We start from the raw sequence: 56,989 nt of genomic DNA, 5'->3' as shown, positions 1-56,989 counted from the left end.
CAGGTCACCCACCAGGCCCGCGGATGGTCGTCGGGCAGCGTGCGGTCCCGCCAGAACTCGTACAGCCCGGCCATGGCGAACACCGACCCGTCCGCCGGCAGGACGAAGTACGGCTGCTTGCGGGGCCGCTTCTTCCTCCCCTCGACCTCCAGATCGCGCTCCTGCCTGCCGGTGACCCACTCGTAGTAGCCGTCGGCGGGCAGGATGCAGCGGCGGGCGGCGAAGGCCCGGCGGAAGGCGGGCTTCTCGTGCACGGTCTCGGCACGCGCGTTGATCATCCGCGCGCCGCCCTCCGGGGACTTGGCCCAGGACGGCACGAGCCCCCACGTCAGCCGGCGCAGCTGCCGAACCGGACGCGGGTCCCCGGCGTCCTTCACCGGGCGGTCGAGAACCGCGTAGACCTCCTTGGTGGGCGCCACGTTGTAGTCCGGCGCCAGAGCCTCCTCGGGCTCCCACTTCTCGACCTCGAAGATCCCCGCGAGATCCTCGGGCCTGCGACTCGCTGCATACCGTCCGCACATACGTGCCACACTGCCAGGCCCACCCGTCACACGACCACCGCCCTCGGCGACGGTGCCACGCGCCGACCTCCGCCGAGACCACCCAGAGGCCACCCGAAAGCCACCCGAGAGCCAGCAAAGGGAGCAACGCCGAGAATGGACAGCAGCACCGCCGCCACCGCGCTGCCCGATCTCTGGGGCCGGCTCACCGGCATCCAGTCCGACCCCGACGCGTGGGTGGTGTACGCCACACTCGCCGCCGCGTTCGCGGTGGTCGCCCCGCCCGCCCTCTGGCGGCTGTCCCGCAACGCGATCACGATCGCCCACGAGGGCGGGCACGGCCTGGTCGCCCTGCTCACCGGCCGGCAGCTGACGGGCATACGACTGCACTCCGACACCAGCGGCCTCACCCTGAGCCGCGGCAAGCCGTACGGCCTCGGCATGATCCTCACCGCCGCGGCCGGCTACACCGCCCCGTCGCTGCTGGGCCTCGGCGGTGCGGCCCTCCTCGGCGCGGGCCGCATCACCGTCCTGCTCTGGGCGGCGACGGCACTCCTGCTCGCCATGCTGGTGATGATCCGCAACGCCTACGGCGCCATGACGCTGATCCTCACCGGCGGCACCTTCGTCCTGATCTCCTGGCTGACCGGCCCGCAGGTCCAGGCCGCGTTCGCCTACGCGGTCGTCTGGTTCCTCCTCCTGGGCGGGGTGCGCCCGCCCTTCGAACTCCAGGCGAAGCGGTCCCGGGGCGGCGCGGGGGACTCGGACGCGGACCAGTTGTCGAGGCTGACGAACGTCCCGGCGGCCCTGTGGCTGTTCCTCTTCCACGCGGTGTCGCTGTGCTCGCTGATCGGCGGGGGCCGCTGGCTGCTGGGGGTGTGAGCCTCCCCGAACGCACACCCGAAGCGCGCCCCGAGCGCGCCCCGAACACGCCCCGAACACGCCCCGAGTGCGTCCCGCGCATCCCCCGGACGGCGGGCGCACGAGGGGCGCGGTGACCGCGCGAGCGGCCACCACGGCGCCGCAGCGGACCACGACCCCTCCTTATAGAGTGGGCCCCATGGCCCGAACCCCCGCCGAGACCGCCCTCTGGCCGGCCCCCCACGCTCGCGGAGCCGTCGACGCGACGGTCCACGTGCCGGGGTCCAAGTCCGTCACCAACCGCGCGCTGGTGCTCGCCGCCCTGGCGAGCGAGCCCGGCTGGCTGCGCCGCCCCCTGCGCTCCCGCGACACCCTGCTGATGGCCGACGCCCTGCGCGCCATGGGCATCGAGATCGAGGAGGGCGTGGGCCCCGACGGCACCGGCGAGGCCTGGCGGGTGCTGCCGACCGTCCTGCGCGGCCCGGCCCGGATCGACGTCGGCAACGCCGGCACGGTGATGCGCTTCCTGCCGCCGGTGGCCACCCTCGCCGACGGCCCCGTCCAGTTCGACGGCGACCCGCGGTCGTACGAGCGTCCCCTGCACGGCGTGATCGACGCGCTGCGCGTCCTCGGCGCCCGCATCGACGACGACGGCCGGGGCGCGCTGCCCCTCACCGTGCACGGCGGGGGCGCGCTGGAGGGCGGCCCGGTGGAGATCGACGCCTCCTCGTCGTCGCAGTTCGTGAGCGCGCTGCTGCTGTCCGGCCCGCGCTTCAACCAGGGCGTGGAGGTCCGCCACACCGGCCCCACCCTGCCGTCGATGCCGCACATCCGGATGACCGTGGACATGCTGCGCGCGGTCGGCGCCCAGGTCGACACGCCCGAGTCCGGGGGCGAGCCGAACGTCTGGCGGGTCACGCCGGGCGCGCTGCTGGGCCGGGACCTGGTCGTCGAGCCGGACCTGTCGAACGCCCAGCCGTTCCTGGCGGCCGCGCTGGTGACCGGCGGCCGGGTGACGGTCCCGGACTGGCCGGCCCGTACCACCCAGCCGGGTGACCGGCTGCGGGAGATCTTCACCGAGATGGGCGGTTCCTGCGAACTGACGGAGTCGGGTCTGGAGTTCACCGGTTCGGGTGCGATCCACGGGATCGACGTGGACCTGGGCGACGTGGGTGAACTGACCCCCGGTGTCGCGGCGGTCGCCGCCCTGGCGGACTCCCCGTCGACGCTGCGCGGTGTCGCGCACCTGCGGCTGCACGAGACGGACCGCCTGGCCGCGCTCACCAAGGAGATCAACGAGCTGGGCGGCGACGTCACGGAGACGGCCGACGGCCTGCACATCCGCCCGCGGCCCCTGCACGGTGGAACCTTCCGCACCTACGACGACCACCGCATGGCCACGGCCGGCGCGGTGATCGGCCTCGCCGTCGAGGGCGTGGTGATCGAGAACGTGGCGACGACGGCGAAGACCCTGCCGGACTTCCCGGAGCTGTGGACCGGGATGCTCGGGGTCTAGGGGTCCGCCATGCGCCGCTACGGCAAGCACACCGACGAGGACGACATCCGCACCCGCCCCGGCCGCCGCAACACCCGGCCCCGGACGAACATCCGCCCCAAGCACGAGGACGCGGCCGAGGGCATGGTCCTCACCGTGGACCGGGGCCGGCTCACCTGCCTGGTCGAGGACCGCGCCATCATCGCCATGAAGGCCCGTGAACTGGGCCGCAAGGCGGCGGTGGTCGGCGACCGGGTGGCTCTGGTCGGCGATCTGTCGGGCAAGAAGGACACCCTGGCCCGCATCGTCCGCATCGAGGAGCGGTCCTCCGTGCTGCGCCGCACGGCGGACGACGACGACCCCTTCGAGCGGGTCGTGGTCGCCAACGCCGACCAGCTGGCCATCGTCACCGCCCTGGCCGACCCCGAGCCGCGCCCGCGGCTGATCGACCGCTGCCTGGTCGCGGCGTTCGACGGCGGCCTGGAGCCGCTGCTGGTGCTGACCAAGTCGGACCTGGCCCCGCCGGACAAGCTGCTGGAGCTCTACGGCGACCTGGACATCCCGTACGTCGTCACCAGCCGCGAGGAACTGGAGAACGGCGACGCGGCGGGCCGGGTGCGCGAGCACCTCGCCGACCGGGTGACGGCGTTCGTCGGCCACTCGGGCGTGGGCAAGACGACCCTGGTGAACGCGCTGGTGCCCGAGGAGCGCCGTCGGCTGACGGGCCACGTCAACGCGGTGACGGGGCGGGGCCGGCACACCACGACCTCCGCTCTGGCGCTGCCCCTGCTGGGCGCCGACGGGTGGGTGATCGACACACCGGGCGTGCGCTCGTTCGGCCTGGCCCATGTCGACCCCTCCCGGGTGATCCACGCCTTCCCCGACCTGGAGGCGGGCACGGAGGGCTGCCCGCGCGCGTGCAGTCACGACGAGCCGGACTGCGCCCTGGACGCGTGGGTGGCAGAGGGGCACGCGGATGCGGACCGGCTGTACTCGCTGCGCCGGCTGCTGGCGACGCGGGAGCCCACCGAGGGCGACTGACCTCAGCGTTGTTTGGGTGTACACGGGCCCGGTAAGTGCATAATCGCACCGAGCCTGACCAACGGGAGGGACAGCGCATGGCGTGGCTGCTGGTCGTCGTGGCCGGGTTGCTCGAAACAGGCTTCGCCGTCTGCCTGAAGCTCTCCCACGGGTTCACCCGCCTGTGGCCCACCATCGCCTTCGCCGCGTTCGCCCTGGGCAGCTTCGGCCTGCTCACGCTCTCGCTGCGCAAGCTCGACGTGGGGCCCGCGTACGCGGTGTGGACCGGCATCGGAGCGGCGGGTACGGCGATCTACGGGATGATCTTCCTCGGTGACCTGGTGTCCACCCTGAAGATCGTGTCCATCAGCCTGGTGATCGTGGGCGTGATCGGCCTGCAGTTGTCGGGCTCCACGCACTGAAGGGCGCCGCTACGCCTCCTTCGGCGCGGGCCGGGACAGGGCGCACCGCACCAGGTCGGCGACCTCGCCCTCGCCGGGCGGCGCGGCCACGCAGGACAGCGCGAGCCGGACCGCGACCTCGCAGGAGCGGGCCAGGTCGGGGGCGTCGTACGGGAGCGCACCGGGTGCGGTCAGCGTCATGACCGCGCGGTCGCGCACCAGGGTGACGAGGTCGCCGGGCGAGGGCAGTGCGCCGTCGGCCCGCCGTTGCGCCGGTACGGCGGAGGAGGACGGCACCGCCCGGAGTGTCGGCGCGGGCAGGCGTTCGCCCCAGCAGCCGGTGAGCAGAGCGCGGACCAGGACGTTGTCCCTGGCCGCGGAGGCGGTCCACTCGGCGGTGGCGGCGAGCCGCTCCCTGATGTCGCCGTGCCCGGCGAGGGCCCGGTCGACCCCGGCGAGGTAGCCGTCGGCCTCCCTCCGCACCAGCGCCCGGGCGAGGCCTTCCTTGCTGCCGAACTCGTTGTAGAGCGTCTGTCGGGACACCCCGGCCGCGGCGGCCACCTCGACCATCCGCACCGTGGCCCACGGCCGGTGCGCGAGCGCCGAGAAGGCGGCGTCCAGTAGTGACTCCCGGGCTGCAGGCATCATTGCCTCCCTGGGGCAGCGGCTGTGCCCAGATTTTGACGCGCCCCGTCGCCGTGTCAAGCCTTCCGGTCCCCGGTCCCCCGGCTTCCGGTCACCGGCGCGCCGTGGCCCCGTGTGGCCCCGTGTCCCCGTCGGCCGATACGGTTCCCCCATGCCGGACTACCTCGATGACCTGCGCCTCGCCCACGTCCTCGCGGACGCCGCCGACGCCACGACCATGGAACGCTTCAAGGCCCTCGACCTCAAGGTCGAGACCAAGCCGGACATGACCCCGGTGAGCGAGGCCGACAAGGCGGCGGAGGAGCTGGTCCGCGGCCATCTCCAGCGGGCCCGCCCCAGGGACGCGATCCTCGGCGAGGAGTACGGCGTCGAGGGCTCTGGGCCGCGCCGCTGGGTGATCGACCCGATCGACGGCACCAAGAACTACGTCCGGGGCGTCCCCGTCTGGGCCACTCTGATCGCCCTGATGGAGGCCGACGGCGGGGACACCACCCCCTCCGGCGGCCCTGAGAACGGGGAGGGCTACCAGCCCGTCGTCGGCGTGGTCTCCGCCCCGGCGCTCGGCCGCCGCTGGTGGGCGGCGAAGGGACACGGTGCCTTCTGCGGCCGCAACCTGACGTCGGCGAGCCGGCTGCGGGTGTCACAGGTCTCGCGGCTCGCGGACGCCTCGTTCGCCTACTCCTCCCTCTCCGGCTGGGAGGACCTGGGCCGGCTGGACGGCTTCCTGGACCTCGGCCGCGCGGTGTGGCGCACGCGCGCGTACGGCGACTTCTGGCCGTACATGATGGTCGCGGAAGGCGCGGTGGACCTGTGCGCCGAGCCGGAGCTGTCGCTGTGGGACATGGCGGCCACGGCCGTCATCGTCACCGAGGCCGGGGGCACGTTCACGGGGCTCGACGGGCGCCCGGGGCCGCACAGCGGCAACGCGGCCGCCTCCAACGGCCTGCTCCACGACGACCTGCTGGGCCACCTCGGCCCCCGGTGACCGCCGGCGGCCGAGAAGCGAGGGCGCGACAGATGAGCGCATGCGCCCTCGATTGCACACCCGCGCCCTCTTGTTGACCCCCGCTTTGCCTGCCACCCTGAGAGTCCCCCCACTTGTGAACTTGTGAAACGCCGAACAAACGGTGTGGGGGCACTCCAGGAGGTGGCTCCATCCATGCTCGTCCGTGACGCCATGACCACAGTCGTCCTCACCATCGGCCCCGACCACACGCTCCGCCAGGCCGCAACCCTGATGGCCGCCCGCGGAATCGGCGCGGCGGTGGTCCACGACCCCGACGCCGGCGGGATCGGCATCCTCACCGAGCGCGACGTCCTCAACTCCGTCGGCCGGGGCCAGGACCCGGACACGGAACGCGCCCACGCCCACACCACCACCGACGTCGTGTTCGCCGCACCGGCCTGGACGCTGGAGGAGGCGGCCCGCGCCATGACGCACGGCGGCTTCCGCCACCTCGTCGTCCTGGACCACGGCGAGATCACCGGCGTCGTCTCGGTCCGCGACATCATCCGCTGCTGGGCACCGGCCCGGCAGAGCGTGCCCGCCTGAGCAGCCGACCCCGAAATGGACGCTGTCTAAAACAGGCCCTGATCCAAAGTCACACCTATTCGTGACCTGGCCCGCGCTGCTGTTAGGCTGGTCGCATGAGTGACCTTCTGGAACGGCTGCGCGGACGCGGATGGCGGATGACCGCGCAGCGGCGTGTCGTGGCCGAGGTCCTTACCGGTGACCACGTCCATCTGACGGCCGACGAGGTGCACGCCAGGGCGGTCACCAAGCTGCCCGAGATCTCCCGCGCCACCGTGTACAACACGCTCGGCGAGCTGGTCTCCTTGGGCGAAGTCCTCGAGGTCACCACCGACAAGCGCGCCAAGCGGTACGACCCCAACGCCCACCGACCGCACCACCACCTGGTGTGCGCCCGATGCGGCGCGATCCGCGACGTCCATCCCACCGGCGACCCGCTCGCCGAACTGCCCGACTCCGAGCGCTTCGGCTTCACGGTGTCGGACGTGGAAGTGACGTACCGGGGCGTCTGCCCCGACTGCGCGACGGTCTGACGGGCGACAGCCTGACGCGCGCCGACCCGGCACCGCGGCGCCGAACCGATCGCCCCAGGAACGCACTGAGGGCCGGAACCCTCTCGGGTTCCGGCCCTCAGTCTTTTTCAGTAGCGGGGACAGGATTTGAACCTGCGACCTCTGGGTTATGAGCCCAGCGAGCTACCGAGCTGCTCCACCCCGCGTCGATGAATGGAACATTACGTCAAGGATGCAGAGGAAAGCAAATGCGTCTCCCGTGACGGGGGGGCACCCCCTGGGGAGTAATCACGCCGGCAGCTCCTCCCGCAGCGCGTCCCGCAGCCGGGCCGCCCGCTCCGCGACCTCCCCGGGGCCGAGGCTCACCGCACGGTCCGCCCAGTACTGCCCTTCGTCCAGCTCCCCGCGACGCGCGTAGACCAGGGCCAGCCGGAGAGCCGCCCGTCCATGACCGTCGTCGGCCGCCCGGGTCCACCACACGACCGCTTCGGGCTCACTGCCCTCCCTGGCCAGCAGCAGCCCCAGGTTGAACGCGCCGTTGCGCGAGCCGGCCTCGGCGGCTTCGCGGTACCAGCGCGCGGCCTCCACGACGTCGCCGCGGGCGGCCGCCAGCATTCCCACCCGGACCTGGGCGCGCCGGTGCCCCTGGGAGGCGGCCCTCTCGTACCACTCCTCGCACTCGGTCTTCTCGTGCACCGACTCCCCGAGCTCGTGCGCGGGCGCCGGGGGCCGCCGGGCGTCCAGCACCGCGGCCAGCCGGTAGGCGGCCTCCGTGCTGCCGCCCCCGGCCGCGCACCGCAGGTGCCGCTCGGCGTCCTGCTCGTCCCCGTCGCGCAGCCGGGCGATGCCGACCTGCAGCGCGGCCTCGGTGTGCCCGGCCGCCGCCGCCCGCTCGTACCAGCGCAGGGCGTCCGCGTCCTTGCCGCGCCCGGCGTAGAGGATGCCCAGGTTGAACGCGGCGTCGACGCTGCCGGCCTCCGCCGCCTTGGAGAACCACGGCTCGGCGCCGGTGGCGTCCCCGCCCCGCAGCAGCAGGATCGCCAGCGCGTTGGCCGCCTCGCGGTGGCCCGCGTAGGCGGCGTGGCGGTACCACTGCTCGGCCTGGGCGGTACGGCCCTGCTCGGCGCACAGCAGCCCGAGGTTGTAGGCGCCGTTGACGTCACCGGCGTCCATGGCCGCCCGGTACCAGCGCTCCGCGGTCTGGGTCTGGCCGCGCTCGGCGTGCAGCGCGCCCAGGGCGTTGGCCGCGTTGCCGTCGCCCTCCTGGGCGGCGCGCAGCCACCAGATGGCCGCGTTCTCGGTGTCACCGGCGTCCCGCAGCAGGAAGCCCAGCGCGCAGGCGGCCCGGGCCTCCCCGTCCTCGGCCGAGGTCAGGTACCAGCGCCCGGCCTCCTTCAGCTCGCCACGCTTCTCCAGGATCGCCCCGAGATACAGAGCCGCCCGGCGGTGGCCGCGCGCGGCGGCCTGCCGGTACCACTGCTCGGCCTCGGCGGCCGGGGAGACACCGTTGTCACCGCCGGTCTCCCCTGCTCCGGCACGTGCGCGCCGCCGAGCCACACCGTCCCGGGCCGCGGGCCGCCGGCCGGGGCGGTCGTTCCCGGCCCGCCCGGAGCCGGCCTCGGGTCCGGCCGGTTCACCGTGGGCGCGGCGGTCCAGGGCGCGGGCGAGCCGGTAGGCCGCCTCACGGTGGCCCCGCTCGGCGGCGATGCGCATCCACCGCTCGGCCCCGCTGTCCCCCCGGTGCTCCAGCAGGTCGGCGAGCGCGTAGGAGCCCAGCACATGACCCTGCTCGGCGGACTGCCGCAGCCAGTACTCGGCGGCCGGCTCGTCGCCGCGCTCGCGGTGGTGCCGGCCGAGCGCGTGCGCGGCCGCCGTGGAGCCGGCGACGGCGGCCACCCGCCACCATCCGGCCGCCTCATCGGCGTATCCGCGCTGGTGGAGGAGGACGCCCAGGTTGTTGGCGGCGGCCCGGTCACCGGCCGCGGTGGCGGCACGCAGCTGGGGCTCGGCCCCGTCGAGATCGCCCCGGCGCAGCAGCATCGCCCCGAGGACGCTGGCCGCCTCGGCGTCGCCGGCCGCGGCCGCGCACCTCAGGCGTACCTCCTCGGCGGCCTCCCCCGTCTCGTCCGTGGTCTCGTCCGTGGTCTCCTCCGGGGCCGCTTCCTCACCGGAAGCCTGCACAAATCGCCCTGTCTCGAACAGAGTTGCCTTGTCCCCCATAACGTCCATCGTCGCACCACCTGCAACCTGGGTACACCCGGTATACCGCAGCCCGTGAGGTCACTTCAGCGTTTTGTCGACATGCCCACAGAGAGACAAGTCAAACACAGATCCCCCAACTCCCCACGTCGGCGCGGCGATCGCCCCGTCTGTACATGCGTTCGCACACCACGAAGGCCCGGATCCCTGTAAGGATCCGGGCCTTCGTTTTCAGTAGCGGGGACAGGATTTGAACCTGCGACCTCTGGGTTATGAGCCCAGCGAGCTACCGAGCTGCTCCACCCCGCGTCGTGTCGCACAACCGTACCACGACGCGGAGCGGATCATGTCATCAGCCGCTTCCGCCGCTGCTGCTCGGCGCGGGACTCGGGCTCTTGCTCGGACTCGGGCCGGCGCTGCCGCCCGGCTTCGGACTCGGGCTCGCGCCCGACGCCGCGCCACCGGACGCGCTGTTGTTCCTCTCCGCCTCGGCCTGCGCGTCCTCGGCCCGCTTGAGCGCGGCCTCCAGGTCCTTCTGCGCCTTGCCGTACGCCTCCCAGTCGCCCTTCTTGAGGGCCTCCTGGCCGGCGGTGAACGCCTTCTGTGCGTCCTGCAGGGCCTGTTGGACCGTGGCGTCGCCCGTCGGCGGGGGTGTCGTGCCCCCGCCCTCGTCGCTCGGCGGCTTCTGGGGCGTGCCCTCGGTGCCGAAGACCTTGTTGAGCGCCTCCTCCAAGGTGTCCTCGAAGGCGGTGTTGCCTCCATAGGTGACCAACACCTTGCGCAGCAGCGGGTACTTCAGGCCGCCACCGCGGACGTAGACCGGTTCCACGTAGAGCAGTCCGCCTTCGAGCGGCACCGTCAGCAGGTTGCCGTACTCGACCTCGGAGTCACCGCCGCTGAGCAGCCGGATGGTCTCGGCGATGTCCTGTTCGGAGTTGAACTGGCTCTGTACCTGTTTCGGCCCGTTGACGGTGGTGCTCGTCGGCAGCTTCAGAATTCTGATCTTGCCGTAGCCGGAGGTGCCCGCCTCGGAGTCGACCGCCATGAACGCGCTCAGGTTGTCGCGCCCGTTGGGCGTGAACGTCGTCGTCAGCGAGAACGCCTGCGCCTGCTGGTCGGGCAGCTTCATGCTCAGGTAGTACGGCGGCACCGCGTCGCCCGACTTGTTGGTCGGGTCGTCCGGGACCTGCCACACCTCGCTGCCGCTGAGGAAGGTCGTGGCGTCCTTCACGTGGTACCGGGTGAGCAGTTCGCGCTGCACCTTGAACAGGTCCTGCGGGTAGCGCAGATGAGCCATCAGGGACGGCGAGATGTCGGCCCGCTCCTTCACCGTGTCGGGGAAGGCCTTCATCCACGTCTTCAGGACCGGGTCCTCGGTGTCCCACTGGTAGAGCACGACGTCGCCGGTGTACGCGTCGACGGTCGCCTTCACCGAGTTGCGGATGTAGTTGACCTGGTTCTGCTGGGCGACCACCGCGCGGCTGTCGTTGGTCGCGGTCAGCGAGTCGGCGGTCGTGTCACCGAGGGTGGTACGGGACGCGTACGGGTAGCCGTTGGTCGTGGTGTAGGCGTCGACGATCCACTGGATGCGGCCGTCCACGACTGCCGGGTAGGCGTCGCCGTCGATGGTCAGCCAGGGGGCGACCGCCTCGACGCGCTCCTTCGGCGTGCGGTTGTACAGGATCCGAGACCCCTCGCCGATGGCACCGGAGTACAGGATCTGCGGCTCGCCGAACGCCGCCGCGTACGCCGCCCGGTTCAGCGGGTTGGCGAGGCTGACGCCGCTGTCGCCGGTGTAGCTGAACGACTTCTCGCCGCTGTCGTCGGAGTAGTCGACCTCCTTCTGGGGGCCGCCGACGATCGAGTACGTGGTCGTCTTCTCGCCGTAGTAGACGCGCTGCTCGTACGTGCCGAGCTCGCCCTTGGACGGCAGGTCGGACTCGGTGAACACCGGGCGGCCGTCGGAGTCGGCGGCGGTTCCCTTGGCGGCGACCACGCCGTAGCCGTGCGTGTAGCGGAAGTGGTTGTTGATCCAGTTCTGCTTGTCGACGCCGGCCAGGTTCAGCTCGCGCAGACCGATGACCGTGTCCTGGTCGCTGCCGTTCTGGTTGTAGCGGTCCACGTCCAGGTTGGTCGGGAAGGCGTAGTACTTCCTGATCTGCTGGAGCTGCTGGAAGGTCGGCGAGACGATGTTCGGGTCGAGGATGCGGATGCTGGCCGTGTCGTTGACGTCGTCGCGCAGCCCGCTGATGTCCTCGCTGGTGTTGGTGCCCTTGTAGTCGGCGACCTGGGTGTCGTCGATGCCGTAGGCCTCACGCGTGGCCTTGAGGTTCTTCTGGACGTACGGCGCTTCCTTGGCCTGCTCGTTCGGCTGGACCTGGAACTTCTGCACGATCGCCGGGTACAGGCCGCCGATGAGGATCGCGGAGAGCACCATCAGGCCGAAGCCGATGACGGGCAGCTGCCAGGTGCGCCGCCACAGGGTGGCGAAGAACAGCAGGGCACAGATGACGGCGATGCAGAACAGGATCGTCTTGGCCGGCAGGTAGGCGTTGGCGTCGACGTACCGCAGGCCGGTCCAGTTGTCGGTGGCCTTGAAGTCACTGGACTTCACGGCCAGCCCGTACCGGTCGAGCCAGTAGGCGACGGCCTTCAGCGCGACGAAGACACCGAGCAGCACCGACAGGTGTCCGGTGGCCGCCGAGGTGGCACGGGCGCCGGGGCTGGTGATGCGCAGCCCCCCGTACAGGTAGTGGGTGAGCGCGGCGGCGATCAGGGAGAGGATCGTGGCCGCGAACCCGAAGCCGAGCAGGAAGCGGTACCAGGGCAGGTCGAAGGCGTAGAAGGAGACGTCCAGGTGGAACTGGGGGTCCTTCTTGTGGAAGGGCACGCCGTTGACCCACAGCAGCCAGGTGCGCCACTGGCCGGACGCCGAGGCGCCGGCGATCAGCCCCACCAGGGCCGTGATCGACAGCAACAGCCACTTCTTGTACGGGGCGACGGCCATCCGGTAGCGGTCGAGGCTCTGCTGCTCCATCGACATCGCGCTCAACGGAGGCCGCAGCCGGTGCGCCAGCCAGATGTTGAGGCCGACCGCGAGGGCCATGAGCAGGCCGAAGACGAAGAACAGCCCGATCTTGGTCCACAGGGTCGTGGTGAAGACGGACGAGTAGTGCACCGACCGGTACCACAGCCAGTCGGTCCAGAACCCGGCGAACATGGTGAACGCCATGCCGAGCACGGCCAGGACACCCAGTGTCAGCAGCAGGGTCCGGACGCGCCGGGACGGGCGGCCCACTCTGATCCGCGGCCCCGTAGGGCCTCCGCCGCGGTCCGGCATCTGGAAAGCCAAGGTGCGCACCTCGAAGTTCGTGGTCGATCCTCAGGCCCGCGTGTTCGCCGGCCCCTCGTGGCCCCCGTGATCGTGGGCCCACACCTATGCAACTTACTCAGTGTTTACTCAGTTCCCGATTCCGGGTGTGAACGAGGCAGGATTGTGACCATGTCCAAAACTCCCATGGCGGCGAGCCCGCTGACCCGGGCCGTACTCGAGATCGACGAGTACGCCTCCGGCCTCGGCTGGGACCAGCCCGCTCGCCTTTTCGCCCTCGTAGACACCGCACGGCTGCGGGCCGAGGAACCCTCGCTCGCCGCCCAGCTCGGCCTGGAGGACGAGTCCGAGACCACCGGTCTCACCCCGATCGAGCAGGAGGAGATCGCGGCCGACCGTCCGCTCGACGAGTTCCTGGCGACGATCGCCTGGCCGGACGCGGTGACCGGCTGCGCCCTGACCATCGAGCGGCTGATGCTCCCGCCCGCCGCCGAGGCCCAGGTGCCGACCGACCTCGACGAGGCCGCGCTGGCCCGGTGGGTGAGCTCCCACCCCGGGCGTCAGGAGGTCCGGATGACGGTGGCGGTCCTGCGTGACGGCTCCCGCGAGTCGGCGCTGCGGCTGCGCGAGAAGGACAGCCCGACGGAGGTGCTCACCGGCTCGGACCTGGTTCCGGGGCTGGCCGAGGCGCTGGCGGCGACGTTCGAGGACTGACGTCCACAGGAGCATCCGGGGCGGGGTCCCGCCCGGCGCCGGGCGCCCGGTTCCTCAGGGGACGGGGCGCCCCGGCCTTTTCCGGGGTGCGGCCGGCGGCGGCGCGGACGGGCGGCCTGGCAGGGCTGCGTGCCCGTTCAGCCCTTGGTGGTGCACTCGGGCAGGTCGGCGGTGTCGCCGCTGCGGATGTCCTCCAGGGCGCCGAGGGCGTCGTCGATGGTGCTCACCTTGACGAGCCGGAGTCCGTCCGGGGTGTCCTCGGCGGCGGCCGAGCAGTTCTCGGCGGGCGTGAGGAAGTACTGGGCGCCCTTGTTGCGCGCGCCCACCGTCTTCATCTCGATACCGCCGATGGGGCCGACCTTCCCGCTGTCGTCGATGGTGCCGGTGCCGGCGACGAACGTGCCGCCGGTGAGGCTGCCCGGGGTCAGCTTGTCGTAGATGCCGAGCGCGAACATCAGGCCGGCGCTGGGCCCGCCCACGTCGGCGAGCTTGATGTCGATGCTGAACGGGAAGGTGTGGTCCGTGCCGGCGGAGATGCCGACGATGGCCCGCTTCGCACCCCGGTCGTCGGAGGTGGCCGTGGTGATCGTGACGTCGCGCGTCCCGCTCGCCGCCCGGTTCTCCTTCTCGGCGGCCGCCTGCTCCTTGGCCGGCACGATGGTGAACACGACGTCCTGGCCGGGCTGGTGCTTGGTGACCAGTTCGGCGACGTCGGACGGCTCCTTGACCGCGGTGCCGTCGACCGCCTTGATGACGTCACCGGCGTGCAGCTTGCCCTCGGCGGGCGAGTTCTTCACGACCGTGGAGACGATCACCCAGGACTGCACGGGGATGTCCAGCGCCTCCAGCGCGGCGACCTTCGCGCTCTCCTGGGACTGGCTGAACTCCTCGGCGTTCTCCTGGGTGGACTCCTCCTCCGTCTGGCCGTTCGGGTACAGGGTGTCGTGCGGCACGACCTTGTTGTCGTGCGCCAGCCAGCCGTAGACCGCCTCGACGAGGTTCATCCGGTAGTCGGCGCTGGTGACCCGCACGGTCGTCATGTTCAGGTGGCCGTCGGTCGGGTACGTCCTGTGCCCGGAGATCTGCAGCACCGGCTCGCCGTCGTGCTCACCGAGGGTGTTGACCGTCGGCCCCGGCGACATCTCCGAGTACGGCACGGGGAGGAGCACCCCCGCGCACAGGAGCGCGATCAGCATCAGGGTGGAGGCGAGCATCGTCGCGGTGCGGCGTGGCATGCATCGACAGTACGGGACGGCTCTGTCAGCGCACTGTCAGGGCCGCCACCCAGGTCTCGTCCTCAGGCACCGGAGGGCGACTTCTCCCTCGGCTGGGGCCCGGCGGACTTCTCCATGGCGGCACGGAAGCGGGCGTACCCGTCGAGTTCGGGACCATCGCCGCGGATCTTGCGGGTGCGGTTGGCCCAGCTGCCCCAAAGACCGGCTGCCACCGCGGCCACGAGCGGAATCAGCAACCAGGCGAGCGCCGCCATGCCGACCTCCCAAGCCCCTCAGACCGACCCCAACTGACTGATCAGCAGATTAACCATCCGCACGGACAACGCTCACGCCGGGGGTGCGGTTACGCAACCGGAGGGGCCACCCGGCGGACGGCCGTCGGGCGGACAGCGGACGTCGGACGGCGGTACAGGCGCGACGGGCGGCGGTACAGGCGCGACGGGCGGCGGTACAGGCGCGACGGGCGGACAGCGAAGAGCGGAGAGCGGAGAGCGGCCTATCGGCGCAGGGGATGCGGCAGGGGCGGGGCGGGGGCAGAGCCGGGCGGCAGCTTGGGTCAGCAGGCGCCCACCCACTCCTCGGTGCCGTCGGAGAACGTCTGGTGCTTCCAGATGGGCACCTCGTGCTTGAGGTCGTCGATCAGCTTGCGGCAGGCCTCGAAGGCCTCCCCCCGGTGCGGGCAGGACACGGCGACGACGACGGCGAGGTCCCCGACCCGCAGATCACCCACCCGGTGCACGGCGGCCAGGGCACGCACGGGGTACTCGGCGACGACCTTGTCGGCGATGCGCCGCATCTCGGCCTCGGCGCTCGGATGGCACGAGTAGCCGAGCCGGTCGACGTCGGCGCCTCCGTCGTGGTTGCGCACGGTGCCCACGAAGAGTGCCGTGCCGCCGGCCGCGTCGTCCCCGACCGCCCGGAAGACCTCGTCGAGGGACAGGGCGGTCTCCCGGATCGCGATCAGCTTGACGGGGTCCTGCGCGCCCAGTTCACCGGGGTGGTCGTTGGTAGGTGCCATGCCCCCCATCGTGCCGTACGCCGCGGACCACGGGAAAGCACGGAATCACCGGCACGCGCGCGTACGCGTTGGAGCCTCCTACAGGCACGGACCTGGCCCCGGACGGACACCGAGACCGAGGGCCCCTGAGGCCTGTGGCTCCGCTGCAGGCGCTCGGCCACCGCCCGGCGCGGGTGGGGCGGCATGGACCGGCCAGCGCTGGCCGGGCGGTGGCGGGCCGGGCGGCGCTGGCCGGGCGGTGGCGGGCCGGGCGGGTCCGGTCCGCCTCCGGCACACCCGGCCGGTGCGTTCACACCCGGCGTCGCGCCTTGCGGGCCCGGCGCACCACGGCCGCCGCGCCCAGCAGGGCCACCGTCGCCCCCGCGGCACCCGCGGCGGTGGCGTCTTTGCGGCCCAGCCGGCGCCCGGCCACCGTGTGCCGCCCGGAGACCTCCTCCAGCAGCTCCGCCAGGACCTCCTCGTTGGTCCAGCGGGGCCGCCAGCCGGCCTCGTGCAGACGGCTGCCGCTCACCACCCACGGGTACATCGTGTACGCCAGGTCGCCCGCCGGGGACGGCGTCAGCCCGATGCGGTGCAGCCGGGCCGCGGCACCCAGGGCGACCGCCGACGGCAACTCCATGCGCCGGATCCCGGTGAGCTCCTCGACCTCCTCCTGCTCCAGCCAGCCGTCGCAGCCCACGGCCAGTTCCCCGTCCACCTTCTCCAGGACGGCGTACTCCAGGGCACTGCACAGGTCCTCGACGTGGCAGAACTGCCAGGCAGGCCGCGAACCGGCCACGACGAGCAGCCGCGGAGACTCGAAGTACCTGGTCAGGGCGGTGTCCGTACCGCCTACCAGGACCGCGGGGCGGACCACGGTGACATTGAGCCCGGGATGCGCCCGGGGCGCGCGCCTCGCCAGCCGTTCGATCTCCAGCAGGTCGCCCACTCCGGTCGCCTCGGCGGTGGCCCGCAGCTCGGCGTCCTCCGACAGCGGCAGCTCGTTCTCGGGCAGCGCGCCGTACACCATCGCCGAGGTGCACAGCACCGCGCGGCGCACGCCGGCCGCCGCCGCGGCGGTCAGCACGGTCTGCGTCCCGCGGACGTTGTACGCCGTCCGGGCGGCGGCGTCACTCCCCAGGTCGAGATCGAGCGCCAGATGAACGACGACGTCGACGCCGCGCAGCTTGTCCGCGATCGCCGGGTCGCGCACGTCCAGGATGTGCCACCGGGCCGCGTCGCACTCACCACGCCGCTCGTCGATGGCGACGACCTGCTTGATCTCGTCGGACGCGGCGAGCCGCTCGGTGAGCAGCTCGCCCACCCCGGTCGCGGCGCCGGTCACGGCGACGACGGGCCCGCGCCCGCCGCCCGGGGTTGAGCGGTTTCGCGCTGCGCGAACCTGCGGATCTGGGGAACTCACCAGGTGTCTCCAGCGGTTGTCTTCCATACGGGCGCGAGTGACGCGTACGTACCAGGTGGCATCCATCCTGCCGCAGGCCGCGAGTCGGCGGAGCACCGAGGCCCGATCGAGCCGGGGTGTCTACGCTGGGTGGTGTTGCAGGGCAGCCGTGCCGTCGGACGAGAACCGGCGGCCTCAACCAGCCGAGGAATCCCGTGAGTGACACCCCATTCGGATTCGGCCTTCCGCCGGAGGAGCCGGAAGACGGCGACGAGGGCAAGAAGAAGGACCCGCAGAGCGGTGGTGGTCAGGGCCCGGCCAACCCGTTCGGTTTCGGGCTGCCCGGAGCGGGCGGCCCCGGCGGCGACAATCCGTTCGCCGCGATGTTCGGTTCGCTGAACCCCACCGACCTGGGCGCCGCCTTCCAGCAGCTCGGCCAGATGCTCTCCTACGAGGGCGGCCCGGTGAACTGGGACATGGCCAAGCAGATCGCCCGCCAGACGGTCTCCCAGGGCACGCCGGACGGCGTGAAGGACGCGAGCGTCGGCCCGGCCGAGCGCAACGCCGTGCAGGAGGCCGTCCGCCTGGCCGAGCTGTGGCTCGACGACGTGACCTCCCTGCCGTCCGGGGCGGCCACCGCGGTGGCTTGGTCGCGCGCGGAGTGGGTCGAGGCGACGCTGCCGGCCTGGAAGGAGCTCGTCGACCCGGTCGCCGAGCGGGTCGGCACCGCGATGGGCGACGTGCTGCCCGAGGAGATGCAGGCCATGGCCGGCCCGCTGATCGGCGTGATGCGCTCGATGGGCGGCGCCATGTTCGGCTCGCAGATCGGGCAGGCCGTCGGCGTGCTCGCGGGCGAGGTCGTCGGCTCCACGGACATCGGCCTGCCCCTGGGCCCGGCCGGCCGTGCCGCGCTGCTGCCGCTGAACATCGACTCGTTCGGCCGGGACCTCGGCGTGGCCAAGGACGAGGTGCGGCTGTACCTGGCCCTGCGTGAGGCCGCCCACCAGCGGCTCTTCACGCACGTGCCGTGGCTGCGCTCGCACCTGTTCGGCGCGGTCGACGGCTATGCGCGCGGGATCAAGGTCGACACCGCCAAGCTGGAGGACGTCGTCGGCCAGTTCGACCCGCAGAACCCGGAGCAGCTGCAGGACGCCCTGCAGCAGGGCATGTTCCAGCCGGAGGACACCCCGGAGCAGAAGGCCGCCCTGGCCCGTCTGGAGACGGCGCTGGCACTCGTCGAGGGCTGGGTGGACGCGGTGGTGCACGCCGCCGCCAAGCCGCGCCTGACGTCGGCGGACGCGCTGCGCGAGACGCTGCGCCGCCGCCGCGCCTCCGGCGGCCCGGCGGAGCAGACGTTCGCCACCCTGATCGGGCTGGAGCTGCGCCCGCGCCGGCTGCGCGACGCCTCCCGGCTGTGGGCCTCGCTCACCGACGCCCGCGGGATCGACGGCCGTGACGCCCTGTGGGCCCATCCGGACATGCTGCCGACGGCCACCGACCTGGACGACCCGGACGGTTTCGTGCACCGGGAGCACCTGGACTTCTCCGAGCTGGACAAGATGCTCGGCGAGGCCGCCCAGAAGCCCGACCCGCGCAAGAAGGGCACCGCCGAGGACGAGAACGAGGGCGACGGCGCCGAGTGAGCCTGTACGACGACGCGGTCCTGGTACTGAAGGGCTACGAGGAGCAGGCCGAGCTGCGCCAGGTGTACCTGGAGCATCTGGAGACCCACCCGGACGGCATGTGGAAGGCCTGCCGGGACGGGCACGTCACCGCGAGCTCACTGGTGATCGACCCGGTCCGCGGACAGGTGCTGCTGACCCTGCACAAGAAGCTCCGGATGTGGCTGCAGACGGGCGGTCACTGCGAGCCCGCCGACGAGACTCTGGCCGCGGCCGCACTGCGCGAAGGGGCCGAGGAGTCCGGGGTCGCCGGGCTGACCCTGCTGCCCGGAGGCCCGGTGCGCCTCGACCGGCACCTCACCCCGTGCGCCTGGCACCTGGACGTGCAGTACGCCGCCGTGGCGCCACCCGGCTCCCTGGAGGTCATCAGCGACGAGTCGCTGGACCTGCGCTGGTTCGCCTATCACGAGGTGGCGGACGTGGCGGACGACTCGGTCGTACGACTGCTCGAAGCGACCCGCGCACGCCTTTGACGCGTAAGGGGTGACCGACAAGGCGGTCACCCCTTACATCGCGTCCTCGGGACGGGCACCCGCGGCCCACCCCCGGAAGGCCCGGGGGTGGCAACGGTTCCTGCGGGCGTCAGCTCCAGACGTTGCCCTGGTTCTGTCCGCGCGCCCCCTGCTGGCCCATGCCGAACTGCGCGGCGACACCCTGCCCGATCTGTGCGTTCTGCGGTGGCAGCAGCTCGCTGGGCTGGACGAGCGCGAAGCCGCTGCCCATGAAGCTGAGCTCCCAGCCCTCGCCGGTGTTGCCGCGGCGGCGCCACACGCCCGACGAATGGGTCTGCGCCTGCATCTGCACGCGCAGACCGGTCGACCAGGCGACGATGGCGTCCGCGTCGCAGTTGACGTACTTGTCGGGCGTGACCGGCATCAGCAGGGGCGCGCCGGACGTCATCAGGGCGACCCGGCCGCGGCCGGCGATGTTGAGCTGGTACTTCCCGGACCCGGAGATGCCGTAGAGGCTGTCGACGGCGATCACCTCGTGGTGCAGGGAGGAGTCCATGGCGAGCACGTAGCTGCTGTCGACGGTCAGCCCGTCCTGCTCCACCTCCATCACGTGGATGTGCTGGGCGAGGTTGGCGAAGTAGACCGTCCCCTGCCCGTGACAGCGCATCAGGTCCAGGCCCTCGCCGGTGTGGGCGCGCGAACGGCGCTGTCCGTGGGTCTGGTACTCGGCGTCGAACTCGACGAGACCCTGGTAGGCGACCATGGTGCCCTTGCGGGCCAGGACGTCCTCGTGGCCCTCCAGGACGACGCGCAGCATGTGCTTGTTCTGCAGGCTCCAGCGTTCCTGGGTCTGCTGGTCGTTGTAGGCGAAAAGCGGGCTCTGCATGATGGTTGTGGCTCCCCCTCAGCCCCGGAACCGGAGGCGGTCGGTGCTGTCCTCGCTGGGCTGGACGACGACGATGCCCTGACCGGAGAAGGCCATCTGGAAGGCCTCGCCGCTGCCGCGGCCGATCAGCGACTGCGCCTTGAAGCTGCGCTTGCCCTTCACCTTCAGGTTCGGGGACCAGGCGACCAGCGCGTCCGGGTCGACATAGGTCTCGTCCTCACCACCGCCGCAGTCGACGACGATGGGCTTGCCCCGGGAGGTCAGCGCGACCCAGCCCTGCCCGGAGATCTTGGTGTTCCACAGTCCCTGGCCCGCGAACTTGGCGAGCCCCTTGACCCGTTCCACACCCCAGGTGAGGTGGGCGTCGAAGGCGAGCAGGTTGGTCGCGTTGACCGAGATGCCGTCGCCGTTGAGATTGATCACGACGACGTCGGCGCCGTAGTCGGCGAGGTAGAGCAGGCCGTCGCCGGAGCACTTCATCAGGGGCGCGCCCTCGCCGGTCACCCAGTCACGGGCGATCTGCCGCACCGCCGCCGGGCTGGGCTCGTACTGGACGAAGCCCTCGTAGGCGACCATCGAGCCCACGCGCGCGAAGAGGTCGTTCCCGGTCTGCATGGCGACCTTCAGCATGTGGTTGCCGTGGTTCTCCATGCGGGCGGTGACGGGTGCGGGTGCGTAGCCCGCGAGCGGCTGGTTCATGACGGGCTCTCCCTCAGATCTCGTACGGCTGGACGACGACGAAGTTGCCGGGCGCGGCCCGGAACTGGAGGTTGACGCTCTCCCCGGTGGCGCCGGGGTAGGCGTTACGGCGCATCCGGACCTGGCTGGAGACGATCACCTGGGCGGCGGACGACCAGGCGACCACCGCGTTGGCGTCGGCGAAGGTGGTGGGCGTGACGGGCAGCACCACGGGCGTGCCGTGCGTCTTGACGACGATCGTGCCGGTGCCCTGGAACTGCATGGTGAACAGCGCCCCGCCGGGGATGCCGTGGCCCTCGATGCGGCGGACCTCGTGGTGGAGGCTCTCGTCGAACGCGAGGACGTTCTCCGCGGAGACGCAGATGCCGTCGCCCTGCAGCTCGATGGGGTGCAGCATGGTGGCGTTGTCGGCGAGGAACACCTGGCCCTGGCCGGTGCAGCGCATCAGCTGCATCTCCTGGCCGGTGGCGTTCCCGACGATCCGTCCGGCGAACCCGGCGCCCTTGTAGCTGAAGTCCACCTTGCCCTGATAGAGCACCATGCTGCCCTGCCGGGCCAGCACGGGCTGGCCGCCGATACCGAGGTCGACGCGGATCAGCTTCTTGTTCTGCTGCGTCCAGCGCTGCCCGGTCGGCGTCTCCTTGAACTGCTGCAGCGCGGCCGCCACACCGGCTCCGCCCTGGGGCGCGCCCTGCGGCACGCCGTACGCCTGCTGGCCCGGGACCTGGCCGTACGGGGGCTGCTGGCCGTAGCCGGGGGGCGACGGCTGCTGTCCGTAGCCGGGCGGGACGGGGGCCTGCGGGGCGTGGGGCTGGGCCGGGCCGGGCGGCATCGGGGCGGGGGGCTGCCCGTACGGGGCCTGGGCGCCGGCCTGGCCGTACGGCGGCTGCTGGCCGGGCCCGCCGTAGGGCGCCGGGGCAGGGGCGGGCGGCGGCACCTGGGTGCCGCCGGGCGGCGTCATGGGCGCGATGAGGGTGGGCTGGGCGTGCACCGAGGGCGCCGGGGCCGGAGGCGGGGTGGCACCTGGTGGTGCGAAGCCCTGCGACGCGGGTGGCTGAGCCGGGGCGGGCGCCGGAGCCGGGGCGGCGAAGGCGGGGGGCGCGGTGGTCTGCGCGGGCGGGGCGAAGCCGGGCGCGGAGCCGGACTGCGGCGGCTGCGGGGCGGCGGGCGTCTCCTCTTCCAGGACCTCGCCGCCGAAGTTCTTCAGCAGCGCCTCCAGGCCGCCGTCGAAGCCCTGGCCGACGGCGGCGAACCGCCAGACGTCCTTCAGGTAGAAGTCGCCCAGCATCACGGCCCGCTCGGTGGAGAACTCCGCGCCGCTGAAGGCGTACCGGGCCACCTCCTCGCCGCCCGCCACGATCCGGAGGTAACCCGGCTCGATCTGCGACATCTGCCCGGCGCCGTCGAGGGTCGCCGTGAACGACAGCTTCTGGATGTGCGGCGGGATCCGGTCGAGAGTGACCCGGAAGGATTCGGTGTCGCCCGCCTGCGACCCCAGAAGCTGGACGGCCTCCTCGGGTGACTTCGGCTGATTGAAGAAGACGAAGTACCGGTCGTCGGAGAGCCGCTCGTCGGCGTCGAGGCCGAAGCAGCTGATGTCGAAGGTCAGTCCGGGGGCGGAGATCTGCACGCCTACGTACAGATCCGTGCCCGCGGTCAGGTCACTGATCCTGGCCTTGTGGCCGCGTTGGAATTCCCTGGGCATGCGTAACGACCGTCCCCCATCCCGAGTGTGAGTGCGTCGCGCCAGGCTAACCGCAAACTCCGACATCGGACGCAGTCGGTACAGACCCGGTACACAACCCCTGCCGGACGGTTCCGGGAGATCACTGCCCGCGCGCGCGGGGCAGGTGCGGCAACCGGTCGGCGGCCACCACGCCCTCCAGGTAGCCGCGGGCCCGTTCCGTGCGCGGATAGGCCTCCAGCAGCCGCCAGAAGTCGGGCCCGTGCCCCGGCACCAGCAGGTGCGCCAGCTCGTGAAGAAGGACGTAGTCGATGACGTACTCGGGCATGCCCTTGAGGCGGTGCGACAGCCGGATGCTGCCCTCGGCCGGAGTGCAGGAACCCCAGCGGGTGTTTTGGTTGGTCACCCAGCGGACGGAGGAGGGCCGGGCCCGGCCCGCGAAGTACTGCTCGGACAGCCGCTCCGCGCGTTCGGCGAGCTCTGCGTCGCCGGGCACCCGCCGGCTCTCCTGGGCGGCCAGCTTGTCGAGCATGACGCTCACCCAGCGCTGCTCCTCCGCCTCGGACATCCGGGCGGGGATGAGCACGACGGTGCGATCGCCCTCGCGGTACGCGGAGACCGTCCGGCGGCGCCGGGCGCTCCTGCGCACCTCGATCGCGCTCGCCCTGGAACTGCTCGGCGGCTGGCTCGTCGTGCTGCGCTGTGGGGTCGCGGCGCGGTGCGGTGGGTCGGCGGGCACGCCCCGACGTTACCCGCTGTGCACGGGGTAAGTCCCGGCTCCGGAGCGGTTGTCCGCCGAACCCACACGTCCGCCGTTCCTCGTCCGACGGATTTGTACGACGAATCACGCTACCTGTGGACAACTCGCCGCAGCCATCGGCGAATGCGGGCATCCTGGCATTCGTCGGCGGAGCGAGGAGCCCCTCACGCCCCCGCTCCGCCGGTACCCGGACGTCTTCCGGTACGGGCACCGATCCACCACGGGCACCGATCCACCACGAGCACCGCGATCCACGGGGGAAACACATGCATGCGATGGTGAAGCCCGCGCTACGGCGCGGCTGGCGCGATCTCAACACCGTGCAGTTCGGTATGTCTCCGGCACACGCGCTGACGCTGGGCCCGATGGACACCGCGACCGGCCACTTCCTGGACCTGCTGGACGGCACCCGCGGCCCGGAACTCCTGCGCGAGGAAGGACGGCGCATGGATCTGCCGGACGGCCATGTGGACCTGCTGGTGCGGCGCCTGACCGCCGCGGGCCTGATCGAGGACGCCCGGGGCGGCGGCCCGGACGCCGACGCACTGCGCGCGAAGCCGGAGGTACTGGACCGGCTGCGGCCCGACCTCGCCGCGCTGTCCCTGGCCACCTCCGAGCCCGGCGACGCGATGCGGACACTGGCCGCCCGCCGTCGGCTGCGGGTGCAGGTGCGCGGGGCCGGCCGGGTGGGTGCGGTGCTGGCCTCACTGCTGTCGGGCGCCGGTGTCGGCGACGTCGACGTCCGCGACGGCGGCCGGGTCGCGCCGGGCGACGTCGCACCGGGTGGCCTGCCTGTCGAGGCGGTCGGCGAGCGTCGCGAGGACGCCGCCCGCCGCGCGGTGCGCCGGTGCGCGCCCGGCCGCCCGCCCCGCAGAACCACGGGCTCGGCCGACGAAGCGGGCACTCCGGGTCTCTCCTTGGTGGTCCTCGCCCCTCGCGACGACGTCTCGGTGCACTGCCCCGACCCGGCCCAGGCGGCTTCTCTGCTCGACTCGGGCACACCGCATCTCTACGCGGGCGTGGTGGAGGGCACCGGCGTCGTCGGTCCGTTCGTCCTGCCCGGCGAGACCGGCTGCGCCGGCTGTCTGGAGCAGGCCCGCGTCGACCGGGACCCTACCTGGCCGCGTCTCGTCGCCCAGTGGCGCTCCGGGCAGCGGCGGCCGGTCCGCGCCTGCGATCTCGCGCTGGCCACGACGGTCGCGGGCCTGGCCGCCGCCCACGCGCTGGCCTTCCTCGACGGCCGGCCCCCCTCCAGCGCGGGATTCCGCTGGGAGGTCTCCGCTCCCACTCTGCGGTGGCACGCCCGCCCGGTCCGCGCCCACCCGGCCTGCCCGTGCCGGGCGGCCGACCGGGAGGCAGAGTGGGGCAGGGAACGGCGCGAGAATCCAGAGAGCGGAAAACGTAAGGGAGAACACACCCCGAAGGACCGGGCGGCACACGAGACAATGGTTGAGGAACGGCAATCGACTGAGTTACGCCGTACGGCGCACGCGGCGCGGCTGGCTGGGACCTGGAGGGCGCATGTCTGATCTTCCCCGGAAGGCGGTCACCCGGACCGCCAAGCTCGCCGCGCTCCCGCTCGGCTTCGCGGGCCGGGCGACCTGGGGCCTGGGCAAGCGCATCGTCGGCGAGTCCGCGGAGATCGTCGGCCGCGAACTGCAGCAGCGCACCGCCGAGCAGCTGTTCAAGGTGCTCGGCGAGCTCAAGGGCGGCGCGATGAAGTTCGGGCAGGCGCTGTCCGTCTTCGAGTCCGCCCTGCCGGAAGAGGTCGCCGGCCCCTATCGGGCGGCCCTGACCAAGCTGCAGGACGCCGCCCCGCCGATGCCCACGCGTACGGTGCACGCGGTACTCGCCGGGCGGCTGGGCGAGGACTGGCCGGACCTGTTCGAGGAGTTCGAGGACAAGCCGGCCGCGGCCGCCTCCATCGGCCAGGTGCACCGAGCGGTCTGGCACGACGGCCGGGAGGTCGCGGTCAAGGTCCAGTACCCGGGCGCGGGCGACGCCCTGCTGTCCGACCTGAACCAGCTCAGCCGCTTCGCCCGCCTGCTGGGACCCCTGGTCCCCGGCATGGACGTCAAGCCGCTGATCAGCGAGTTGCGGGACCGGGTCGCCGAAGAACTGGACTACGGCCTGGAGGCCGCCGCGCAGCAGGCCCACGCGGAGGAGTTCGCCGACGACCCGGACGTGACCGTCCCGGCCGTGGTCCACCAGTGCGACCAGGTTCTGATCACCGAGTGGATGGACGGTGTCCCCCTGTCCGAGGTGATCGCGGAGGGCACGCAGGAGCAGCGGGACCGGGCCGGCCAGTTGTTGGCGCGCTTCCTCTTTTCCGGGCCGGCCCGCACCGGCCTGCTGCACGCCGACCCGCACCCGGGCAACTTCCGCCTGCTGCCCGGTGGCCCCGGGAAGGAGGACTGGCGGCTCGGTGTGCTGGACTTCGGCACGGTCGACCGGCTCCCGGGCGGGCTGCCCACCCCGATCGGCGAGTCCCTGCGCCTGACCCTCGGCGGCGACGCGAGCACTGTCTACGAGCTGCTGTGTGAGGAAGGCTTCGTGAAGGAGTCGATCGAGCTGGACCCGGATGCGGTCCTCGACTACCTCGTGCCGATCATCGAGCCGGCCCAGGTGGAGGAGTTCACGTTCACCCGATCCTGGATGCGCGGCCAGGCGGCCCGGATCGCCGATCCCCGCTCCCCCGCGTACCAGCTGGGCAAGCAGCTCAACCTGCCGCCGGCGTACCTGCTGATACACCGGGTGACTCTCAGCACCATCGGGGTGCTCTGCCAGCTCGGCGCGACGGTGCGTCTTCGCGAGGAACTGGAGGAGTGGCTGCCGGGCTTCGCCGAGGAACTGAATCGGCCGGACGAGGAGGCGGCCGCGGCGGAGGCATGAGCCCCCGGCCCGGGCGGCCCGGACGCGGCGTGGGGGCCGGCCCGTCGGACGGACCGGCCCCCACCGGAAGCGTTCTCCCTCCCAGTACGGGAGGGAGTTCAGATCACTGCATCACGGTCACTGCATCACGGCCATGGCGAGCGCCCGGCGGGCGCGCAGCGAGGCGCGCTCGGCCCGGCGCTGCATCCGGCGGGCGGCCGCCAGGCGCAGGGCCTGTCGGTCCCGCTCGGCCTCGTGCAGGCGCGTGTGCATATGCGCACGAGCCAGGGCTTCTGGGATGAGTTGCATCTCTCGGTTCCTGTTCTGGCGCGAGTCGATCGCGCCGGTCATGGTGACGAATTCGGTCGCGGAGCCTGCGGGCTCGCTGGTGGACGGCTTCATCGGGGCCTGCTTCTTGGGGTCGTGCGTGAGGGGGCGATCGATCGTTCCTGCGGTGTTCATGCTGTGACCGGGTTCTTGCGCGGGCGGCCACGCGGCCGCTTCCGGGCGACGACGACCCCCTGGACGAACAGCTCGCCACCCCAGACGCCCCAGGGCTCACGCCGCTCCTTGGCGCCGGCGAGGCAGGCCTCCATCAGCGGGCAGGTGCGGCAGAGGGACTTGGCGTACTCGACGTCCGCCGGGGACTCCGCGAAGAAGACCTCCGGGTCGTAGGAGCGGCAGGGGACGGGCACGCCGAGGTTCTCGATGGCGTCGTCGAGCGCGGTGAGCGCGGTGAGCGGGGTCAAGGTGGAGTCCTCCGTGAGGCCGGGCGGCGGGATCGTTTCAGAAGGCGGTACGGACGGGGCGTGCGCTTCGAGTTGCACGGTTCGTCTTCCTCGTCTGGTTGTTCGGCCCGGTTGGGCCGGGAGGCGGTTGGTACCGGGTTGTGCTCTTGCCCGAGGCCCCTTCGCTCCGTCATCCACGTTGGTGGACAAACAGAAGGGCCGCGGATCCCGGATGGGGTTCCGCGGCCCTGAAGGCGCCGACCTGATCAACGATCAGGCTGGATCACTCCAGGGTTCTGGCCCACGGAAGGCCCACATCAGGTGGTGGTGCGTCGTCTGCTTCCGGCTTCCGGCACCGGCCGCCGCAAAGGCATAGGCCTGGGCCTGTGCCTCTACCGCTTCCAGTGCCTTGGTCGGTCGCTCATCGCGCTCACGGACGGGAAGGCCCGCGGGAACGAGGGAGGCGGCGGACGCGGAACGGCCGACACGAATGCCGGACACACCGGTGCCCGGGTTGGAGGCGCCGAGCATGCACAGGGAGACGGTCGAGCAATCGGTCAGTTTGGCGGTGCTGGTGGAGCTGGTGTTGATGATGATCACTTCAATCGCCTCCTCTCAGCGTCTCGGGGGATCGGGGGTGAGCCCGGTCCGTCGGATATGCAAGTACAGCACGGAAGCAGGGCCTTCGAGAAGGCCGCTGTTCGCGTGCTTAAGAACCTATGGGGACTGCTGGGGCATGCGCAAACTATTTTTTCGACGAGTTCGCATCAGTCCCCCTCGGTCCCTCCCTCCACGTCCTGGCCTGCGCAGATGGCCAGCACGTCGGCTCCGTAGCGTTTGAGCTTGCGCATGCCGACCCCCGGGATGCGCGCGAGGTCGCCCGGCTCGTCCGGGACGCTCTCGGCGATCGCCATCAGGGTCTTCTCGGTGAAGACGCAGAAGGCGGGCTGACCGTTGCGCCGCGCCTGGACCTCCCGCCAGGCCAGCAGCCGCCCGAAGAGGCCCTCGTCCATGTCGGACGGGCAGTCCTCGCAGCGCAGCAGCTTCAGCTCGCCGCCGTCGGTGAGGGGCCGGCCGCAGACCCGGCAGCGGGCGGGGGTTCGTCGGGTGCGGCGCGGGGCAGCCGTACTGCCCGTCGACATGCCGGGCATGCCGCGTTCGACACCGGCGCCGGTGCCGTTGGCGCCGCGGCCCTGCGCTGCGCCGGAACCGGGGCGCAGGCCGTCCAGGAAGCGGCTGGGACGGCGGCTGGGACGGCCACCCGGCGAGCGGGACAGCGCCCATGAGACGTGCAGCCGCTCGCGAGCCCGGGTGACGCCCACGTAGAGCAGCCGGCGTTCCTCCTCGATCTGCTCGTCGGTTCTGGCGTAGGTGATCGGCATCATGCCTTCGGCGACACCGACCAGGAAGACGACGTCCCACTCCAGGCCCTTGGCCGAGTGCAGGGAGGCGAGGGTGACGCCCTGGACGGTCGGGGCGTGCTGGGCGTTGGCCCGCTCGTCGAGCTCGGTGACCAGGTCGGCGAGAGTGGCGCCGGGGCGGGCTGCGGCGAAGTCCTGGGCGAGGTTGACCAGGGCGGCGAGAGACTCCCAGCGCTCTCTGACCGCCCCGGAACCGGCCGGCGGCTGAGGGGTCCAGCCCTCGCCGGAGAGAACGGCACGCACTTGGGAGGCCAGATCGACGGCGTCGTCGAGTGCCGAGTCGTTGCCGCCGAAGCGGGCGGCGCCGCGCAGGGCGATGCTTGCCTTGCGGACCTCGGGCCGGTCGAAGAAGCGCTCGGCGCCGCGCAGCTGGTAGGGGATGCCGGCGTCGGCGAGAGCCTGCTCGTAGGTCTCGGACTGGGCGTTGGTGCGGAACAGGATCGCGATCTCGGCGGCCGGGACCCCGGCGCCGAGGAGTTCACGGATGCGGCGGGCCGCGCCCTCGGCCTCGGCGGGCTCGTCGGCGTACTCGGTGTAGCCGGGCTCGGGTCCGGCCGGGCGCTGGGAGACCAGTTCGAGCCGGTGGTCGGCGGCCCGTCCGCGGGCCTGGGCGAGCAGGCCGTTGGCGAGCTGGACGACCTGGGGGGTCGAGCGGTAGTCGCGGACCAGCTTGACGACGGTGGCGCCGGGATGGCGGGTGCGGAAGTCGAGGAGGTGGTCGGGGGTCGCGCCGGTGAAGGAGTAGATCGTCTGGCTGGCGTCGCCGACCACGCACAGGTTGTCGCGGTCGCCGAGCCACAGGTCCAGCAGGCGCTGCTGGAGGGGGCTGACGTCCTGGTACTCGTCGACCACGAAGTGCTGGTACTGGGCGCGGACCTGCTCGGCGATGTCCCGCCGGTCCTGGAGGACGGCGACGGTCAGCAGCAGCACGTCCTCGAAGTCGATGACCGAGCGGTCGCGCTTGAGGTCCTCGTAGGCCGTGTAGAGCTGGGCGATCTCGGCGGGGCCACGGGGCGCCTCACGACCGGCCTTGGCGGCGGCGAGCGGGTAATCGGCGGGAACGGTCTGCGTGACCTTGGACCACTCGATCTCGGCGGTGACGTCCCGCAGCTCACCGCGGTCCAGCCGGATGCGGCAGGCGGCGGCCGCGTCGGCGACGAGCTGCGCCTTCCGGTCGACGAGCCGGGGCAGCGAACCACCGATCGCTTTCGGCCAGAAGTACTGGAGCTGCCGCAGGGCCGCGGAGTGGAAGGTGCGGGCCTGGACACCCTGGGCGCCGAGCTGGCGCAGTCGGCCGCGCATCTCGCCGGCGGCGCGGTTGGTGAAGGTGACGGCGAGCACGCTGGAGGGCTGCAGGATGCCGGCGCGCACCCCGTAGGCGATGCGGTGGGTGATGGCCCGCGTCTTGCCGGTGCCGGCTCCGGCCAGCACGCACACCGGCCCGCGCAGCGCGGTGGCGACCTCGCGCTGCTCGGGGTCGAGCCCTTCGAGCACCGCGTCGGCCGAGTCCGGTACCTGCGGGAAGAGGGTGGAGTGCGTTGCTGGAGTCACACCGCCATGCTGCCAGGTCGCCGGAGGGGGACGAGCCGGTTGTCCACAGGCGGGGCCTCGCAGTCGTACTAATGCGGCAGGGGTCACGTCGGGCGGTGCGGCGGGGGTCATACGGGGCGCGGCGGTGGTGGGAGCGCACGGGGCGCGGCGGTGGGGAATGGTTGAGGGACGGTCGGTGTTCCTGCCCTCGACGGTCTTCCCCGAGCTGTTCCGAGGAGCGATAGCGACATGCAGGGCACTGTGACGATGTACAGCACCACCTGGTGCGGATACTGCCAGCGGCTGAAGAAGCAACTGGACCGCGAGGGCATCACGTACACCGAGATCAACATCGAGCAGGACCCTGAGTCGGCCGCGTTCGTCGAGAAGGCCAATGGCGGAAACCAGACGGTTCCCACCGTTCAGGTAATTCCCTCCGGTGGCACTGAGGTCGTAATGACGAACCCGAGCCTTGCCCAGGTGAAGCAGGCGCTCGGCGTCTGACCCTTGCGAGACGCAGCCCCCGACCGGCCCGATGCTGATCGGGGGCTTTGTGTGCCCTGGGAAGACCGCAGCGGCAGGACCAAGGCCCGCCCCGGCACCTACCGCTGTAGATGCGAGGCCGTCTCGTGAACGCGCCTTACAGGGCGCAGAGAGACTGAGCGCTCCACCTGGCGGCCGTCACCAACAGAACCTCTGAGCGCGCGGTGGCAAAACCGCAGGTTCAGAGCGCGAGCACAGGCCGAGTGGAGAAGTCCTCGCAAAGGTCCTCACCATCCGGGCCATACACGAACTCGACCATGGGTGGGTTTGCGACTGCCCTGTTTCGGATGAGGGCGAGGCCGTGCCGGCCGGGTCAGGGGCCGAGCTCCGCGATGATGGCGCCGCGCAGGAGGTGGCGGGAGCGTTCGAGGGTGAGGGTGCCGCTGAGCCAGCGTTTGCTGAGTCCTTCGACGAGGGCGGTGAGCCGGTGGGCGGCGTCGTCCGGTGAGATGTCGGGGGTGGCGCGGCCGGTCTGCTGGGCGCGGTGGATCAGGTCGCTGGTGTAGTCGTTCCAGCTGTCGGTGGTGGTGCGGAGCTGATCGCGCAGTTCGGGCTGGAAGACGGCGGTGGAGCGCAGTTCGCCCCAGGCGGTGCTGTTCTCGACGACGGCGGGGGTGTCCTGGAGTTCGAGGAGCAGCATCTCTTCCAGGTGGCCGCGGGGGTCGGTATCGGGGTCGCTGGTGGGCTGGGTGTAGTGCTCGGCTCGGGTGTTGATGAAGTCGAGTGTGCGGGCGAGGAGACCGGCCCGGTCGCGGAAGTGGTAGTAGATCAGCGAGGTCGACACGCCGGCCTCCTCGGCCAGCTCTTCGACTCGCAGGCCCCTGATGCCGCGCTGCGCGATGACACGGGCGGCGGCTTCCAGGATGGCGGTGCGGCGGGCGGACACGGTTCGGCTCCCTAGAAAGGTTCCAGGCGGTGACGGAGGCAATGCTACCGTCTCACCCTGACTGAAATTTCAGTCAGGAATTGTTCCGTCCGGGATGGGAGCCGTGCCATGAGGAGACCGAACCGCCGAAGCGTGCTGAGGGGCGGTGCGGCTGCTGCGCTGGCCGCCGCGGGGCTGACAGCCTGCGCCCAGGACCAGGAGAAGAAGTCGGGCCAGCCGTCGGCCGGGGCAGAGGAGAGCGCGGTGCCCGTTCGGAATCGGGCCGAGCTGTTCATGCCGGCGGAGACCCGCGAGCATGTCCGCACGTTCATGTCCTGGCCGCCGCTGGACTCGGTCTGGGAGGACATGGCCGACGACGTCCAGCGCGACATCGCGGGCATTGCCCGGGCGCTGGCCGAGTTCGAGCCTGTAGTCATGCTGGCTGCCCCGGAGGAAGTCAAGGCCGCCCGCCGGGCCTGCGGCTCCGGAGTCGAGGTGATCGCGGTACCCACCGACGACCTGTGGATGCGCGACAGCGGCCCGACCTTCGTCCAGGGCCCGAAAGGCCTCGAGGGCATCGACCTGCACTTCAACGGCTGGGGCGGCAAGCAGGAACACGAGCACGACGCGAAGGTCGCCCGCGCCGTCCTGGAGTACGCCGGCGTCCCCCGCGTCGACGCGCCGCTGGTGGGGGAGGGCGGCTCACTGGAAGTGGACGGCCACGGCACCCTCCTGGTCACCGAGAGCTCTTTGGCCAACCCCAACCGCAACCCCGACCTGAGCCGCGACGAGATCGAGAACTCCCTCAAGAACCTGGTCGGCGCCGACAAGGTGATCTGGTTCGAGGGCGTCAAGGGCCAGGACATCACCGACTACCACGTCGACTCGCTGGCCCGCTTCGCAGAGAACGGTGTCGTCCTGCTCAGCCGCGCCTGGGCCGGCGACGGACCCGACGTGTGGACCCGCGCCCACGACCAGGCACGCGGCGTCCTGGAGAGCACGACCGACGCCCGTGGAAGAAGGTTCGAGATCATCGACCTCCCCGAACCCGACCCTGCCCGGCTCGGCCGCCGCGGGGAGGACTTCCTCGGCTCCTACGCCAACTACTACATCGCCAACGACGCCGTCCTCATCCCCCGCTTCGGCGACCGCAAAGCCGACCAGCAGGCCGCCGCCGTCATCGGCGACCTCTGCCCCGATCGCGAGGTCGTTCAGCTGGAGATCCACGCCGTCGCCGAAGGCGGCGGGGGCATCCACTGCGCCACCCAACAGCAGCCCAAGGCCGCAGAGAGCAGCAGTTCTTGAGGTGTTGTGCGATTCCCGGCGAGGTTGAGGCAAGACCGCGGACCGCGGTGCTTGGTCGGCTACTGCCTCCTGGTGAGGCTGCCGGTGCCGGCTTCGGCGAGGATATCGAGCTTGACCGGGCGCCTCAGCTTGGCGCGGGTGCCCTCGATGTTCTTCGGCAGCAGTTCATGGTCGAGGGCTTCGCAGACGTCGCGGGCCCGGAGGGGACCAGTGGCCTCGTTGAGGACGGCGAGGATGCGGGGATAGTCCGGGTGCTCGGGCAGATGCGACGGAGCGGCCGGGAGTCGGTCGGCGAGAGCGGTGACGGTCTTCCGGGTGATCGCGAGGTGTTCGAGGTGGGTCTCTGCCTCCCGCAGTCGAGCCTGGAGTTCTTCGGTCTGGGTGCGGAGGTCGCCTGCCAGGGCCCGGGTGGCTTCCTCCTGGAGGCCGAGCGCGTCGAGGAGAGAGTCGACAGACCGTGCCGACGGCGCTGTTCCCGGACGGATCGACCCTGACGAACCCGTCACTGGCCCAGGTGAAGCAGAAGGTCGGCGTGTAGCCGGTCGGCGCGCGCACGACGAAGGGCGGCCCCCCATCCGGGAGGGCCGCCCTTCGTCGTGCGGTCAGATGACGCTGCGCGTCGGCAGCGGCTTGCCGTACCAGAGCTCGATCAGGCGGGCGGCGATGGAGATGCCGTACGGCGGCAGGACCTCGCCGGACTCGAAGGCCGCGCCGAGTTCGTCGCGGGAGAACCAGCGGGCCTCGTGGATCTCGTCGCCGTCGACGTCGATGTGCGTGGAGGTGGCGCGGGCCATGAAGCCCAGCATGAGGCTGGACGGGAACGGCCAGGGCTGGCTGGCGACGTACTCCACTTCGCCGACGGTCACGCCGGCCTCCTCGAAGACCTCCCGCCGCACGGCCTGCTCGATCGACTCGCCCGGCTCGACGAATCCGGCGAGCGTGGAGAAGCGGCCCTCGGGCCAGTGGACCTGGCGGCCGAGGAGGATGCGGTCGTCCTCGTCGGTGACCGCCATGATCACGGCGGGGTCGGTGCGGGGGTAGTGCTCGGCTCCGCAGGCGGGGCAGCGGCGGATGTGGCCGGCGGCGGCGATGACGGTGCGCTCGCCGCAGCGGGAGCAGAAGCGGTGGGTGCGCTGCCAGTTCTCCAGGCCCACGGCGTGCACCATGAGGCCCGCGTCGCGCGGTGACAGCAGCAGGCCGGCCTCGCGCAGGCCGGCGGGGCGTGCGGACTGGTCGATGCGGCCGGGCAGAGCGTCCTTCTGGAGCGCGAAGTAGGTGACGCCGTCGGCGTCGGTGCCGAGGAAGTAGCGGTGGGCCTCGGTGAGGGGGGCCTCGAAGGAGGGGGTCATGACGAGCTCGGTCCGGCCGTCGGGTGTCTCGTCTATGAGGACCTGACCGCCGGAGACCACGAAACAGCGCGTCGTGGGGTGGCTCCACGCCGCCGCGAGCCATGCCTCGTCGAGCCGGTGGTGCGCGGCCCGGTCGATGCCGCTCGGGGCGGTGAGCGAGATGGGTCGGTCGGCGTTCTGGTCGGTCCAGGTGGTCACGGGTGCTTCCAACTCCCCCGGTGGAACGGATGTGGCGTCGGGCGGTTCAGCGGGACGTACGGCAGGGGCGACCGGGTGCCGGGCGGTGTCCTGGTGCGGGGCGGTTCTTCCAGTGTGCCCCGCGGGGCGGCGCCAGGGACCGTGCGGTGGTGTCAGGGGGCATGGCGCCAGTTCTCGGCGAGATCGCCCCACAGGTGAGCGCTGGTCTCGGCGCCCTTGAGGAGCAGGTCCAGCTCGACCTTCTCGTTGGGGGCGTGCCAGCCGTCGGAGGGGACGGAGATGCCGAGGAAGAGCACGGGAGCGCCGAGGACCTCCTGGAGGTCGGCGGCCGGCCCGGAGCCCCCTTCGCGGGTGAAGCGGACGGGGCCCTCGAAGGCGCGGCCCATGGCCCGGACGACGGACTGGAGGGCGGGGTGGTCCAGCGGGGTCAGGCACGGGCGGGTGGCGGGGCTGAAGTCGATCTCGTGGCGGATCCCGGCGGGCAGCCGCTCGGCGGCCCAGGCGCGGACGGCCTTCTCGATGTGGTCGGGGTCCTGGCCTGCGACCAGCCGGAACGACAGCTTCACCATGGCCGAGGAGGGGATGATCGTCTTGCTGCCGGGGCCCTGGTATCCGCCGCCGATGCCGTTGACCTCGGCGGTGGGGCGGGCCCAGATGCGCTCAAGGGTGGTGTGTCCGGCCTCGCCGTGGGTGGCGCGCGACTTGGCGGTGCGCAGCCACTGTTCCTCGTCGAAGGGAAGCTCGGCGAAGAGTTCGCGTTCGCGGTCGGTGAGTTCGGCGATGCCGTCGTAGAAGCCGGGGATCGCCACGCGTGCGTGCTCGTCGTGCAGGGCGGCGACGAGCCGGGCGGCGGCGGTGGCCGGGTTGGGCACGGCGCCGCCGAAGGAGCCGGAGTGGATGTCCTGGTCCGGGCCGTACAGCCGGATCTCGCAGTCGGTGAGGCCGCGCATGCCGGTGCAGACGGTGGGGGTGTCCTCGGCCCACATGCCGGTGTCGGAGACGATCACCGCGTCGGCGGCGAGTCGGTCGGCGTGCTTCTCGACGAGGTCCCGGAAGTGGGGGGAGCTGGATTCCTCCTCGCCCTCGATCAGGAGCTTGAGGTTGACCGCGGGGGCGGTGCGACCGGTGGCGGCGAGGTGGGCGCGGACTCCGAGGGTGTGGAAGAAGACCTGGCCCTTGTCGTCGGCGGCCCCGCGCGCGTAGAGGCGGTTTCCGCGGACGACCGGGTCGAAGGGGTCGCTGTCCCAGCCGTCCTCGCGGGCGGCGGGCTGAACGTCGTGGTGGCCGTAGACGAGGACGGTGGGCGCCTCGGGGTCGCCGGAGGGCCACTCGGCGTAGACGGCGGGCGCTCCCTGGGTCGGCCAGACCTCCGCGACGGGGAAGCCGGTGTCCTTGAGCCGGGTGGCGAGCCATTCGGCGCTGCGCCGGACGTCGGGCGCGTGGTCGGGCTGTGCGGAGACCGACGGGATGCGCAGCCACTCGGCGAGGTCGTCGAGGAAGGCGGCGCGGTGCTGTTCGATGTACGCGCGGACGGCGCTGACGTCGCTGTCAACGGGATGGCTCATGGTCACGAGCCTATCGGCCCGCGCCGGCGTCCTCGGCGGGCGGATGAACGGGACCGCCTCGCGCGGAGCGCTCCTCGCGGGCGCGGACGACCGGCTCGTCGTGCGTCAACAGGCGCTCCAGAGCGGCTCGGTCCGGCAGGTCGGCCGGTCGTACGGCCTCTCCGGTGCGGACGTGGAGGAACGTCGCCGTGACCGATTCCACAGGGACGCCCTGCTGTTCGGCCCAGGCGAGCCGGTACAGGGCGAGCTGCAGCGGGTCGCCGCCGCGCCCCCGGCCGGTCTTCCAGTCGACGATCTCGTACGTCACCGTGTCGCCGTCGGTCTCCTGGTAGACGGCATCGATACGGCCCCGTACGACGTGCCCGGCGAGTGTGATCTGGAAGGGCGCCTCGACGCGGTACGGCGTGCGGCGGGCGTACTCGGTGCGTTCGAAGGCGTCCTTGAGGGCACGCAGGTCCCGCTCGTCGGCGATCTCGGCGTCGCGGCCGGGCAGATCGTCCGGCTCCAGGAGCGGAAGGGTCAATTCCGCGAACCGGGATTCCACCCAGGCGTGGAACCGGGTGCCTCGGCGCGCGGCCGGTTGCGGGGGGCGCGGCATGGGGCGCGCGAGGTCCCGCGCGAACCCGTCGGGGTCGTCGGCAAGCAGCATCACCTGGGAGGCGGTGAGCGTGGTCGGCAGGGGGACGTCCGTGACGGCCTGTCTGGCGCGCAGCAGTTCTCCGGCGAGCGCGTCGAGGTCGCGGTCCCAGGAGTCGACGGTACGGGCCTCCTCGGGTGTGAGGCCCCTCGACACCGGCGTGGTGCCCGGGGGCTCGGGGGCCGACGCCTGGTGGGGGACGGCGGGGCGGTTCCGCGCCCCGGAAGGCGTGGCCGGGAAGGGGGCGGTCGGTGGGAGGTCGCCGTCGTGGTGCGGGAGTGCGTCGTCGTGGAGTGCGTCGTCGTACGGGAGTGCGTCGTCGAAGGACTCCGGCTCCTCGTACGGCGGCTCCTCGTACGACGGCTCCTCGTACGGTGACGCGTCGTACGGCGGCTCCTCGTACGGGGGTTCGTCGTCCTCCGGCGGGGGTGGCCAGTCCGGGTCGTCGTAGGTGTCCGGCGGGGGCACCGCGGCCGGGTGGCCGACGTGGAGAGCCTCCTGAGCGCCGAGGGTGTCCAGGTGGGCGAGAACGGTCTCGGCCGCGGCCCGGCGGCGGGCCAGGGCGGCGGCGTCCAGGGGCAGCGGCCACACCTGGTCGGCGGCGGCCTGGTGGAGCGCCGGGTTCTCCTCACCCTCCTCGGGCGCGTCCGCCCAGACCTCGATCTCGCCGTACCCGGCCGCGCAGTGCTCGTACAGCGCCTGGAGGAACTCGGAGGGTCCGCGCGGCTTCTTCTGGCTGGGGCCCCACCAGTGGCCGGAGCCGAGGAGGAGCGAGCGGGGACGGGTGAAGGTGACGTAGCCCAGGCGGAGTTCCTCGGTGTGCTGGTGGTCCTTCATGGCCTCGTGGAAGGCCTTCATGCCCCGCGTGTCCCAGGAGGCGATGTCGGGGAGGGTGTCGGCGTCGCCGCGCAGTTCGTGCGGCAGCACCTTGGCCTGGGCGGTCCACTTCTCGCGGCCCCGCCCGCTGGGGAAGGCGTCGGTGACGAGGCCGGGGACGGCGACGACGTCCCACTCCAGTCCCTTGGACTTGTGCGCGGTGAGCACCTTGACGGTGTTCTCACCGCCGGGAAGGGCGTTGTCGAGACCCTTCTCGTACTGGGCGGACGTGCGCAGGAAGCCGAGGAAGGCGAGGAGGGTCGCCTGGCTCTCGTCGGCGGCGAACGAGGCGGCGATGTCGAGGAAGTTCGACAGGGTCTCTCGGCGGCGGGCGGCGAGGGCGTGCGGCGACGCCGAGAGTTCCACCTCCAGGCCGGTGACGGCGAGGACCCGGTGCAGGACGTCCATGAGGGGGTCGGACAGCGAGCGGCGGAGGTCGCGCAGCTCGGCCGCGAGGCGGGCGAACCGCACGCGCGCGTCGGGCGAGAAGGGCAGCCCGTCGTCGTGTCCTGCGTCGGCGTCGCCGTTGAAGGGTGTCTCCAGGAAGGTGTCGAGGGCGTCGGCGAGCGAGGTGACCTCGGCTGGGTCGGTTCCCGCGACGGCTTCGGCGAGCCTGCGGTCGGGGTCCTCGGTGTCGTCCCCGCGCGCGTGGGTGACGAGCTGCCGGGCGCGCCTCCCGAGGAGGGCGAGGTCGCGGGGGCCGATGCGCCAGCGGGGGCCGGTCAGCAGGCGGACGAGGGCGGCGTTGGCGCCGGGGTCCTGCAGCACCTCGCAGACGGCGACGAGGTCGGCCACCTCGGGCAGATGCAGCAGTCCGGACAGGCCGACGACCTCGACGGGCACGTCACGGGCGACCAGGGCGCCCTGGATCTCCGCGAAGTCGGTGGCGGTGCGGCAGAGGACGGCGATCTCACCGGGCGGAGTGCCGGTGGCGACCAGGTGGGCGACGGAGTCGGCGATCCAGTCGATCTCCTCGGCGTGGGTGCGCAGCAGGGCGCATCGGACGCTGCCGTCACGTTCGGCGCCGGCGGCGGGGCGCAGGGCCTCCACGCCCGCGTGCATGGCGCGCAGCGGTTCGGCGAGGCCGTTGGCGAGGTCGAGGAGGCGGCCTCCGCTGCGCCGGTTCTCGCTGAGCGCCTGGCGGGCGGCGGGACGGCCGTCGGTATGGGAGAAGTGCTCGGGGAAGTCGTCGAGGTTGGCGACGGAGGCGCCGCGCCAGCCGTAGATCGCCTGGCAGGGGTCGCCGACGGCGGTCACGGGGTGTCCGGTGCCGCCGCCGAAAAGGCCGGCGAGGAGGATGCGCTGGGCGACGGACGTGTCCTGGTACTCGTCCAGGAGGACCACGCGGAACTCGTCGCGCAGGACGCGGCCCACTTCCGGGATCCGCGCGAGTTCGGCGGACAGGGCGATCTGGTCGCCGAAGTCGAGCAGGTCCCGTTCCCGTTTGGCGGCGCGGTAGCGCAGGACCAGGTCGGCGAGTTCACGGCGGGCGGCGGCGGCCTCGGGCACTTTGCGCAGGTCGGCGTTGCTGAGCTTGGCGCCCTGGAGGGTGAGCAGCAGCTCGGCGTCGTACGCGCGCAGTTGTTCCGGCCGTACGAGGTGCTCGGCGAGGTCCGCGTCGAGGGCGAGGAGGTCGCTCACCAGGTCGGCGAAGGAGCGGGTGAGCGCGGGGTAGGGGCCGGAGGACTCGCGCAGCACGCGCGCGGCGAGCTGGTAGCGGGTGGCATCGGCGAGCAACCGGGAGGTGGGTTCCAGGCCGATGCGCAGCCCGTGGTCGGTGAGCAGCCGGCCGGCGAAGGCGTGATAGGTGGAGATCACCGGCTCGCCGGGCGGGTTGTCCGGGTCGATCACGTCGGGGTCGGTGACACCGGCCTTCACCAGGGCCTTGCGGACGCGCTCGGAGAGCTCTCCGGCGGCCTTGTTGGTGAAGGTCAGACCGAGGACCTGCTCGGGGGCGACCTGGCCGGTGCCCACCAGCCACACCACACGGGCGGCCATCACCGTCGTCTTGCCCGACCCGGCGCCGGCCACGATCACCTGCGGGGCGGGCGGCGCGGTGATGCAGGCCGTCTGCTCCGGGGTGAACGGGATGCCGAGGAGCTCCTTGAGCTGCTCGGGGTCGGTGATACGGGCGGGCATGTCGTCAGAGGCTAGCGGCGGGCACTGACAGCGGATGCCACATCGCCTTTCCGGTACGGAAGAAGCGCTGGTCACGGCGCATGGTGCGATATGTCACTGCCACCCACCTCGGCGTCGCCGACGCCCGGCGCGTCCGCCGTCGCCCAAGGAGTTGTTGTCCTGGCGGCGTCCGCCGTCACTCGACGACGGGTCCCCGAGGTGGGTCGTTACTCGGCGGGGCCCCCGGCGCGGTAGGTCGTCACTCGACGACGTGCCCCCGGCGGAGCGGGGTCGTCACTCGACGACGTGCCGGCCCTCCGGGCGGGCGCTGCAGGACGCCCGGAACGCGCAGTGGGTGCAGTGCTGGCCGGCCGTCGGGGTGAAGCGTTCGTCGAGCACCTTGCCGGCGGCGGTCGCGAGCAGGTCGCCGACCCACTCGCCCTCCGGCCCGTCGAGGGGCTCCTGCGCCTGCGCCTTGGGCAGCGCGTCGCCGCCGTCGCGCTTGGCGGCGCCCTGGCGCAGATGGACGAGTTCGGCGCCGCCCGGTTCGGGCCGCACACCGTCGAACGCGTCGTCGACGGCCCCCTCGCGGACGGCGAGCTGGTAGACGGCGAGCTGCGGGTGGCGGGCCACCTCGGCGGAGCTGGGAGCCTGCTTGCCGGTCTTGAAGTCGACGACGTAGGCGCGGCCCTCGCCGTCCGCCTCGACGCGGTCCATCTGGCCGCGGATGCGCACCGCGTAGTCGCCGGCGTCGAGGGTGACGTCGAAGTCGTGCTCACTGGTCACCGGGGTGCGTCCGGTGCGGTCCATGACGTGCCAGGTCAGGAAGCGCTCCAGCGCCACGCGCGCGTTGGTCTTCTCCTGCTCCGACTTCCAGGGCGCGTCGAAGGCGAGGGCGTTCCACACCGAGTCGAGGCGCTCCATGAGCACATCGAGGTCGGCCGGGGTGTGGCCGGAGGCCACCTCGTCGGCGAGGACGTGCACCACGTTGCCGAAGCCCTGGGCGGCCGTCGCGGGGGCGTCGGCCTTGACCTCGCGGCCGAGGAACCACTGCAGGGCGCAGGTGTTGGCCAGCTGGTCCAGGGCGCTGCCGGACAGGACGACGGGCTGGTCGCGGTCGCGGAGCGGAACCTTGCTCTCGGTCGGCTCCCACATGCCCCACCAGCGGTAGGGATGCGCGGACGGCACCAGGGGGCGGCCGTCCTCGTCGGTGAGCGCGGCCAGCCGGGCGAGACGGCGGGCGGCGGCCTCCCTGAGGGCCGCGGAGGCGCGCGGGTCGACGGTGGTGGCACGCAGCTCGGCGACGAGCGCGGCGACCGACAGGGGGCGGCGGGGACGGCCGGTGACGTCCTGGGGTTCGACGCCGAGTTCGGCGAGGAAGCGGGAGGGCTGGTCACCGTCGTCGGCGGGCGCCTTGACGGCGGTGACGACGAGCCGTTCACGCGCGCGCGTGGCGGCCACGTAGAACAGTCGGCGCTCCTCGGCCAGCAGGGCGCCCGGGGTGAGCGGCTCGGCGAGTCCGTCGCGGCCGATGCGGTCGGCCTCCAGCAGGGAGCCGCGGCGGCGCAGGTCGGGCCAGAGGCCCTCCTGGACGCCGACCACGACGACGAGCCGCCATTCCAGCCCCTTGGATCGGTGCGCCGTCATCAGCCGCACCGCGTCGGGGCGTGCCGCGCGCCGGGTGAGGGTGTCGGCGGCGATGTCCTCCGCCTCGACCTGCGCCAGGAAGTTCAGGGCGCCCAGGCCGCCGGTGCGCTCCTCGGCGCGCGCGGCGGTGGCGAACAGGGCGCAGACGGCGTCGAGGTCGCGGTCGGCGTTGCGGCCGGCCGCGCCGCCGCGCCGGGCGGCCCGCTCCAGCCGGGCCGGCCAGGGGGTGCCGTCCCAGAGGTCCCAGAGCGCCTCCTCCGCCGTGCCGCCGCCGGCGAGGCGCTCGCGGGCCGTGCGCAGCAGTGCGCCGAGGCGTTGCGCCCCGCGCGCGTACGCCGGGTCGTGGACGGCCAGGCGTTCCGGTTCGGCGAGGGCGCGCGCGAGCAGTTCGTCGGAGGGCGGGGGCAGTGGGTTGCCTCCGGCGCGCTCCTCCTCGCGCAGGGCCCGCCCGAGGCGGCGCAGGTCGGCGCTGTCCATGCCGGCCAGCGGCGAAGCGAGCAGGGTGAGGGCTGTTTCGGTGTCGAGCCAGCAGGCGCGCGTGCCGGTCGGCTCGCCCTGGTCGGTGTCACCCCGCTCGGTCCCGGCTGGGGCGGCCTGGTCGGCCCGGTCCTCGGCCCCCTCCGCGGCGAGCGGGGGAGCGGAGGCCGGAACGGCCTCGTCCGCGTCGTCCGTCGGGGGCACGGCCGAGCCGCTGTCCGTGGCTGCGGCGGCCTCCGCTGCCGGGGCCCCGGCGGCGTCGCCCGTCCGGTCCACGGCCGAGCCGGCGTCCGTCGCGGCGGCTTGCCCCGGGGGGGAAGCCCCCGGCGCGACTGCTTCCCCCGCCAGAGCCCCGGCCACGTCGCCCCCCGGTTCCACTGCGGGCCGGCCGGCATCGCCCGCCTGAGCGCCCGCAGCGCCGTCCTCCGCTGCCGGCCGAGCGCCCGCCGCGCCCGTCTCACCCGCTGGAGCCCCGCCCGCGCCACTGGTGCTCGCTCGAGCCTCGGACGTGTTCGCGTCGCCGCCCGTGTAGCCGCTTGGGATCCCGGGGGTACCGGCGTCGGTTGCCTCGGGTGCTTCGGTCGGCGCGGTCGCGGGCTCACCCGTGTGCGCGGGCCCGTCGTCCCGGCCCCGCGCCTCCGCCGCGGCAGTGGCCACCGCGCGCAGGGCCGTCAGCAGTGGCGCCACCGCCGGCTCGTGGCGCAGGGGCAGGTCGTCACCGTCGATGTCGAGGGGGACGCCGGCGGCCGTGAGAGCGCGGCGGACCGTCGGTATGGTGCGGGAGCCGGCGCGCACCAGGACGGCCATCTCACCCCAGGGGACGCCGTCCTCCAGGTGTGCCCGGCGCAGGATGTCGGCGACGTTGGCGAGCTCGGTGCCCGCCGTCGGGTAGGTGTACACCTCGACGCGTCCGCCGTCCTGAGCGGCGGCCAGGTCGCGGTGGGCGCGCACCTTCTCGGCGGGCAGCCGGGTCAGCGGCATGCGCTGGGTCAGCAGGCGGGTGGCGGCGAGCAGGGCGGCACCGGAGCGGCGGGAGGTCCGCAGTACCTCGACGGGGGCGGGCCGGCCGTCGGGGCGTGGGAAGGCGCGCGGGAAGTCGAGGATGCCGTTCACATCGGCACCCCGGAAGGTGTAGATCGACTGGTCGGGGTCGCCGAAGGCGACCAGGGTGCGGCCGGCGCCCGCCAGGGCGTGCAGGAGCCGCACCTGGGCCGGATCGGTGTCCTGGTACTCGTCGACGTAGACGGCGTCGTACTGCGCGGCGAGCCGGTCGGCGGTGTCCGGGTGGCGGGCGAGGAGGACCGCGCGGTGGACGAGTTCCGCGTAGTCGAGGACGCCCCGCAGGTCGAGGACGTCGAGGTACTCGGCGAGGAAAGCGGCCGCGGCCCGCCAGTCGGGGCGGCCGATCCGGCGGGCGAAGGCGTCGAGGGCGGTGGGGCCCAGGCCGAGTTCGCGGGTGCGGGCGAGGACCGCGCGGACCTCGTCGGCGAACCCGCGCGTGGTGAGGCAGGCGCGCAGTTCGTCGGGCCAGCGCACATGGGCGAGGCCGAGGCGCTGGAGGTCGATCTGTCCGGCCAGCAGTTCGCGGACGGTGACGTCCTGCTCGGGGCCGGACAGCAGCCGCAACGGCTCGACGAACAGCTCGCTGTCCTGATGGGCGCGGACCAGGGCGTAGCAGAACGAGTGGAAGGTGGTCGCCTGGGGGGCGTGGGCGGTGCCCAGGCGCAGGGCCATGCGGTCGCGCAGCTGGACCGCCGCCTTGCGGCTGAACGTGAGCACCAGGATGCGCGCGGGGTCGCCGCCGCGGGCGACGCGGGCGGCCACGGACTCCACCAGGGTGGTGGTCTTGCCGGTGCCCGGACCGGCCAGGACGAGCAGCGGGCCGCTGCCGTGCTCAACCACTGCGCGCTGGGTGGCGTCCAGTCGAGGGGGATGCATCCGGGCCGGTGGCGTGCGGACCAGCCGGTAGGCGCCACGGCTCCCCTGCCGCGCCTGGGGGTGCTGCAGGTGCCTGGTGGAGGAAGAGGAGCTCACGTGGTTCGCCGGTCCTGGTGGGTGTGCGGAACGAGGGGGAGGCCCGCGGCTGACGCTACGCCGCGGGACCGTACGGAAGCAGAGCTTCCTGTTCTTCCCGTACGACGCGCGCGCCTGATGTGCCGCATCCGGCACGCGAAACACGCGAGTCCCTCGGCCCTCGAACGTACGTCATGTCACGGGCGTGCCCGATTTCCCCCGTCCGGGCCACAGGTGCCCCGTGAACCTGCCGAATGGCGGAAGCTGTCAGGTGTGACCCTCCGCGTGTTCGCCGCCGTCCCAGCGCGCCCGTCTCATGTCGATGCGCGGCAGATGACCGTCGGCGGCACGGCTCGCCTCCTTCAGTGGCGTGCTCTCCGCGCGGTAGTGGTCGAGGGCGCGCAGCTCGTGGCCGGGCAGCAGCGCCCCGTCGGCACGCACCACGCGCCACCACGGGACGGCGCCCCCGTAGAGCGACATCACCCGGCCGACCTGCCGGGGGCCGCCCTCGCCCAGCCACTCGGCGACATCGCCGTACGTCATGACCCGCCCGGGCGGGATCAGCTCCGCGACGTCGAGGACCCGCTCGGCGTACTCGGGCAGGGCGTCCGTGTACTCCGGGCGGGCGTCGTCCGGAAGGCTCTGCTCGCTCATCCGTCCCATCCTGCCGCACCCCACCGACAATGCGACGGGCTCGCGCCATCGCGTGATCCTCGCCCGTCGGTGGCGCTTCGGGCAGACTGTCCGACCCCGTGTTTGCACCCTGATGCCCCCGGGGGTCGGTGGGGCATGCCACCATCGTGCGGGCGGTGACCGGTGATACGAGACCAAGAAGAGACGATGAAGCAGCAGGGTGTGCACCCCGGAGACGCGGAGGGCGCCTCTGATGCTGCGTCGCGCCCGGAAGCCGGCGAAGGCCCGAACCCCGGTGAGGAACCGGGCGCGGGCGAGGAACCGGGCACGGGCGGGGAACCGGAAGCCGGCGACGACCCGGACACCGGTCACGACCGGGGCACGGGTCGTGGCGAGGCCGGGTCGCCCCCGGGCGGATCGGGGCCGGCCGACGTGACCCACATCGACGAGGTGGAGGGTGACGAACCTCTCCTCCCCGCGCGCGTGCACCGCCCCTCGGACCTGATGCGCCTGCTGATCGGCGTGCTGGCGATCGTCGTCCTGCTCGCCGTCGCCGCGTTCGCGCACGGGACCACCTCGGGCCTGGAACAGGACATCAACAAGGGCACGGGGCAGGCACCCGACCTGCTGATCAAGATCGCCGGACTGGGCTCCAGCATCGCGATCCTGCTGGTGCCGGTCGCCTTCGCGATCGAACGGCTCATCAAACGCGACGGACTGCGCATCGCCGACGGCGTGCTCGCCGCGGTCCTCGCGCACGGGGTCACCCTGGCGACGGACCTCTGGGTCGCCGAGGCGGCACCGGACTCGATCCAGGAAGCACTCACCCAGCCCTCCCCCGGCGAGATCAACGGCCTGACCGACCCGGTCCACGGCTATCTCGCCCCCGTCATCGCGTACATGACGGCCGTCGGCATGTCCCGTCGGCCGCGCTGGCGTGCCGTGCTGTGGGTGGTGCTGCTCCTCGACGCGTTCTCGATGCTCGTCACCGGCTACACCACACCCTTCTCCATCATCCTCACCGTGCTGATCGGGTGGAGCGTCGCCTACGGCACCTTGTACGCTGTCGGCTCGCCGAACGTCCGGCCCACCGGGCGCACCCTGATGGCGGGCCTGCGCACGGTCGGCTTCCGCCCGGTGAGCGCGGCCCGCGACGAGACGTCGGACGCCGACAACAGCGACCGGGGCAGGCGCTATTTCGTCACCCTGGAGGACGGCCCGCCGCTGGACGTCACGGTCGTCGACCGCGAGCAGCAGGCACAGGGCTTCTTCTACCGCGCGTGGCGCAACCTGACCCTGCGCGGCTTCGCCACCCGCTCCAGCCTGCAGTCCCTGCGCCAGGCGCTGGAGCAGGAGGCGCTGCTTGCGTACGCGGCGATCGCGGCCGGCGCCAACGCTCCCAAGCTGATCGCCACCAGCGAGCTCGGCCCGGACGCGGTGATGCTCGTCTACGAGCACACCGGTGGGCGCACCTTCGACTCGCTGGCGCCCGAGGACATCAGCGACGAACTGCTGCACAACGCCTGGCGTCAGGTCCGGGCGCTGCAGTCGCGGCGCATCGCCCACCGACGGCTGGCCGGTGACGCGATTCTGGTGGATCGTTCCGGCACGGTGGTCCTCACGGATCTGCGCGGCGGCGAGATCGCGGCGGGCGATCTGCTGCTGCGCATGGACGTCGCCCAGCTCGTGACGACGCTCGCCCTGCGGGTGGGCGCGGAGCGGGCGGTGGCGTCGGCGGTCGGTGTGCTCGGCCCGGACGCCGTGGCGGACTGTCTGCCGATGCTCCAGCCGATCGCCCTGACACGCTCCACGCGCGCGACGCTGCGCCGACTGGCCCGGGAGCGGGCGCAGCGCGAGCGGGAGGCCGTGCTGGACGCATCCAGGCATGCCAGGCAGGCCCGGCTGGAGGAGGCCGGTGAGGGCGCCGCCGAGGCCGCGCCCGGAAAGCCGGCACAGGCGGAGCAGCCGGAGAGACGGGAGAAGCTGGAAAAGCTGGAGAAGGTCGGCAAGAAGGCCGTACGCGCGCAGAGCCGGGCCGAGAAGCGGGCCATGGACGAGGCGCTGGAGGAAGCCCGCGAGGAGGATCCGCTGACGCAGATCCGCCATGAGGTCCTGCGGATCCGTCCACAGGCTCCGGTCGAGCCCGCCCGGCTGGAGCGGGTGAGGCCGCGCACACTGATCAGTTTCATCGCCGGTGCCATCGGCGCGTACTTCCTGCTGACCCAGCTCACCCACATCGAGTTCGGGCCGCTCGTGGCCAACGCCGAGTGGGGCTGGGTCGCGGCGGCCGTGCTGTTCTCGGCGTTGAGCTATTTCGCCGCCGCGATGAGTCTGCTGGGGTTCGTACCGGAGCGGGTGCCGTTCCCGCGGACGGTGGCGGCTCAGGTCGCCGGGTCGTTCGTGAAGATCGTGGCACCGGCCGCGGTGGGCGGGGTCGCGCTGAACACCCGGTTCCTGCAGCGCGCCGGGGTCCGGCCGGGGCTCGCGGTGGCGAGTGTGGGCGCCTCGCAGTTGTTCGGGCTCGGCGCGCACATCCTGATGCTGTTGTCCTTCGGCTACCTGACGGGCACCGAGAAGACGCCCTCACTGTCACCGTCCCGGACCGTCATCGCCGGCCTGCTGACGGTGGCCGTGCTGGTGCTGGTGGTGACGTCGGTCCCGTTCCTGCGGAAGTTCGTCGTCACGCGCGTGAGGTCACTGTTCGCCGGTGTCGTCCCGCGCATGCTGGACGTGCTGCAGCGGCCGCAGAAGCTGATCACCGGCATCGGCGGCATGCTGCTGCTGACCGCCTGCTTCGTGATGTGCCTGGACGCCTCGATCCGCGCCTTCGGCACCGACGACACCTCCATCAGCCTCGCCAGCGTCGCCGTCGTCTTCCTGGCCGGCAATGCGCTCGGCTCGGCCGCTCCGACGCCGGGCGGCGTGGGAGCGGTGGAGGCCACCTTGACGGTCGGTCTGATCGCCGTGGGCCTCCCCAAGGAGGTCGCGGCCCCCGCCGTCCTGCTGTTCCGGCTGCTGACTCTGTGGCTGCCCGTCCTGCCCGGCTGGCTGGCCTTCAACCACCTCACACGCAAGGGCGCCCTCTAGGAGGGCCGCCGCCAGGGGCGCGGTCCCTCGGACGGCTCGTGCCACGCGCGCGTGGCGGTGCACGGCTCCAGCATGGGAGCATGCCCAACCGCTTCCGCCGGCGCGCCGCCGCGCTGGCCGCCACCGCCGCCGCGCTGTCCTGCCTGGTGGCGGGGTGCGGCGGCGACTCCGCCGACGACGACCTCACGCGGCAGAAGCTGAGCTGGAAGGACTGCCCGAGCCCGTCCCAGGCGGAGGGCGGCGGCAACGCGCCCTCCCCGCTGCCCGACGGCAGCCGGTGGCAGTGCGCCACCATGAAGGCGCCCCGGGACTGGGCCGAGCCCGAGGGCGACACGATCGGCATCGCCCTGGTGCGGGCCCGGGCCACCGGGGACGGCCCGCGCATCGGCTCGCTGGTGTTCAACTTCGGCGGGCCGGGCGGCTCGGGGGTCGCGACGCTGCCCGCCTTCGGCGACGACTACGCCAAGCTGCGCACCCGCTACGACCTGGTGAGCTTCGACCCACGCGGGGTCGGCGACAGCGCCGGTGTGAAGTGCGAGAGCGACCAGCAGCTCGACGCCTTCTTCCAGCAGGACATGACGCCGGACGACGCCGCCGAGCGCTCCGAACTACTGGACAACACCGAGGAGTTCAATGCCGCCTGCGAAGAGCGCTCCGAGAGGATGCTGCCGCACGTGCGCACCACCGACGCGGCCCGCGACATGGACCTGATGCGCCAGGTCCTCGGCGACGACCGCCTGCACTACTTCGGCATCTCCTACGGAACCGAACTGGGCGGCGTGTACGCCCACCTGTTCCCGAAGCGAGTCGGGCGGGCCGTCTTCGACGCGGTCGTCGACCCGACGCAGACGCCCGAACAGGGTGCTCTGGGGCAGGCCCGCGGCTTCCAGCTCGCGCTCGGCAACTACGCCGCGGACTGTGTCTCGAAGGCCGACGGATGCCCGGTCGGCGACACGCCCGAGGACATCGAGAACCGTATCGCCGGACTGCTGCGGGATCTCGACGCGAAGCCACTGCCGGGCATCTTCCCTCGCGAGCTGACCCAGAGCGCCGCGACCAACGGCATCGCGCAGGCCCTGTACTCCAAGGAGTTCTGGGAGTACCTGACCGAGGGCCTCACCCAGGCCTACGACGGGGACGGCAGGGTCCTGATGCTGCTGTCTGACTCCATGAACGGCCGCAGCCAGAACGGCGAGTACAGCAACATCGTCGCCGCCAACGTGTCCATCAACTGCGCCGACGACCGGCCGCGCTACTCGGCCGATCACGTGCAGAGCCGGCTGCCCGCCTTCCGCGCCGCCTCCCCCCTGTTCGGGGAGTTCCTGGCCTGGTCCCTGGTCACGTGTACCGACTGGCCGGTGGCGGGCGCCGCCGACCACCCGGACGTCCGGGCCGCGGGATCGGCGCCCATCCTCGTCGTGGGCAACACCGGCGACCCGGCCACCCCGTACGGAGGGGCGCGAAAGATGGCAGCGGCGCTGGGTGAGGGCGTCGGGGTCGAGCTGACCTACCGGGGGCAGGGGCACGGCGCGTACGACAGCAAGAACAAGTGTGTGCAGGACGCGGTCGACGGCTACCTCCTGGACGGCAAGGTACCGGCACCGGGGACGGTATGCTCCTGACAACCACCCAGCAACACGACGAAACAGCAGGTCAGCAAGTTATCCACAGGCTCCGACGGTGATTGCGTGATCCGCATACCATGGCCTGACCGCCGTTCGCCGCACGGTGCGGACGGCCCGCTAGGGGGTACACGCATGGCGCGTTTCGTACGGTGGACGGCGATCGCCGCCGCCGCGCTGCTGGTGACGGGCTGCGGGGGCGGCTCGTCGGGCACCGGGGACGACGGCAGGGGAGCTGACGGCAGGGCATCGCGTTCCGCGTCACCGTCGACGGGGGCCTCGGTGGACGCCGCCGTGCCACCGGCCTCACTGACCGGGCAGAAGCTCGACTGGGGCCGCTGCGAGGGCCCGGACGCGCCGGACGACGACTGGCAGTGCGCCACGATGAAGACGCCGCTGGACTGGTCCCGCCCCGGGGGCCGGACGATCGATCTGGCCCTGGTGCGCTCCACAGCGCGCGGCGGGGACCGCATCGGCTCCCTGCTGTTCAACTTCGGCGGGCCGGGCGGCTCGGGGGTGTCGACTCTCCCGGCATACGCCTCGACGGTCTCGTCGCTGCACCAGCGCTACGACCTGGTGAGCTGGGACCCCCGCGGGGTGGGCGACAGCGAGGGCGTGCGGTGCCGCGGCGACAAGGAGATACAGGCCGCCGAATCGGTCGACGTGACCCCGGACACCCCGGCCGAGGAGACGGCGTACCTGGCGGACGCCACCGAATTCGGCAAGGGCTGCCAGAAGGCGGCCGGGGAACTGATGGCGCACGTGTCGACCACCGACACCGCACGCGACATGGATCTGATGCGCCAGGTCCTCGGTGACTCCCGGATGCACTACTTCGGCATCTCCTACGGCACCGAACTGGGCGGCGTGTACGCCCACCTCTTCCCGAAGAACGTGGGGCGGCTGATCCTGGACGCGGTCGTCGACCCCACGGCCGACTCGGTGGGCCACGCGCTCAACCAGGCCCGGGGCTTCCAGCGCGCGCTGGACAACTACCTCCGGTCCACGGGGCAGGACCCCCGGGCGGGTACCCGGAAGATCGCCGACCTGCTCGACCGGATCGACTCCGAGCCGCTGCCGACCTCCTCCGGGCGGAAGCTGACCCAGACTCTGGCGATCACCGGCATCGTGCTGCCGCTGTACAGCGAGAGCGGCTGGCCCACCTTGACCAGCGCGCTGGAGGCGGCCGAGGAAGGCGACGGCTCCGAGTTGCTCTCCCTGGCAGACGGCTACAACGACCGTGACGCCTCGGGCCACTACGGCACCACCACCCACTCGCAGCGCGTCATATCGTGCCTGGACCAGCGGCAGCGGCCGACGGTCGAGCAGACGAAGAAGCGGCTCGGGGAGTTCGAGCGCATATCCCCCGTGTTCGGCTCCTTCCTCGGCTGGGACACCGCCGGCTGGTGCCACGACTGGCCCGTGGCCGGGCAGTTCGACACCCCGGAGGTCAGCGCGGCGGGTTCCGCCCCGATCCTGCTGGTCGGCAACACCGGGGACCCGGCGACCCCGTACGAGGGCGCCCGGCGGATGGCCGACGAACTCGGCGAGGACGTCGGCGTGCTGCTCACCTGGAAGGGCGAGGGCCACGGGGCGTACGGCAGCGGCAGCGACTGCGTCGACTCGACGGTGGACGCCTACCTGCTGAAGGGGACCGTGCCCGAGGACGGCAAGGTCTGTTCCTGACGGCCGGAGGATGCACGACGGCAGAAGCCCACGGCGTCCGAGTGGATCGGAGCCGTGGGCTTCGTCATACGCGCCGGTCGACCGGTGCGGCGGTCAGTAGACCGGCTTGTCGGGCTCGATCTGGTTGACCCAGCCGATGACGCCGCCACCCACGTGGACGGCGTCGGCGAAGCCGGCGGACTTCAGGACGGCGAGGACTTCCGCACTGCGGACACCCGTCTTGCAGTGCAAGACGATCTTCTTGTCCTGCGGCATGCTCTCCAGGGCCGTGCCGAGGAGGAACTCGTTCTTCGGGATCAGCTTGGCGCCCGGGATGGAGACGATCTCGTACTCGTTGGGCTCGCGGACGTCGATGATCTCGATGCTCTCGCCGTCGTCGATCCACTCCTTGAGCTGCTTGGGAGTGATCGTGGAGTCGGCGGCCGCCGCCTGGGCCTCCTCGGAGACGACGCCGCAGAAGGCCTCGTAGTCGATGAGCTCGGTGACGGTCGGGTTCTCGCCGCAGACCGCGCAGCCCGGGTCCTTGCGGACCTTGACCTGGCGGTACTGCATCTCCAGGGCGTCGTAGATCATCAGACGACCGACCAGGGGCTCGCCGATGCCGGCCAGCAGCTTGATCGCCTCGTTGACCTGGATGGAGCCGATGGACGCGCACAGCACGCCCAGGACGCCGCCCTCGGCGCAGGAGGGGACCATGCCGGGCGGCGGGGGCTCCGGGTAGAGGCAGCGGTAGCAGGGGCCGTGCTCCGACCAGAAGACGGAGGCCTGACCGTCGAAGCGGTAGATCGAACCCCACACATACGGCTTGTTGAGCAGCACGCAGGCGTCGTTGACCAGGTAGCGGGTCGCGAAGTTGTCCGTGCCGTCGACGATCAGGTCGTACTGGCTGAAGATGTCCATCACGTTGTCGGCCTCGAGCCGCTCCTCGTGAAGGACCACGTTCACGTACGGGTTGATGCCGAGCACGCTGTCGCGCGCGGACTCGGCTTTGGAACGGCCGATGTCGGACTGGCTGTGGATGATCTGGCGCTGCAGGTTCGACTCGTCGACCTCGTCGAACTCCACGATGCCGAGGGTGCCCACGCCCGCGGCGGCCAGGTACATCAGCGCCGGCGAGCCGAGACCGCCGGCGCCCACGCACAGCACCTTCGCGTTCTTCAGCCGCTTCTGCCCGTCCATCCCCACATCGGGGATGATCAGGTGGCGGGAGTACCTGCGGACCTCGTCTACGGTGAGCTCGGCAGCTGGCTCTACCAGCGGTGGCAGCGACACGGGGACTCCGTTGGTCGGTCAATCAGTACGGTTGTTCTTCCGTAACAGTGCCATGGCCTTTTTCATTCCGAGACACCTGTTCCGATACGCGAGACGATTTCGTCCCAGTAGCCGGGCATGGTCTCCCAGGGATCGACCCGGCCGCCGCCGTCGCCGCGGTCGGTGAACCAGATGGTCGCCGCGCCCTGCCAGCGGGCGATGCGCAGCGCCTCCTCCAGATGCGCGCGGGGCACGCCGTGCGCGAAGTGGCAGAACCGCTCGGGCGGATGGTCCGCCGTCCACTCCGCCACCTGGGACCAGCGGTAGTCGGCCCAGGAGCCCCGGAAGGTGACCAACTGGTCGCCGATCTCGGCGTACCCGGGATGAGGGTGGATGCCGTGACCGAGGACGATGTGGCACTCGTCACGGTCGCCGCGCAGCGCGGCGACCGTACGGCGGACCTCCGGGAGCGCCTCCCTGGTGTCGGGGCAGCGGTCCAGCAGGAATCCGTCGACCTGGTACCAGTCGGCGTACCGCCGCGCGTCGGACAGCAGGTCGACGCGGGCGCGCTGGGCGACGTGGGCCGCGTCGAGGTGGCCGAGGACGCGGACCCCGGCGCGGCGCAGGCGGCCCGCCGCCTCCAGACAGTGCGGGTCGGGCCGGATGCCGGGGCCGTCGGCGACGTTCAGGACGACCCAGTGCAGCGGGGCGCCGGGGAGGGCGAGTTCGCCCCACTCGGCGGGGGCGAGCAACGGATGGGCGAGGCCCGGGATGCCGAGGCCGGCGTGGTCCCCGGTGGTCGAGGTGCCCGTCGCGGTACTGGTCAGATACGGCATGCCGCCTCCATCCAGATGTCGGCGAGGGACTCCTCCAGGTTGATGCGCGGGCGCCAGCCCAGCCGGTCGCGGGCGGTGCGCACATCGGCCTGCTGCCAACTGCCGCAGCCGTCCGGGTAGGGGTAGGCGACCGGGGCCGGGTGGTCGGGGTCGTGCCGGGGATGGCCGATGGGGGCCCGCAGTCCGCCGGGCGGGCCGTCGAGTTCGTGCAGGGCACCCCCGTACCCGGCGACGCGGGCGAGGACCGCGGCCGCGTCCCGCAGCCGTACGGCACGCCCGGAGCCGATGTTGATGACGCCCTGGGCGGCGGAGAGCGAGGCGGCGTGCACGGCGCGGGCGACGTCGCGCACGTCGACGAAGTCGCGCTGCGCGCCGAGGCCGCCGAGTTTGAGCTCGCCGTCGCCGGACTGCATGGCGCGGCGCATCGCCTCGGCGAGCCGGCCGAGCGGGGAGCCGGCCGGGGTGCCGGGTCCGGCCGGCGAGAAGACCCGCAGCACCACGGCGTCCAGGCCGGAACCCAGGACCAGTTCGGTCGCGGCGAGCTTGCTGACGCCGTACGGACCGCCCGGGCGCGGCACGGCGTCCTCGGCGGTGGAGGAGCCCGGCTGGCTCGGGCCGTACTCGGCGCCGCAGCCGATCTGCACCAGCCTGGCCCCGCAGCCGCTGCGGCGCAGCGCCTCGCAGACGGTGGCGACGGCGACGGTGTTGTGCCGGGTGAGGTCGCGGGCGCCGCCGCGGGTGGCTCCGGCGCAGTTGACGACGACCTGCGGGTGGACGGCGTCGAGGAAGCGGGTGAGCGCGCCGGGGCTGCCGGTGGCGAGGTCGAAGCGGACGTCGGCGTCGTCGCCGCGGCCGAGTGCGGTGAGCTGGACGGCCGGGTCGGCGAGCAGACGGTCGGCGACGAACCGGCCGAGGTAGCCGTTGGCGCCGATCAGCAGGACCCTCATCGTGCCGCTCCCGGGGTGTGCGCTCCGGTGGCTCCGGCTCGGGAGGTGGTCATCTGGTTCTCTCCTTCAGAGGTGTCGCGGTTTCCTGAGCAAGGGGCGGTGCGGGCGGTGTGCGCCGTCACGGTCGGTCCGGGTGCGCGTGGGCCGAGGCCTTGGTCAGGGTGCGGGTGGCGTGGATCAACGAGGTCACGGCGGCGACCGCGCAGGCGAGCGCCGGTACGCCGCCCGGACCCCAGCCGGCCACGACGGCGTCGACCGGGGCGGCCAGCGGGGCGCAGCCGGGCAGCCGGCCGGCGAAGACGGCGGCCGTCGCCACCGCCTCGGCGCCGGCAGCCGCCGCCAGGACGGCCTTCGGGGCGTGGCTGAAGCCGTGCACGGTGAGCAGGCGGGCGAGCAGCAGGAGGGTGCCAAGCGCGAGCGTGTGCGCGAGGGCCGGGGGCTCCCGAAGGACCGCCCCGCACAGCACGGCCGGCACCGCCAGCGTGGCCACGAACCCGGCGACGACCACCAGGAGCAGCGGCCGTGCGGAGGCGGCGAAGTCCTCCAGGCCGCGGCTGGCGGCCAGCCTGCGCCGGGCACGCGCGGCGAAGAGGTGCGCGCCCCAGGCGGCGGGCGCGCAGGCCAGCGTGAGGGCGAGCAAGGGGGCGGTCGCGACCGGCCACGCGCCGTCCGGGCTTCCGGTGGGCAGGCCGTCCGGACCGGCGTCGACGGCCGCGCCCAGCAGACCGTCGCCGAATACGGCGTACGCCAGCAACCAGCAGGCCCAGGGGGCCGTGCCGCTCCTGGCGGCGCGGCGGGCACGGTCGTGCGGTGCCAGCGGGCCGTGGCGCAGGAGCGCGCGCACGGCGAGGAAGACAGCGATCGCGCCGACGGCGGCCACGGACAGGCGCACCCGGCCGTCGGTGAGGCGCAGGGCAGTGACGGCCGCGGCGCAGAGGGCGCCGGGCAGCAGAGGCAGCAGGAGCAGGACGGTCCCGGGGTACGGGGGCACGTCAGGGGCGGGGCGCACCGCGCCAGGGCGCGCACGCCGGTCGGCGCGGCGGGGCCCGGGGACCGTCTGACGGGCCGGGGCCTCACCGTCCCGCGGCACGCGCGCGTACATCTCCTCGGCGAGGGAGAAGACGTCCCGGTGCCGGAAGCGGGCGGCCGTGCGGTCGGTGACGCCGTGCGCCTCCAGTCCCGCCGCGATCTCCAAGGGGTCGACGGCCCGCTCGCACAGGTTGCGGTGGCGGTGCATCAGGGCCTTGACGGGGTCGACGGCGCTCCGGCGGGGGGCGGGCGCAGGGCCTTGGTCCTCGGCCCGGTTCGCGGCGGTTCCGTACCCCCGCCGGCGGGTCGCGGCCTGCGTTCCCGGGTCCCGGGACCGGCTGCCCGGGTCTTCCGTGCTGCCCGCTCCCTCCCGCCTGCCCCAGGCTTCGAGCCGGCCCGAACCGTCCGTCCTGCCCGCGTTCTCCCGCCTGCCCAGGCCTTCGAGCCGGCCCGGGCCTCCCGAGCTGCCCGGGTCGCCCGAGCTGCCCGGGTCGCCCGAGCTGCCCGGGTCGCCCGCCCCGGCCGGATCAGCTGGGCTGTCCTGCTCACCCGGCCCGTCCGGCCCCTCCTGGGACCCACGAGCCGCCGACCGGTTTGCCGTCCACTGCCGGGACCGCTCGTCCCACGCGCCGGGGCTGAAGGGAGTGCCGGGCCGCTCGTCCCACGCGCCGGGGCTGAGGGGGGTGCCGGGCCGGTCGTCCCCCTGTCCCACCGGGCGGTCAGGCAGATCGGCGCCGGCCCGGGCAGCGGGCTCGGCTGCCCCGCCGGTCCCGTCCTCACCGGTCTTTCCGCTCAGGTCACGCCGGTCCAGTCCGCCCAGGCCGCTCACAGCGCCCCCTCCCCCGCCGACAGGGCCGGCACCGTGCCGCGTACGGGTGGGCCCGCCGTCCAGCCGGGGGCACGGCGGGCGGTGACACGGGTGGCCAGGCCGGTCCAGCGGCCGGGGACGTGGGCCTCGGCCGGTACGGCGAACGGCAGCGGTGCCCCGGCCGCGTCGAGGACCACCCGGCGGACCGGGCACCGCGCGACGATGTCCAGGTAGATGCCGTGGAACGCGTCGATGTTCTGCTCGACGGTGAACAGCTCGAGCGCGCGGGCGCGCGCCGCAGCACCCAGGCGCACCCGGCGCTCCGGGTCGCGCAACAACGCCACGCACGCCTCCGCGAGCGCCCGCGGGTTGCGTGGCGGCACGACGAGACCGGTGCCGCCGATGACCTCGACGACGGCGCCGACGTCGGTCGACACCGTCGCCCGCCCGCAGAGCATGGCCTCGACGAGCCCCAGCGGGAACCCCTCGACGACACTGGACAGCACGGCCACCTCGCCCGCCCCGTACGCCGCGGCGAGGGTCGGTGCCTCGGGACCGCCGATCTCCTCGAAGGACACCGGGTTGTCGCCGACGGCGTGCGGTCCCTCGGCCTCGTCGGGGAAGAGCTGGGCGGCGAGCGTACGGCAGTGCGCCAGGTACGCCGCGCCCTCCGTTCCGGTCGGCTCTCCGACGATCCGCAGCCGCGCCCGCGGCTGCGCCCTGCGCACCTCGGCGAAGGCGTGCAGCAGGGACACCAGGTCCTTGGCCGGTTCGACGGGCCCGACCCGTACGAGAGTGCCGGGGTCACCGCCGTCCGGGGACTCGCCCACCTCGGCGAAGCGGGTGGCGTCCATGCCCGGGTAGACGGTGCGCAGCTTCGCACGGTCGGCCCCGCACCGTTCCTGCCAGCGGCGGGTGTGCGCGTTGCCGGGCGTGATGCAGGCGGCCTGCCGGTAGACCTCGGTGGCGAGCCGCCCGTGGAAGGCGGCCAGCAGAGCGCGGACGGCGGGGGCGGCGCCCTCCGGGTCGGCACCGTGCGCCAGGTAGTGCGTCCGCAGTCGCACGCCGTACTCCGTCACCAGCAGCGGTACGCCGAAGAAGTGCCGGGCGAGCAGTCCGGGCAGGGCGGCCGGCCCGCCGGACGCCGCGTGGCACAGGTCGACCGCGCCGAGGCCGTCGTCCTCGTACCAGTCGAGTGAGAGGGGGCGCAGGGCGCGCTCCAGGCGCGTGGTGACGGCGAGCAGGTCGGGGACGCGCGCCTCGCGCGCCGTGCGCGGCGCGCCGGGCGCCCGGCAGGCGCGCTCAAGGGCGCGCACGGCTCTCTCCGATCGGAGCGCTCCCGGCAGCCCGCCGGCCTCGCGCGCCAGGTCGGCAAGCCCGTACAGAGCGTTGGCGAAACGGTCCGCCTGGGAGTCGGAACCATCCTGCTCACCCTCGACACGGACGCCCTCGGCCCACGCGCCTTCGCCTCTCACTCCCACGGCCCGCGCGCCTTCGCCTCTCACTCCCACGGCCCGCGCGGCCTCGGCACGCGCGGGCCCGGCAGCCGCGCCTCCGGCATGGCTGCCCTCGCACAGCACGGCCACCAGCGCGCCGTAGCACTCGTCGAAGCGCCGGCGCGCGCGCCGCCCGTACACCACCCCGTCGTCGCCGGACGTCCACAGCGGTGCCGTCCGCACGCGACCGACCTGCGGCGGGAGAGCGACCTGACCGGCCTGCTCCTGCCGTTCGCTGCGGCTGAGCGCGTAGAGGTCGAACTCGTGGTGCCCGAGCCCGCGCACGAGCCGGTCGCACCAGTGTCCGGCGTCACCGCTCACATAGGGATAGCCGCCCTCCGTCAGCAGTCCGATGCGCACGAGTGCACCCCCGTTCTCCCTTCTGGGGAGCCGCCGTTGACCCGGCGGCTCGCAGCGGGACGAACGTATGCGGACGACACGGTGG

The 56,989-nt window shown here is 72.6% G+C and carries 45 protein-coding genes, 2 tRNA genes and 1 pseudogene (1 of these 48 cut by a window edge); 18 read left to right on the top strand and 30 right to left on the bottom strand.

Annotated elements, in window-relative coordinates; genetic code table 11:
* Positions 1 to 521, bottom strand: the 5' portion of a protein-coding gene (locus AC3ET3_RS16135) for an SOS response-associated peptidase (protein WP_432134001.1). The gene continues 295 nt to the left of window position 1, outside the view; 521 of the gene's 816 nt are visible here — the first part of the coding sequence; it begins with the start codon at positions 519 to 521; its stop codon lies off the left edge, out of view.
* A gap of 135 nt (positions 522 to 656) precedes the next feature.
* Between AC3ET3_RS16135 and AC3ET3_RS16130 the strand changes: the two genes are divergently transcribed.
* The 4 genes from AC3ET3_RS16130 to AC3ET3_RS16115 all read left to right on the top strand — a co-directional run bounded on the left by AC3ET3_RS16130 (position 657) and on the right by AC3ET3_RS16115 (position 4,298).
* Positions 657 to 1,382 carry a M50 family metallopeptidase gene (locus AC3ET3_RS16130; RefSeq protein WP_432134000.1) on the top strand — a complete coding sequence of 242 codons (726 nt, stop codon included), beginning with the start codon at positions 657 to 659 and terminating at the stop codon, positions 1,380 to 1,382.
* Positions 1,383 to 1,560: 178 nt separating this feature from the next.
* Positions 1,561 to 2,877 (top strand): 3-phosphoshikimate 1-carboxyvinyltransferase, encoded by a 1,317-nt coding sequence (aroA, locus tag AC3ET3_RS16125; protein ID WP_432133999.1) that lies wholly within the window; start codon positions 1,561 to 1,563, stop codon positions 2,875 to 2,877.
* 9 nt (positions 2,878 to 2,886) lie between these two features.
* Positions 2,887 to 3,897, top strand: a complete 1,011-nt coding sequence (gene rsgA / locus AC3ET3_RS16120; protein WP_432155892.1) for a ribosome small subunit-dependent GTPase A — start codon at positions 2,887 to 2,889, stop codon at positions 3,895 to 3,897.
* 77 nt (positions 3,898 to 3,974) lie between these two features.
* Positions 3,975 to 4,298, top strand: a complete 324-nt coding sequence (locus AC3ET3_RS16115) for a DMT family transporter (protein WP_432133997.1) — start codon at positions 3,975 to 3,977, stop codon at positions 4,296 to 4,298.
* 9 nt (positions 4,299 to 4,307) lie between these two features.
* Here AC3ET3_RS16115 and AC3ET3_RS16110 read toward each other — a convergent pair whose 3' ends face one another.
* The gene (locus AC3ET3_RS16110; RefSeq protein ID WP_432133996.1) at positions 4,308 to 4,922 is read right to left on the bottom strand and encodes a TetR/AcrR family transcriptional regulator; all 615 of its coding nucleotides are present in this window, start codon (positions 4,920 to 4,922) and stop codon (positions 4,308 to 4,310) included.
* Between the two features lie 151 nt (positions 4,923 to 5,073).
* Here AC3ET3_RS16110 and hisN point away from each other — a divergent pair, with 151 nt between their 5' ends.
* From hisN to AC3ET3_RS16095, 3 genes are all read left to right on the top strand, one after another.
* The gene (hisN, locus tag AC3ET3_RS16105) at positions 5,074 to 5,907 is read left to right on the top strand and encodes a histidinol-phosphatase (protein WP_432133995.1); all 834 of its coding nucleotides are present in this window, start codon (positions 5,074 to 5,076) and stop codon (positions 5,905 to 5,907) included.
* Between the two features lie 174 nt (positions 5,908 to 6,081).
* Positions 6,082 to 6,474 (top strand): CBS domain-containing protein, encoded by a 393-nt coding sequence (locus AC3ET3_RS16100; RefSeq protein ID WP_432133994.1) that lies wholly within the window; start codon positions 6,082 to 6,084, stop codon positions 6,472 to 6,474.
* Positions 6,475 to 6,569: 95 nt separating this feature from the next.
* On the top strand, positions 6,570 to 6,986 hold the full coding sequence (locus AC3ET3_RS16095; RefSeq protein ID WP_432133993.1) for a Fur family transcriptional regulator: 417 nt from the start codon (positions 6,570 to 6,572) through the stop codon (positions 6,984 to 6,986).
* A 111-nt stretch (positions 6,987 to 7,097) separates the two neighbouring features.
* Here the strand turns inward: AC3ET3_RS16095 and AC3ET3_RS16090 are convergent.
* From AC3ET3_RS16090 to AC3ET3_RS16075, 4 genes are all read right to left on the bottom strand, one after another.
* Positions 7,098 to 7,171, bottom strand: a tRNA-Met gene (locus AC3ET3_RS16090).
* Positions 7,172 to 7,253: 82 nt separating this feature from the next.
* A complete protein-coding gene (locus AC3ET3_RS16085; protein WP_435612370.1) occupies positions 7,254 to 9,194 on the bottom strand; it encodes a tetratricopeptide repeat protein in 1,941 nt (646 codons plus the stop codon).
* Between the two features lie 205 nt (positions 9,195 to 9,399).
* A tRNA-Met gene (locus AC3ET3_RS16080) sits at positions 9,400 to 9,473 on the bottom strand.
* A gap of 43 nt (positions 9,474 to 9,516) precedes the next feature.
* Entirely contained in the window at positions 9,517 to 12,504 is a 2,988-nt protein-coding gene (locus tag AC3ET3_RS16075; protein ID WP_432134180.1) for a UPF0182 family membrane protein, read from the bottom strand.
* Positions 12,505 to 12,666: 162 nt separating this feature from the next.
* On the opposite strand from AC3ET3_RS16075, the gene AC3ET3_RS16070 reads away from it, so the two are divergent.
* Positions 12,667 to 13,209: a PPA1309 family protein gene (locus AC3ET3_RS16070; protein ID WP_432133991.1), complete on the top strand. Its 543-nt coding sequence runs from the start codon at positions 12,667 to 12,669 to the stop codon at positions 13,207 to 13,209.
* A 137-nt stretch (positions 13,210 to 13,346) separates the two neighbouring features.
* Here AC3ET3_RS16070 and AC3ET3_RS16065 read toward each other — a convergent pair whose 3' ends face one another.
* From AC3ET3_RS16065 to AC3ET3_RS16050, 4 genes are all read right to left on the bottom strand, one after another.
* Complete coding sequence (locus AC3ET3_RS16065; protein WP_432133990.1) at positions 13,347 to 14,444, bottom strand: YlbL family protein; 1,098 nt, start codon at positions 14,442 to 14,444, stop codon at positions 13,347 to 13,349.
* Positions 14,445 to 14,506: 62 nt separating this feature from the next.
* Positions 14,507 to 14,698: a hypothetical protein gene (locus AC3ET3_RS16060; RefSeq protein ID WP_432133989.1), complete on the bottom strand. Its 192-nt coding sequence runs from the start codon at positions 14,696 to 14,698 to the stop codon at positions 14,507 to 14,509.
* 302 nt (positions 14,699 to 15,000) lie between these two features.
* A complete protein-coding gene (locus tag AC3ET3_RS16055; protein WP_432133988.1) occupies positions 15,001 to 15,462 on the bottom strand; it encodes a molybdenum cofactor biosynthesis protein MoaE in 462 nt (153 codons plus the stop codon).
* Positions 15,463 to 15,751: 289 nt separating this feature from the next.
* Positions 15,752 to 16,864, bottom strand: coding sequence for an SDR family oxidoreductase (locus AC3ET3_RS16050; protein WP_432133987.1), 1,113 nt, complete (start codon positions 16,862 to 16,864; stop codon positions 15,752 to 15,754).
* Positions 16,865 to 17,058: 194 nt separating this feature from the next.
* Between AC3ET3_RS16050 and AC3ET3_RS16045 the strand changes: the two genes are divergently transcribed.
* Both AC3ET3_RS16045 and AC3ET3_RS16040 read left to right on the top strand, forming a co-directional pair.
* Complete coding sequence (locus AC3ET3_RS16045; RefSeq protein WP_432133986.1) at positions 17,059 to 18,486, top strand: zinc-dependent metalloprotease; 1,428 nt, start codon at positions 17,059 to 17,061, stop codon at positions 18,484 to 18,486.
* Complete coding sequence (locus AC3ET3_RS16040) at positions 18,483 to 18,998, top strand: NUDIX hydrolase (protein WP_432155896.1); 516 nt, start codon at positions 18,483 to 18,485, stop codon at positions 18,996 to 18,998. The genes AC3ET3_RS16045 and AC3ET3_RS16040 overlap by 4 nt, the downstream gene beginning before the upstream one ends.
* Before the next feature lie 109 nt (positions 18,999 to 19,107).
* Here the strand turns inward: AC3ET3_RS16040 and AC3ET3_RS16035 are convergent, their stop codons facing one another.
* The 4 genes from AC3ET3_RS16035 to AC3ET3_RS16020 form a co-directional block, all read right to left on the bottom strand.
* Complete coding sequence (locus tag AC3ET3_RS16035) at positions 19,108 to 19,863, bottom strand: AIM24 family protein (RefSeq protein ID WP_435612369.1); 756 nt, start codon at positions 19,861 to 19,863, stop codon at positions 19,108 to 19,110.
* Positions 19,864 to 19,881: 18 nt separating this feature from the next.
* Positions 19,882 to 20,562, bottom strand: a complete 681-nt coding sequence (locus AC3ET3_RS16030) for an AIM24 family protein (protein ID WP_432155898.1) — start codon at positions 20,560 to 20,562, stop codon at positions 19,882 to 19,884.
* A gap of 13 nt (positions 20,563 to 20,575) precedes the next feature.
* On the bottom strand, positions 20,576 to 22,267 hold the full coding sequence (locus AC3ET3_RS16025; protein ID WP_435612368.1) for a TerD family protein: 1,692 nt from the start codon (positions 22,265 to 22,267) through the stop codon (positions 20,576 to 20,578).
* Between the two features lie 121 nt (positions 22,268 to 22,388).
* Positions 22,389 to 22,985 (bottom strand): M48 metallopeptidase family protein, encoded by a 597-nt coding sequence (locus AC3ET3_RS16020; protein WP_435612367.1) that lies wholly within the window; start codon positions 22,983 to 22,985, stop codon positions 22,389 to 22,391.
* A 287-nt stretch (positions 22,986 to 23,272) separates the two neighbouring features.
* On the opposite strand from AC3ET3_RS16020, the gene AC3ET3_RS16015 reads away from it, so the two are divergent.
* Complete coding sequence (locus AC3ET3_RS16015; RefSeq protein WP_435612366.1) at positions 23,273 to 24,535, top strand: TOMM precursor leader peptide-binding protein; 1,263 nt, start codon at positions 23,273 to 23,275, stop codon at positions 24,533 to 24,535.
* Positions 24,528 to 25,898, top strand: coding sequence for an ABC1 kinase family protein (locus AC3ET3_RS16010; protein WP_435612365.1), 1,371 nt, complete (start codon positions 24,528 to 24,530; stop codon positions 25,896 to 25,898). The genes AC3ET3_RS16015 and AC3ET3_RS16010 overlap by 8 nt, the downstream gene beginning before the upstream one ends.
* Before the next feature lie 117 nt (positions 25,899 to 26,015).
* On the opposite strand, the gene AC3ET3_RS16005 is transcribed toward AC3ET3_RS16010, so the two are convergent.
* From AC3ET3_RS16005 to AC3ET3_RS15990, 4 genes are all read right to left on the bottom strand, one after another.
* Entirely contained in the window at positions 26,016 to 26,339 is a 324-nt protein-coding gene (locus AC3ET3_RS16005) for a hypothetical protein (RefSeq protein ID WP_435612364.1), read from the bottom strand.
* Entirely contained in the window at positions 26,336 to 26,704 is a 369-nt protein-coding gene (locus tag AC3ET3_RS16000; RefSeq protein ID WP_005480495.1) for a WhiB family transcriptional regulator, read from the bottom strand. Before AC3ET3_RS16000 ends, AC3ET3_RS16005 begins: the two co-directional genes overlap by 4 nt.
* Before the next feature lie 174 nt (positions 26,705 to 26,878).
* Positions 26,879 to 27,205 carry a hypothetical protein gene (locus AC3ET3_RS15995; protein ID WP_435612363.1) on the bottom strand — a complete coding sequence of 109 codons (327 nt, stop codon included), beginning with the start codon at positions 27,203 to 27,205 and terminating at the stop codon, positions 26,879 to 26,881.
* A 167-nt stretch (positions 27,206 to 27,372) separates the two neighbouring features.
* Positions 27,373 to 29,577, bottom strand: coding sequence for an ATP-dependent DNA helicase UvrD2 (locus AC3ET3_RS15990; protein ID WP_435612362.1), 2,205 nt, complete (start codon positions 29,575 to 29,577; stop codon positions 27,373 to 27,375).
* A gap of 228 nt (positions 29,578 to 29,805) precedes the next feature.
* On the opposite strand from AC3ET3_RS15990, the gene AC3ET3_RS15985 reads away from it, so the two are divergent.
* Positions 29,806 to 30,060, top strand: coding sequence for a mycoredoxin (locus tag AC3ET3_RS15985; protein WP_432133975.1), 255 nt, complete (start codon positions 29,806 to 29,808; stop codon positions 30,058 to 30,060).
* Positions 30,061 to 30,412: 352 nt separating this feature from the next.
* Here AC3ET3_RS15985 and AC3ET3_RS15980 read toward each other — a convergent pair whose 3' ends face one another.
* The gene (locus tag AC3ET3_RS15980; RefSeq protein WP_071387677.1) at positions 30,413 to 30,985 is read right to left on the bottom strand and encodes a TetR/AcrR family transcriptional regulator; all 573 of its coding nucleotides are present in this window, start codon (positions 30,983 to 30,985) and stop codon (positions 30,413 to 30,415) included.
* A gap of 108 nt (positions 30,986 to 31,093) precedes the next feature.
* Between AC3ET3_RS15980 and AC3ET3_RS15975 the strand changes: the two genes are divergently transcribed.
* On the top strand, positions 31,094 to 32,269 hold the full coding sequence (locus AC3ET3_RS15975) for an agmatine deiminase family protein (RefSeq protein ID WP_435612361.1): 1,176 nt from the start codon (positions 31,094 to 31,096) through the stop codon (positions 32,267 to 32,269).
* 59 nt (positions 32,270 to 32,328) lie between these two features.
* Here AC3ET3_RS15975 and AC3ET3_RS15970 read toward each other — a convergent pair whose 3' ends face one another.
* Positions 32,329 to 32,670 carry a hypothetical protein gene (locus AC3ET3_RS15970; RefSeq protein WP_435612405.1) on the bottom strand — a complete coding sequence of 114 codons (342 nt, stop codon included), beginning with the start codon at positions 32,668 to 32,670 and terminating at the stop codon, positions 32,329 to 32,331.
* Positions 32,671 to 32,720: 50 nt separating this feature from the next.
* Here AC3ET3_RS15970 and AC3ET3_RS15965 point away from each other — a divergent pair.
* Positions 32,721 to 32,807: pseudogene (locus AC3ET3_RS15965) on the top strand (NrdH-redoxin); the annotation flags it as partial.
* A 64-nt stretch (positions 32,808 to 32,871) separates the two neighbouring features.
* Here AC3ET3_RS15965 and nudC read toward each other — a convergent pair.
* From nudC to AC3ET3_RS15940, 5 genes are all read right to left on the bottom strand, one after another.
* Entirely contained in the window at positions 32,872 to 33,816 is a 945-nt protein-coding gene (gene nudC / locus AC3ET3_RS15960) for an NAD(+) diphosphatase (RefSeq protein WP_432155904.1), read from the bottom strand.
* A gap of 152 nt (positions 33,817 to 33,968) precedes the next feature.
* Entirely contained in the window at positions 33,969 to 35,381 is a 1,413-nt protein-coding gene (locus AC3ET3_RS15955; RefSeq protein ID WP_432133972.1) for a dipeptidase, read from the bottom strand.
* 10 nt (positions 35,382 to 35,391) lie between these two features.
* On the bottom strand, positions 35,392 to 39,033 hold the full coding sequence (locus tag AC3ET3_RS15950; RefSeq protein WP_435612360.1) for an ATP-dependent helicase: 3,642 nt from the start codon (positions 39,031 to 39,033) through the stop codon (positions 35,392 to 35,394).
* 273 nt (positions 39,034 to 39,306) lie between these two features.
* The gene (locus AC3ET3_RS15945; protein ID WP_435612404.1) at positions 39,307 to 43,074 is read right to left on the bottom strand and encodes a UvrD-helicase domain-containing protein; all 3,768 of its coding nucleotides are present in this window, start codon (positions 43,072 to 43,074) and stop codon (positions 39,307 to 39,309) included.
* A 342-nt stretch (positions 43,075 to 43,416) separates the two neighbouring features.
* Positions 43,417 to 43,803, bottom strand: a complete 387-nt coding sequence (locus AC3ET3_RS15940; RefSeq protein ID WP_435612359.1) for an MGMT family protein — start codon at positions 43,801 to 43,803, stop codon at positions 43,417 to 43,419.
* A 186-nt stretch (positions 43,804 to 43,989) separates the two neighbouring features.
* Between AC3ET3_RS15940 and AC3ET3_RS15935 the strand changes: the two genes are divergently transcribed.
* From AC3ET3_RS15935 to AC3ET3_RS15925, 3 genes are all read left to right on the top strand, one after another.
* A complete protein-coding gene (locus tag AC3ET3_RS15935) occupies positions 43,990 to 46,869 on the top strand; it encodes a lysylphosphatidylglycerol synthase domain-containing protein (protein ID WP_435612358.1) in 2,880 nt (959 codons plus the stop codon).
* 80 nt (positions 46,870 to 46,949) lie between these two features.
* On the top strand, positions 46,950 to 48,491 hold the full coding sequence (locus AC3ET3_RS15930; protein ID WP_435612357.1) for an alpha/beta hydrolase: 1,542 nt from the start codon (positions 46,950 to 46,952) through the stop codon (positions 48,489 to 48,491).
* 135 nt (positions 48,492 to 48,626) lie between these two features.
* On the top strand, positions 48,627 to 50,177 hold the full coding sequence (locus AC3ET3_RS15925) for an alpha/beta hydrolase (RefSeq protein ID WP_432133967.1): 1,551 nt from the start codon (positions 48,627 to 48,629) through the stop codon (positions 50,175 to 50,177).
* A 93-nt stretch (positions 50,178 to 50,270) separates the two neighbouring features.
* Here AC3ET3_RS15925 and moeZ read toward each other — a convergent pair whose 3' ends face one another.
* The 5 genes from moeZ to AC3ET3_RS15900 all read right to left on the bottom strand — a co-directional run bounded on the left by moeZ (position 50,271) and on the right by AC3ET3_RS15900 (position 56,904).
* Positions 50,271 to 51,449 (bottom strand): adenylyltransferase/sulfurtransferase MoeZ, encoded by a 1,179-nt coding sequence (gene moeZ / locus AC3ET3_RS15920; protein ID WP_432133966.1) that lies wholly within the window; start codon positions 51,447 to 51,449, stop codon positions 50,271 to 50,273.
* A gap of 62 nt (positions 51,450 to 51,511) precedes the next feature.
* Positions 51,512 to 52,264 carry a spherulation-specific family 4 protein gene (locus AC3ET3_RS15915; protein WP_432133965.1) on the bottom strand — a complete coding sequence of 251 codons (753 nt, stop codon included), beginning with the start codon at positions 52,262 to 52,264 and terminating at the stop codon, positions 51,512 to 51,514.
* On the bottom strand, positions 52,252 to 53,211 hold the full coding sequence (locus AC3ET3_RS15910) for an NAD-dependent epimerase/dehydratase family protein (protein WP_435612356.1): 960 nt from the start codon (positions 53,209 to 53,211) through the stop codon (positions 52,252 to 52,254). The genes AC3ET3_RS15915 and AC3ET3_RS15910 overlap by 13 nt, the downstream gene beginning before the upstream one ends.
* A gap of 118 nt (positions 53,212 to 53,329) precedes the next feature.
* Positions 53,330 to 55,069 carry a hypothetical protein gene (locus AC3ET3_RS15905; protein ID WP_435612355.1) on the bottom strand — a complete coding sequence of 580 codons (1,740 nt, stop codon included), beginning with the start codon at positions 55,067 to 55,069 and terminating at the stop codon, positions 53,330 to 53,332.
* Positions 55,066 to 56,904, bottom strand: coding sequence for a DUF3492 domain-containing protein (locus AC3ET3_RS15900; protein WP_435612354.1), 1,839 nt, complete (start codon positions 56,902 to 56,904; stop codon positions 55,066 to 55,068). Before AC3ET3_RS15900 ends, AC3ET3_RS15905 begins: the two co-directional genes overlap by 4 nt.
* Between the last annotated feature and the right edge of the window lie 85 nt (positions 56,905 to 56,989).

It is taken from the genome of Streptomyces sp. bgisy159 (genome assembly GCF_057707805.1).
The sequence above is the reverse complement of the archived record's forward strand: the minus strand, read 5'-3'. Positions and strand labels throughout refer to the sequence as shown.

What these genes read in the sequence shown, in the direction of transcription:
- AC3ET3_RS16130 (WP_432134000.1), top strand. Translation starts at nt 657, where the DNA reads ATGGACAGCAGCACCGCCGCCACCGCGCTGCCCGATCTCTGGGGCCGG.
- aroA (WP_432133999.1), top strand. Translation starts at nt 1,561, where the DNA reads ATGGCCCGAACCCCCGCCGAGACCGCCCTCTGGCCGGCCCCCCACGCT.
- rsgA (WP_432155892.1), top strand. Translation starts at nt 2,887, where the DNA reads ATGCGCCGCTACGGCAAGCACACCGACGAGGACGACATCCGCACCCGC.
- AC3ET3_RS16115 (WP_432133997.1), top strand. Translation starts at nt 3,975, where the DNA reads ATGGCGTGGCTGCTGGTCGTCGTGGCCGGGTTGCTCGAAACAGGCTTC.
- AC3ET3_RS16110 (WP_432133996.1), bottom strand. Translation starts at nt 4,922, where the DNA reads ATGCCTGCAGCCCGGGAGTCACTACTGGACGCCGCCTTCTCGGCGCTC.
- hisN (WP_432133995.1), top strand. Translation starts at nt 5,074, where the DNA reads ATGCCGGACTACCTCGATGACCTGCGCCTCGCCCACGTCCTCGCGGAC.
- AC3ET3_RS16100 (WP_432133994.1), top strand. Translation starts at nt 6,082, where the DNA reads ATGCTCGTCCGTGACGCCATGACCACAGTCGTCCTCACCATCGGCCCC.
- AC3ET3_RS16095 (WP_432133993.1), top strand. Translation starts at nt 6,570, where the DNA reads ATGAGTGACCTTCTGGAACGGCTGCGCGGACGCGGATGGCGGATGACC.
- AC3ET3_RS16085 (WP_435612370.1), bottom strand. Translation starts at nt 9,194, where the DNA reads ATGGACGTTATGGGGGACAAGGCAACTCTGTTCGAGACAGGGCGATTT.
- AC3ET3_RS16075 (WP_432134180.1), bottom strand. Translation starts at nt 12,504, where the DNA reads ATGCCGGACCGCGGCGGAGGCCCTACGGGGCCGCGGATCAGAGTGGGC.
- AC3ET3_RS16070 (WP_432133991.1), top strand. Translation starts at nt 12,667, where the DNA reads ATGTCCAAAACTCCCATGGCGGCGAGCCCGCTGACCCGGGCCGTACTC.
- AC3ET3_RS16065 (WP_432133990.1), bottom strand. Translation starts at nt 14,444, where the DNA reads ATGCCACGCCGCACCGCGACGATGCTCGCCTCCACCCTGATGCTGATC.
- AC3ET3_RS16060 (WP_432133989.1), bottom strand. Translation starts at nt 14,698, where the DNA reads ATGGCGGCGCTCGCCTGGTTGCTGATTCCGCTCGTGGCCGCGGTGGCA.
- AC3ET3_RS16055 (WP_432133988.1), bottom strand. Translation starts at nt 15,462, where the DNA reads ATGGCACCTACCAACGACCACCCCGGTGAACTGGGCGCGCAGGACCCC.
- AC3ET3_RS16035 (WP_435612369.1), bottom strand. Translation starts at nt 19,863, where the DNA reads ATGCAGAGCCCGCTTTTCGCCTACAACGACCAGCAGACCCAGGAACGC.
- AC3ET3_RS16030 (WP_432155898.1), bottom strand. Translation starts at nt 20,562, where the DNA reads ATGAACCAGCCGCTCGCGGGCTACGCACCCGCACCCGTCACCGCCCGC.
- AC3ET3_RS16025 (WP_435612368.1), bottom strand. Translation starts at nt 22,267, where the DNA reads ATGCCCAGGGAATTCCAACGCGGCCACAAGGCCAGGATCAGTGACCTG.
- AC3ET3_RS16015 (WP_435612366.1), top strand. Translation starts at nt 23,273, where the DNA reads ATGCATGCGATGGTGAAGCCCGCGCTACGGCGCGGCTGGCGCGATCTC.
- AC3ET3_RS16010 (WP_435612365.1), top strand. Translation starts at nt 24,528, where the DNA reads ATGTCTGATCTTCCCCGGAAGGCGGTCACCCGGACCGCCAAGCTCGCC.
- AC3ET3_RS16005 (WP_435612364.1), bottom strand. Translation starts at nt 26,339, where the DNA reads ATGAACACCGCAGGAACGATCGATCGCCCCCTCACGCACGACCCCAAG.
- AC3ET3_RS15985 (WP_432133975.1), top strand. Translation starts at nt 29,806, where the DNA reads ATGCAGGGCACTGTGACGATGTACAGCACCACCTGGTGCGGATACTGC.
- AC3ET3_RS15975 (WP_435612361.1), top strand. Translation starts at nt 31,094, where the DNA reads ATGAGGAGACCGAACCGCCGAAGCGTGCTGAGGGGCGGTGCGGCTGCT.
- AC3ET3_RS15955 (WP_432133972.1), bottom strand. Translation starts at nt 35,381, where the DNA reads ATGAGCCATCCCGTTGACAGCGACGTCAGCGCCGTCCGCGCGTACATC.
- AC3ET3_RS15950 (WP_435612360.1), bottom strand. Translation starts at nt 39,033, where the DNA reads ATGCCCGCCCGTATCACCGACCCCGAGCAGCTCAAGGAGCTCCTCGGC.
- AC3ET3_RS15945 (WP_435612404.1), bottom strand. Translation starts at nt 43,074, where the DNA reads ATGCATCCCCCTCGACTGGACGCCACCCAGCGCGCAGTGGTTGAGCAC.
- AC3ET3_RS15940 (WP_435612359.1), bottom strand. Translation starts at nt 43,803, where the DNA reads ATGAGCGAGCAGAGCCTTCCGGACGACGCCCGCCCGGAGTACACGGAC.
- AC3ET3_RS15935 (WP_435612358.1), top strand. Translation starts at nt 43,990, where the DNA reads ATGAAGCAGCAGGGTGTGCACCCCGGAGACGCGGAGGGCGCCTCTGAT.
- AC3ET3_RS15930 (WP_435612357.1), top strand. Translation starts at nt 46,950, where the DNA reads ATGCCCAACCGCTTCCGCCGGCGCGCCGCCGCGCTGGCCGCCACCGCC.
- AC3ET3_RS15925 (WP_432133967.1), top strand. Translation starts at nt 48,627, where the DNA reads ATGGCGCGTTTCGTACGGTGGACGGCGATCGCCGCCGCCGCGCTGCTG.
- AC3ET3_RS15915 (WP_432133965.1), bottom strand. Translation starts at nt 52,264, where the DNA reads ATGCCGTATCTGACCAGTACCGCGACGGGCACCTCGACCACCGGGGAC.
- AC3ET3_RS15910 (WP_435612356.1), bottom strand. Translation starts at nt 53,211, where the DNA reads ATGAGGGTCCTGCTGATCGGCGCCAACGGCTACCTCGGCCGGTTCGTC.